Source organism: Mesorhizobium sp. M7A.F.Ca.US.011.01.1.1, assembly GCF_003998295.1.
GTDB lineage: Bacteria > Pseudomonadota > Alphaproteobacteria > Rhizobiales > Rhizobiaceae > Mesorhizobium.
This window is the reverse complement of sequence record NZ_RZRT01000031.1, coordinates 1-56738: the sequence shown is the minus strand read 5'-3', so window position 1 is coordinate 56738 and position 56738 is coordinate 1. Positions and strand designations below refer to the sequence as shown.

The 56738-nt window shown below is 62.3% G+C and carries 49 protein-coding genes and 2 pseudogenes (1 of these 51 running past the window's edge); 21 read left to right on the top strand and 30 right to left on the bottom strand.

All coding sequences use genetic code 11. From position 1 onward, the window contains the following. From EOA13_RS24040 to EOA13_RS24025, 4 genes are all read right to left on the bottom strand, one after another. On the bottom strand, positions 1 to 912 hold the 5' portion of the coding sequence (locus EOA13_RS24040; RefSeq protein ID WP_127296172.1) for an ABC transporter ATP-binding protein. Its footprint begins 894 nt before the window's first position; only the first 912 of its 1806 coding nucleotides appear in the window; the start codon lies at positions 910 to 912; its stop codon lies off the left edge, out of view. Positions 913 to 1291: 379 nt separating this feature from the next. After that, positions 1292 to 1702, bottom strand: coding sequence for a GNAT family N-acetyltransferase (locus tag EOA13_RS24035; protein WP_127296171.1), 411 nt, complete (start codon positions 1700 to 1702; stop codon positions 1292 to 1294). Between the two features lie 37 nt (positions 1703 to 1739). Then, complete coding sequence (locus EOA13_RS24030; RefSeq protein WP_127296170.1) at positions 1740 to 3416, bottom strand: NAD+ synthase; 1677 nt, start codon at positions 3414 to 3416, stop codon at positions 1740 to 1742. A 129-nt stretch (positions 3417 to 3545) separates the two neighbouring features. After that, positions 3546 to 4262: a DNA-3-methyladenine glycosylase I gene (locus EOA13_RS24025; protein WP_127296169.1), complete on the bottom strand. Its 717-nt coding sequence runs from the start codon at positions 4260 to 4262 to the stop codon at positions 3546 to 3548. Positions 4263 to 4354: 92 nt separating this feature from the next. Here EOA13_RS24025 and EOA13_RS24020 point away from each other — a divergent pair, with 92 nt between their 5' ends. After that, complete coding sequence (locus tag EOA13_RS24020) at positions 4355 to 4918, top strand: DUF1003 domain-containing protein (protein ID WP_127296168.1); 564 nt, start codon at positions 4355 to 4357, stop codon at positions 4916 to 4918. After that, positions 4915 to 5502 carry a DedA family protein gene (locus EOA13_RS24015; RefSeq protein WP_127296167.1) on the top strand — a complete coding sequence of 196 codons (588 nt, stop codon included), beginning with the start codon at positions 4915 to 4917 and terminating at the stop codon, positions 5500 to 5502. The genes EOA13_RS24020 and EOA13_RS24015 overlap by 4 nt, the downstream gene beginning before the upstream one ends. Before the next feature lie 3 nt (positions 5503 to 5505). On the opposite strand, the gene EOA13_RS24010 is transcribed toward EOA13_RS24015, so the two are convergent. From EOA13_RS24010 to EOA13_RS24000, 3 genes are all read right to left on the bottom strand, one after another. After that, complete coding sequence (locus tag EOA13_RS24010; RefSeq protein WP_127296166.1) at positions 5506 to 6093, bottom strand: hemerythrin domain-containing protein; 588 nt, start codon at positions 6091 to 6093, stop codon at positions 5506 to 5508. Positions 6094 to 6133: 40 nt separating this feature from the next. Beyond that, positions 6134 to 6493: a diacylglycerol kinase gene (locus tag EOA13_RS24005; protein ID WP_023810560.1), complete on the bottom strand. Its 360-nt coding sequence runs from the start codon at positions 6491 to 6493 to the stop codon at positions 6134 to 6136. An 81-nt stretch (positions 6494 to 6574) separates the two neighbouring features. Next, the gene (locus EOA13_RS24000) at positions 6575 to 6991 is read right to left on the bottom strand and encodes a GFA family protein (RefSeq protein WP_027036778.1); all 417 of its coding nucleotides are present in this window, start codon (positions 6989 to 6991) and stop codon (positions 6575 to 6577) included. 407 nt (positions 6992 to 7398) lie between these two features. Between EOA13_RS24000 and EOA13_RS23995 the strand changes: the two genes are divergently transcribed. Further along, positions 7399 to 8469, top strand: a complete 1071-nt coding sequence (locus EOA13_RS23995) for a GGDEF domain-containing protein (RefSeq protein WP_127296165.1) — start codon at positions 7399 to 7401, stop codon at positions 8467 to 8469. Between the two features lie 120 nt (positions 8470 to 8589). Here EOA13_RS23995 and EOA13_RS23990 read toward each other — a convergent pair whose 3' ends face one another. The 3 genes from EOA13_RS23990 to EOA13_RS23980 all read right to left on the bottom strand — a co-directional run bounded on the left by EOA13_RS23990 (position 8590) and on the right by EOA13_RS23980 (position 13955). Then, a complete protein-coding gene (locus EOA13_RS23990; RefSeq protein ID WP_127272015.1) occupies positions 8590 to 9963 on the bottom strand; it encodes a 3-deoxy-7-phosphoheptulonate synthase class II in 1374 nt (457 codons plus the stop codon). Between the two features lie 134 nt (positions 9964 to 10097). Further along, positions 10098 to 13595, bottom strand: a complete 3498-nt coding sequence (gene mfd / locus EOA13_RS23985; RefSeq protein WP_127296164.1) for a transcription-repair coupling factor — start codon at positions 13593 to 13595, stop codon at positions 10098 to 10100. 72 nt (positions 13596 to 13667) lie between these two features. Next, positions 13668 to 13955, bottom strand: coding sequence for a succinate dehydrogenase assembly factor 2 (locus EOA13_RS23980; RefSeq protein ID WP_127296163.1), 288 nt, complete (start codon positions 13953 to 13955; stop codon positions 13668 to 13670). Positions 13956 to 14266: 311 nt separating this feature from the next. Here EOA13_RS23980 and recG point away from each other — a divergent pair, with 311 nt between their 5' ends. Continuing rightward, on the top strand, positions 14267 to 16375 hold the full coding sequence (recG, locus tag EOA13_RS23970) for an ATP-dependent DNA helicase RecG (RefSeq protein ID WP_127296162.1): 2109 nt from the start codon (positions 14267 to 14269) through the stop codon (positions 16373 to 16375). Here the strand turns inward: recG and EOA13_RS23965 are convergent. Beyond that, positions 16327 to 17082, bottom strand: a complete 756-nt coding sequence (locus EOA13_RS23965; protein WP_027036784.1) for a DUF502 domain-containing protein — start codon at positions 17080 to 17082, stop codon at positions 16327 to 16329. The two genes, recG and EOA13_RS23965, sit on opposite strands and share 49 nt — an antisense overlap. A 286-nt stretch (positions 17083 to 17368) precedes the next feature. On the opposite strand from EOA13_RS23965, the pseudogene EOA13_RS38880 reads away from it, so the two are divergent. Then, positions 17369 to 17552 (top strand): annotated as a pseudogene (locus EOA13_RS38880) (hypothetical protein). 107 nt (positions 17553 to 17659) lie between these two features. On the opposite strand, the gene glmS reads toward EOA13_RS38880, so the two are convergent. Then, positions 17660 to 19483, bottom strand: a complete 1824-nt coding sequence (gene glmS, locus EOA13_RS23955) for a glutamine--fructose-6-phosphate transaminase (isomerizing) (RefSeq protein WP_127296161.1) — start codon at positions 19481 to 19483, stop codon at positions 17660 to 17662. A 223-nt stretch (positions 19484 to 19706) separates the two neighbouring features. Between glmS and EOA13_RS23950 the strand changes: the two genes are divergently transcribed. Then, positions 19707 to 20081: an ADP-ribosylation/crystallin J1 gene (locus tag EOA13_RS23950; RefSeq protein WP_127296180.1), complete on the top strand. Its 375-nt coding sequence runs from the start codon at positions 19707 to 19709 to the stop codon at positions 20079 to 20081. A gap of 6 nt (positions 20082 to 20087) precedes the next feature. Here the strand turns inward: EOA13_RS23950 and glmU are convergent, their stop codons facing one another. Then, a complete protein-coding gene (gene glmU, locus EOA13_RS23945; RefSeq protein ID WP_127296160.1) occupies positions 20088 to 21455 on the bottom strand; it encodes a bifunctional UDP-N-acetylglucosamine diphosphorylase/glucosamine-1-phosphate N-acetyltransferase GlmU in 1368 nt (455 codons plus the stop codon). Positions 21456 to 21672: 217 nt separating this feature from the next. Here glmU and EOA13_RS23940 point away from each other — a divergent pair, with 217 nt between their 5' ends. After that, entirely contained in the window at positions 21673 to 22137 is a 465-nt protein-coding gene (locus tag EOA13_RS23940) for a hypothetical protein (protein ID WP_127296159.1), read from the top strand. A 7-nt stretch (positions 22138 to 22144) separates the two neighbouring features. Here EOA13_RS23940 and EOA13_RS23935 read toward each other — a convergent pair whose 3' ends face one another. After that, positions 22145 to 22891 carry a cytochrome c biogenesis CcdA family protein gene (locus tag EOA13_RS23935; RefSeq protein WP_127261089.1) on the bottom strand — a complete coding sequence of 249 codons (747 nt, stop codon included), beginning with the start codon at positions 22889 to 22891 and terminating at the stop codon, positions 22145 to 22147. A gap of 185 nt (positions 22892 to 23076) precedes the next feature. Between EOA13_RS23935 and EOA13_RS23930 the strand changes: the two genes are divergently transcribed. From EOA13_RS23930 to EOA13_RS23885, 9 genes are all read left to right on the top strand, one after another. Next, a complete protein-coding gene (locus EOA13_RS23930) occupies positions 23077 to 23454 on the top strand; it encodes a hypothetical protein (protein WP_127296158.1) in 378 nt (125 codons plus the stop codon). 359 nt (positions 23455 to 23813) lie between these two features. After that, a complete protein-coding gene (topA, locus tag EOA13_RS23925) occupies positions 23814 to 26450 on the top strand; it encodes a type I DNA topoisomerase (RefSeq protein WP_127296157.1) in 2637 nt (878 codons plus the stop codon). Between the two features lie 6 nt (positions 26451 to 26456). Next, positions 26457 to 28775, top strand: a complete 2319-nt coding sequence (gene rnr, locus EOA13_RS23920; protein WP_127296156.1) for a ribonuclease R — start codon at positions 26457 to 26459, stop codon at positions 28773 to 28775. Between the two features lie 11 nt (positions 28776 to 28786). Then, positions 28787 to 29221: a DUF983 domain-containing protein gene (locus tag EOA13_RS23915; protein ID WP_206535310.1), complete on the top strand. Its 435-nt coding sequence runs from the start codon at positions 28787 to 28789 to the stop codon at positions 29219 to 29221. Positions 29222 to 29307: 86 nt separating this feature from the next. After that, positions 29308 to 30048, top strand: coding sequence for an NUDIX domain-containing protein (locus EOA13_RS23910; RefSeq protein ID WP_127296154.1), 741 nt, complete (start codon positions 29308 to 29310; stop codon positions 30046 to 30048). A 78-nt stretch (positions 30049 to 30126) separates the two neighbouring features. Then, complete coding sequence (locus EOA13_RS23905) at positions 30127 to 31305, top strand: MFS transporter (RefSeq protein WP_023810543.1); 1179 nt, start codon at positions 30127 to 30129, stop codon at positions 31303 to 31305. Positions 31306 to 31416: 111 nt separating this feature from the next. After that, a complete protein-coding gene (locus EOA13_RS23900; protein WP_127296153.1) occupies positions 31417 to 31875 on the top strand; it encodes a hypothetical protein in 459 nt (152 codons plus the stop codon). Between the two features lie 153 nt (positions 31876 to 32028). Next, complete coding sequence (gene rpmG / locus EOA13_RS23895; RefSeq protein ID WP_006201775.1) at positions 32029 to 32196, top strand: 50S ribosomal protein L33; 168 nt, start codon at positions 32029 to 32031, stop codon at positions 32194 to 32196. Positions 32197 to 32787: 591 nt separating this feature from the next. Next, complete coding sequence (locus EOA13_RS23885) at positions 32788 to 32997, top strand: hypothetical protein (protein WP_013531922.1); 210 nt, start codon at positions 32788 to 32790, stop codon at positions 32995 to 32997. A gap of 311 nt (positions 32998 to 33308) precedes the next feature. Here the strand turns inward: EOA13_RS23885 and ugpC are convergent, their stop codons facing one another. The 9 genes from ugpC to EOA13_RS23835 form a co-directional block, all read right to left on the bottom strand. Next, a complete protein-coding gene (gene ugpC / locus EOA13_RS23880) occupies positions 33309 to 34376 on the bottom strand; it encodes a sn-glycerol-3-phosphate ABC transporter ATP-binding protein UgpC (protein WP_127296151.1) in 1068 nt (355 codons plus the stop codon). Positions 34377 to 34380: 4 nt separating this feature from the next. Further along, the gene (locus EOA13_RS23875) at positions 34381 to 35229 is read right to left on the bottom strand and encodes a carbohydrate ABC transporter permease (protein ID WP_127296150.1); all 849 of its coding nucleotides are present in this window, start codon (positions 35227 to 35229) and stop codon (positions 34381 to 34383) included. Further along, positions 35229 to 36152: a sugar ABC transporter permease gene (locus EOA13_RS23870; RefSeq protein ID WP_127296149.1), complete on the bottom strand. Its 924-nt coding sequence runs from the start codon at positions 36150 to 36152 to the stop codon at positions 35229 to 35231. The genes EOA13_RS23875 and EOA13_RS23870 overlap by 1 nt, the downstream gene beginning before the upstream one ends. Before the next feature lie 213 nt (positions 36153 to 36365). Beyond that, a complete protein-coding gene (locus EOA13_RS23865) occupies positions 36366 to 37643 on the bottom strand; it encodes a sugar ABC transporter substrate-binding protein (protein ID WP_127296148.1) in 1278 nt (425 codons plus the stop codon). Between the two features lie 29 nt (positions 37644 to 37672). Next, positions 37673 to 38860 (bottom strand): PLP-dependent transferase, encoded by a 1188-nt coding sequence (locus EOA13_RS23860; RefSeq protein ID WP_127296147.1) that lies wholly within the window; start codon positions 38858 to 38860, stop codon positions 37673 to 37675. Continuing rightward, positions 38857 to 39591 carry a FadR/GntR family transcriptional regulator gene (locus EOA13_RS23855; protein ID WP_127296146.1) on the bottom strand — a complete coding sequence of 245 codons (735 nt, stop codon included), beginning with the start codon at positions 39589 to 39591 and terminating at the stop codon, positions 38857 to 38859. The genes EOA13_RS23860 and EOA13_RS23855 overlap by 4 nt, the downstream gene beginning before the upstream one ends. A gap of 139 nt (positions 39592 to 39730) precedes the next feature. Beyond that, a complete protein-coding gene (locus EOA13_RS23850) occupies positions 39731 to 41203 on the bottom strand; it encodes an FAD-dependent monooxygenase (protein WP_127296145.1) in 1473 nt (490 codons plus the stop codon). A 525-nt stretch (positions 41204 to 41728) separates the two neighbouring features. Continuing rightward, positions 41729 to 43102 carry a PleD family two-component system response regulator gene (locus EOA13_RS23840; protein WP_023810534.1) on the bottom strand — a complete coding sequence of 458 codons (1374 nt, stop codon included), beginning with the start codon at positions 43100 to 43102 and terminating at the stop codon, positions 41729 to 41731. Between the two features lie 33 nt (positions 43103 to 43135). Continuing rightward, on the bottom strand, positions 43136 to 43507 hold the full coding sequence (locus EOA13_RS23835; RefSeq protein ID WP_013531932.1) for a response regulator: 372 nt from the start codon (positions 43505 to 43507) through the stop codon (positions 43136 to 43138). Between the two features lie 225 nt (positions 43508 to 43732). Here EOA13_RS23835 and EOA13_RS23830 point away from each other — a divergent pair, with 225 nt between their 5' ends. Together EOA13_RS23830 and EOA13_RS23825 are read left to right on the top strand one after the other, a co-directional pair. After that, entirely contained in the window at positions 43733 to 44032 is a 300-nt protein-coding gene (locus tag EOA13_RS23830; protein ID WP_127296144.1) for a DUF3572 domain-containing protein, read from the top strand. Beyond that, on the top strand, positions 44029 to 44682 hold the full coding sequence (locus EOA13_RS23825) for a hypothetical protein (protein WP_127296143.1): 654 nt from the start codon (positions 44029 to 44031) through the stop codon (positions 44680 to 44682). The genes EOA13_RS23830 and EOA13_RS23825 overlap by 4 nt, the downstream gene beginning before the upstream one ends. A gap of 17 nt (positions 44683 to 44699) precedes the next feature. Here EOA13_RS23825 and EOA13_RS23820 read toward each other — a convergent pair whose 3' ends face one another. Further along, positions 44700 to 46223: a hypothetical protein gene (locus EOA13_RS23820; protein ID WP_127296142.1), complete on the bottom strand. Its 1524-nt coding sequence runs from the start codon at positions 46221 to 46223 to the stop codon at positions 44700 to 44702. Positions 46224 to 46330: 107 nt separating this feature from the next. Beyond that, the gene (locus EOA13_RS23815) at positions 46331 to 46906 is read right to left on the bottom strand and encodes a GNAT family N-acetyltransferase (RefSeq protein WP_127296141.1); all 576 of its coding nucleotides are present in this window, start codon (positions 46904 to 46906) and stop codon (positions 46331 to 46333) included. Between the two features lie 65 nt (positions 46907 to 46971). On the opposite strand from EOA13_RS23815, the gene EOA13_RS23810 reads away from it, so the two are divergent. Continuing rightward, entirely contained in the window at positions 46972 to 48300 is a 1329-nt protein-coding gene (locus EOA13_RS23810) for a DNA polymerase IV (RefSeq protein WP_127296140.1), read from the top strand. On the opposite strand, the gene EOA13_RS23805 is transcribed toward EOA13_RS23810, so the two are convergent. Further along, positions 48297 to 48803 carry a hypothetical protein gene (locus EOA13_RS23805; RefSeq protein ID WP_127296139.1) on the bottom strand — a complete coding sequence of 169 codons (507 nt, stop codon included), beginning with the start codon at positions 48801 to 48803 and terminating at the stop codon, positions 48297 to 48299. The genes EOA13_RS23810 and EOA13_RS23805 overlap by 4 nt on opposite strands. A 198-nt stretch (positions 48804 to 49001) precedes the next feature. On the opposite strand from EOA13_RS23805, the gene EOA13_RS23800 reads away from it, so the two are divergent. Then, the gene (locus EOA13_RS23800; RefSeq protein ID WP_127296138.1) at positions 49002 to 49883 is read left to right on the top strand and encodes a DMT family transporter; all 882 of its coding nucleotides are present in this window, start codon (positions 49002 to 49004) and stop codon (positions 49881 to 49883) included. 11 nt (positions 49884 to 49894) lie between these two features. Here the strand turns inward: EOA13_RS23800 and EOA13_RS23795 are convergent, their stop codons facing one another. The 4 genes from EOA13_RS23795 to EOA13_RS38005 form a co-directional block, all read right to left on the bottom strand. Beyond that, on the bottom strand, positions 49895 to 50698 hold the full coding sequence (locus tag EOA13_RS23795) for a potassium channel family protein (RefSeq protein WP_027036812.1): 804 nt from the start codon (positions 50696 to 50698) through the stop codon (positions 49895 to 49897). Positions 50699 to 50765: 67 nt separating this feature from the next. Then, positions 50766 to 54293: a DNA polymerase III subunit alpha gene (gene dnaE, locus EOA13_RS23790; protein WP_127296137.1), complete on the bottom strand. Its 3528-nt coding sequence runs from the start codon at positions 54291 to 54293 to the stop codon at positions 50766 to 50768. Positions 54294 to 54400: 107 nt separating this feature from the next. Then, on the bottom strand, positions 54401 to 56413 hold the full coding sequence (locus EOA13_RS23785) for an acetyl/propionyl/methylcrotonyl-CoA carboxylase subunit alpha (RefSeq protein ID WP_127296136.1): 2013 nt from the start codon (positions 56411 to 56413) through the stop codon (positions 54401 to 54403). Next, entirely contained in the window at positions 56395 to 56613 is a 219-nt protein-coding gene (locus EOA13_RS38005; protein ID WP_164780285.1) for a hypothetical protein, read from the bottom strand. Before EOA13_RS38005 ends, EOA13_RS23785 begins: the two co-directional genes overlap by 19 nt. Here EOA13_RS38005 and EOA13_RS23780 point away from each other — a divergent pair. Then, positions 56612 to 56738: pseudogene (locus EOA13_RS23780) on the top strand (S-(hydroxymethyl)glutathione dehydrogenase); the annotation flags it as partial. The gene EOA13_RS38005 and the pseudogene EOA13_RS23780 overlap by 2 nt on opposite strands.

The window sequence follows — 56738 nt, the reverse complement described above, 5'->3', positions numbered from 1 at the left end:
CAGCACGAAAAGCGAGGTCAGCACGAAGGCAACGTCGCCAGCGCTCGCCTGCCCCCACGACCACAGCATCAGCGCCAGGCCGATCACCGCGGCGCGCATGACCAGCAGCAGCACCCCTTGCGTGGTGCCGTTGATGGTGCCGCGCACCCAGGTGCGCCGTGTACGCGCACGCCATTTGGCGACGACCTTGGCGAGGCGGCGTTCTTCGCGCTCCTCGGCGCCAAAGCCCTTGACGACGGCGTTGCAGCTGACCGCGTCGGCCAGCGAGCCGCCGAGGCGCGTATCCCAGGTGTTGGCGAGCCTTGCCGCCGGCGCGACATAACCAAGTGACAGCAGCGCCGTCACCGTGATGAACAGCACCGAACCGGCAGCAACGACCGCACCCATCAACGGCCAGAACCAGCCGAGCAGCAACGTCGAGCCGACCAGCATGACGACCGACGGCAGCAGCGCGATGAGGATGGTGTCGTTGAGCAGGTCGAGCGCCCACATGCCGCGCGTCACCTTGCGCACGGTCGAGCCGGCAAAGCTGTTGGCATGCCAGTCGGTGGAAAAGCGCTGGACGCGATGGAAAGCATCGGCGGCGATGTCGGCCATCATCTTCAACGTCAGCTCGACGATCCCCATGAACGCCAGGTTGCGCAACACGACGCCGGCCAGCGCCAACGCCATCAACGTCGAGAACGCCGTCATCGCGGCATTCCAGGCAATCGCGTCGGCGCCGGCGCTGCTGGCGACGGCGTCGACCAGCCGGCCGGAGTAGAGCGGCGTCAGCACATCGGCCAGCGTCGACAGCAGGAAGCTGCCCATGATGAGCGAGAGCCGCCAGGGCTGGCGCCGCCAATGGGTGAGCGTGAAGCCAAGAACGCTGCGAAAGGCGCTCGCGCGCAAATCGATCTTGAAACGAGCCATGATGTCATTCGGGCACAAACGAGCCCGATCCCAGTAGGTCGAAAATTGAAGAAGCCGCGCAAGGGGCCAATGATTGCCCGGAAGCGGAGCGGCATATTTGGCGTATCGCCCATAATCGGGCGGCGATCGGCATCGGCATAAGCCTGTGCTCGATCCGGCGTCGGCACGAAGGGGAAACCTTCGCGGAGCGCCGGAGGAGACCTAGGCTTCGCGGCCTCGCATTACCATGTGAAATACTGCCATTCGGACCTCCCGCAAGACAATTGCGGAGGGGTCCTTATAGAGATGCTTCGATGCATCGCCAAGACGGGCTGACGCCAAAAGCGTATCTGGTCCAACCACTGCGATTATTTTGCAACAATGGCGGGCAAGCCGCGCCTCATTCAGGAACGCGATCGAAGCGCATGTAGCGGCCATCGGTTGATGGCTTGAACCCGAGCTTTTCATACATGCCATGGGCATCGCTGGTCGACAGGCTCCAATGGAAAACGGTCCTGACCTCCGGATGGTCGATCAGGGCCTGGACGAGCCGGCTGCCTATGCCCTGCCCGCGGTTCTCCGGCCAGACGATGATATCGGCGAGATAGGCGAATACCGTGCGGTCGGTGATCGCGCGGCCGAAGCCGACTTGCTTGCCATCGACATAGGCACCGACGCACAGTGAATTGGCAAAGGCGCGGCGATGGACTTCATCAGTGCGTCCGGCGCCCCAATAGCTTGCCATCAACAGGTCCGATGTCGCCCGGAAATCGATCCGTGACATGTCGAAGCTGATTTCACAATCGGGCATGGCTGTCTCCGGCCGCACCGCCGCGCGCTTTCGGTACTTAGCTGCGATCCCTGAAACGATTGGTGATGGGATAGCGGCGGTCGCGGCCAAAATTCTTTTTGGTGATCTTCACGCCCGGCGCCGCCTGCCTTCGCTTGTATTCTGCGATGTAGAGCAGGTGCTCGATGCGCGTCACCGTCGCCCGGTCATGGCCGCGCGCGACGATGTCGTCGACGCCCATCTCGTTCTCAACCAGGCATTCGAGAATATCGTCCAGCACCGGATAGGGCGGCAGCGAATCCTGGTCGGTCTGGTTCTCGCGCAATTCCGCCGATGGGGCCTTGTCGATGATGTTTTTCGGGATCACCTCGCCCGAGGGGCCAAGCGCGCCCGGCGGCACGTGGCTGTTGCGCCAGCGCGACAGCGCGTAGACCTGCATCTTGTAAAGATCCTTGATCGGATTGAAACCGCCATTCATGTCGCCATAGAGCGTGGCGTAACCAACCGACATCTCGCTCTTGTTGCCCGTGGTGACGACCATCGAGCCGAACTTGTTGGAGATCGCCATCAGGATGGTGCCGCGCGCACGGCTCTGCAGATTCTCTTCGGTGATGCCTTCCTTGGTGCCTTCGAACATCTGCGTCAGCGCGTGCAGGAACCCTTCGACCGGCTCGAAGATCGGCACGATGTCGTAGCGGCAGCCGAGCGCCCGGGCGCAATCCTCGGCATCCTTCAGCGAGTCTTTCGAGGTATAACGATAGGGCATCATGACGGCGCGCAGGCGTTCCTCGCCGAGCGCATCGACGGCGAGCGCCGCGCAGATCGCCGAATCGATGCCGCCGGACAGACCAAGCACCACATTCTTGAAGCCGTTCTTGTTTACGTAGTCGCGCAGGCCCAGCATGCAGGCGCGATAGTCGGCCTCCTCCCGGTCCGGAATTTTCGACATCGGCCCTTCGGAACAGACCCAGTGATCGCCCTGGCGTTTCCATGTAGTGACGTCGACCGCTTCCTCGAACTGGCTCATCTGGAAGGCAAGCGTCTTGTCGGCGCCAATGGCAAACGACGCGCCGTCGAAGATCAGCTCGTCCTGGCCGCCAAGCTGGTTGGCATAGATCATCGGCAGCCCGCATTCGATGACCTGGCGGATGACGATCTGGTGGCGGACATCGATCTTGGCGCGATAATAGGGCGAGCCGTTCGGCACCAACAGGATTTCCGCCCCGCTTTCGGCCAGCGACTCGCAGATATCGACATCGCCCCAGATGTCCTCGCAGATCGGAACTCCGATGCGCACGCCGCGGAAATTGACCGGCCCCTGGATCTCGGGTCCGGCCTGGAACACGCGCTTCTCGTCGAACTCGCCGTAGTTCGGCAGATCGAGCTTGTAACGCTCGGCGATGATCTTGCCGCCATCGGCGAAGATGATCGAATTGTGCGTGCCGCTCTTGCGCTTCAACGGCGTGCCGATGATGACGCCGGGACCTCCATCCGCGGTGTCGGCGGCAAAATCCTGTGCCGCCTTTTCGCAGGCTTTCAAAAAGGCCGGCTTCAGCACCAGATCCTCCGGCGGGTAGCCGGCGAGGAAAAGCTCGGTATAGAGCACGAGATCGGCGCCTTGACGCGCGGCATCCGCCCTCGCCTCGCGGGCTTTGGCGAGATTGCCTGATATATCGCCGACAGTCGGATTGAGCTGGGCGACGGCGATGCGCAGGATGTCGAGCTTCTTGGTCATGCCTGCTGACTTAGCGCGGCAAAATTGCCCGGGCAATGGCGTTCGTTTGGACCAATTCGGACCGATTGACATACGTCAATCGTGTACGGACCGATCAACGTACTTCAATCGTGGGGATACGACCAGGTATCAGTCGTCGCCCATATATTCGCGCAGCGCTTGCGGCGAATGGTTCTCGCCGATCGACATCGCCAGGATGCGTGAAATATGCCGGCGCGGCAGATGCGTCTCCGCTGCCCATTGGTTGATTTGCCTCTGGATCTTGTCCAGGTCCTTCTTCGAAGTCGGGCTTTCGGCGATGTCTAGGCCGGCGTCGCGCAACGCCGCGGCCATATCGCCCGAGATGACGAACGCATCCCAACCCAGCCAGCGCAGGAAATACTGGCCCGTATTGCCGCCCAACCGGCTGCCATGCTTGCCGAGCCAGGCCATCAGCCCGACCTGGTCGTCAGCCGGCCAGTTGGCGAGGAATTGGCCGAAACCGCCATATTCCTTCGAGACGCGCTCGACGAAGGCAGCGTTGTCGCGCACGGATCTGATCTTCTGCGGGTTGCGCACGATGCGCTGGTCGGCCGTCAGATCGTGCCAGAAATCATCGGGCTGGAACAACAGCCGCTTCGGCTCGAAGCGCAGAAACGCCTCCTCGAAGCCCGGCCATTTCTGCTCGATGACGCGCCAGACGAAACCGGCGGCGAAGACGCGTTCGGCCATAACAGAGAGAATGCGGTCATCGGCGATGTCAGCCACGGCGGCATTGTCAGGCGCGGGACCCAACAGTGACGTCAGTTCCTCCTCGCCACCCTTGCGTTCTGCGGCACGTGCACGGATTTTCCTGAAATCGGCCATTGGTCCCTCGGCAACTGGAATCAATCTAACACTTCCCGTGTGAGCCGGCAGCCTCTACCTCTTACGGCAAGCCAAGGACCCTGGAGATGGCCATGAACAAGACGATCGACGACCTGGCGAACCGCTGGCTCAAGCGGCGGCCGGACGGCCTCAGCCAGCTCGAAAGCCGGGTGCTGCAATCGACACTCGAACGGACCACCATCTCGCGCGACACCAACAAGGCCGCCGCCTTCCACCAGACCTTCGGCGACCGGCTCGCCGACACGATCGCCCGCATCGGTGGGTCATGGTCCTTCATCCTGACCTTCATCGCCTTTCTGATCCTGTGGACATCAGGCAATGTCTGGCTGCTGTCGCGTGACGCCTTCGATCCCTACCCGTTCATCTTCCTCAATCTCGTTCTGTCGATGGTCGCCGCCTTGCAGGCGCCGGTGATCATGATGGCGCAGAACCGCCAGACCGAACGCGACCGCATCGACGCCGCCCACGATTACGAGGTCAACCTGAAAGCCGAGATCGAGATCATGGCGCTGCATGAAAAGCTGGATGAACTGCGCCACGGCCAGATTCTCGGTATGCGCGACGAGATCATGCAGCTGACCGAAATGGTCAAGCGGATCGACGAAAGGCTGTCTTCGCAGCAGTCGGCTTCATGACCGGCGCGATCCATCATTTCATCGAACAATACGGGCTGCTCGCGGTCTTTATCGGTTGCGTCGCGGAGGGCGAAAGTGCCGCCATCCTTGGCGGCTTCTTCGCCCACCAGCAGGTCTTCGTCCTGTGGCACGCGGTCCTTGCGGCCGCGCTCGGCGCCTTCGTCGGCGATACTTTCTTCTTCATCCTCGGACGAAGCTTCGCCGACCACCGCTATGTCGTCAGATTGCGCAAACGGCCCGGCTTCCGCCGCGCCTTTCGGCTGCTCAACACCCATCCCGACATTTTCGTGCTGTCCAACCGCTATATCTACGGCATGCGCCTCGTCGGCGGCATTGCAGCCGGGCTTTCCAACATTGCCGCGCCGCGCTTCGTCATCCTCAACGCGCTTTCATCGGCGGTCTGGGCGGTGCTGTTCGGCACGATCGGTTATGTCTTTGGACTTGGCGCCGAGCGCGTCATCGGCCAGGCGTTGATGCATCACGAACGGTTGCTGATCGGGCTTGGCATCGGGCTGACCGTGGCCGTTCTGGCATGGCTCGTCGCCCGTCACATCGCCAGGAAGGAACGCGCCAGGGAGGGCTGATCGTCAATCCACGCCGAGCGCCTGATCCCCCCGATCGAGGATAAGCGGGATGATCAGGTCTTCCTCGTCGGCAAGATGCCTTGTCAGCATGGCGATCAGCCGGCTGTTTTCGTCGGCATAGGCGTCGGCGGCGAAGCGCTGTCTGTCTTCGCTCTCCTGAAGCGTCTTGATGAACGCGTTGGCCGCCTCGGCATTGCGCTCCAGCCCTTCATGGATGGTGTGATGGTCGGCATCGAGAATCTCGAAACCGTGCTTCAAACGGGGCTCTGCCTTGGCGAAGACCGGAAAATATTGATAATCCTCGACATTGTGGTGACCGTCGAGATGCCCAAGAAAATGATTGAGGCGCGGCGCGAACCAGCGCGCGAAATCAGGCGCCGTCAGCCGTCCCTCACGGTAGTCTCCAATACCGTTGGCCAGCATACCGCCAAGTTCGCGGAACATGTCGTGCCGCTGCAGCCACATATTGGCGATGCCATGGATGTTGGCATGGTCTTGCCAGTTTTCACGCGGGTATTTTTCGACGAGCCAGCGCAGATCGTCTGGCAGGCCAGCACGCTCAAGAAGCAGAAAGCTCGTGGCTTCGGACATGACAGTCTCCTTTGGTGACTGGCATGTAGGCATCGAAAGGCTAGATCGGTAGTCCCGTAATCCGCTCGATAATGGCGATGCCCCAGACGCCGGCGACGATGAGCACCGAAATCAGCACCGCCAGCGAACCGCAATCCTTGGCCAACTGGATATCGACATTGAACTCGCGGCTGAAAGCGTCGCATGCCGCCTCGATGCCGGTGTTAAGCACTTCGACCATGATCAAGAGCAGCACGGCGCCGATCAGCAAGGCATAGCCGCGCCACGAGATCGAAACGAACCAGCCGAGCGGCAAGGCAAGCGCCAGCAGCATCAGCTCCTGCTGGAAAGCCTTCTCGCTGGTGGCCAGCTTGCGAAACGCCCGCACCGAATTGAAATAAGCATCGATCAGCCGCTGCATGCCAAACCCCTTTGCGAATCACCGGCACGGGATAATGCAATGGCTGGCCAGATCAATGAAATAAGGTGACTTGTCCAAGATTCATTCAGCAACCGGTATGGACGGTGTCGACTTTTCAAACTGTGGCAGCCCGTCGTCGATCGAATAATAGTCGCCCTTGTCACCGACGAAGATATGGCATTCCCCCTCAAGGCCTGTCGGCTTGTCGAACGATCCGGCCATGACTGAAACGTAGTCCTGGTCTCGCGGCTTCCAGAACAGCACCGATCCGCATGCCTTGCAGAACCCACGCCTGGCGAAGGTAGAGGCTTCGTACCAGGTGATACTTTCCGTGCCCTCGATCACAATGTCGGCGTTGGCAACATTGGTCGCGGCATAGAAATGTCCGCTCTGCTTGCGGCATTGCGAGCAATGGCAATAGACGACGCCACGCAGCGCTCCGTTCGTTCTGAAGCGGACGGCTCCGCACAGACACGATCCCTGGTGACCATCACTCACGTCGACCTCCTTGAAGAAAAGTGCCTGGCATCGCCTTCAGGATTCCAGCTTTGCGGCGCACGCACGCAAGCAAATGCGACATGTGCTGGCGTGGAGAATCCGAAATTCGGTTTCATTTTCAAGAATGCGATGCGCGAATCGCGAATTCAAGCCGCCGCACCGGCGTTGTTTCCAACTGTTGGACGCGCGGATAGGGTTTTTACAGCCCGCAGACAGAGAAAACCCGCTGAACCTCTGTCAGTTAAGGAAACTTTAGCGACAGCGCATTTATGGTCACCTGCAAGCGAAGGCCGTGGGTGGGGACGCATCCCTTCGCAAGTTGTTCCGAAGCGTCGGTCGCATTCCCCAGGGCTCGGCGACAAAGGGATCCCGCGAATTCCGCGGAACATCCGAGGGGAAGAACCAAGATGCAGCCGGCAGCTGTCCCGACCGAACGAAGCACCGACATTGCAGCCACTGTTGTCGCGACAATGCGCCAATTGGGCGTGCTCGGCCTGCCGCGCAATTACGAGATCTTCTATGAGGCCCTGAGCGGCACCAATCGCGAACTCAGCCTGGCCGTCGTTTCGCTGGCCAGCCGGCCGACACAGGATGAACTGGATCAGATCGGGCGCACTTTCTTTGCCCACAACCATGGTCCTGGCATCGTCGAGCATGCCAGAGACGTCATTGCCAGGGAGCTCGAGGAGGTTGCTTCGCTGCTGCGGAGCGAGCGCAGCCACATCGAGAAATACGGCAGGATCCTCGATGAGACATCGAGCGGCCTCAGCGGCCGCAGCCTTCTCTCTCAGGATCTCCTGCAGAAGATCGCCAACGCCATGGCGGTTGCCACCAATTCGACGATCGATCACGGCCGGCAGGTGGCCTCGACGCTCGGCGACAAGACGGCCGAACTCGAGAGCGTCAAGTCGAAGCTTGAGGAGTACAAGCGGCTGGCCGACACCGATCCGTTGACCCATATCTGGAATCGGCGCGCCTTCGACAAGGAGATCACCAGGATCTACAACAGCAACAGGGGTATCCTGTTCAACGCCCTGGTTCTTGTCGACATCGACCGCTTCAAGGATATCAACGACCGCTATGGCCACCCGGTCGGCGACAAGATCATCCAGAGCATCGCCGATATTTTCCAGACCAGCATTCGCGGCGACATGTTCGTCGCCCGCACCGGCGGCGAGGAGTTCGCGCTGATCATCGAGGGCGCCAGCGAGGACGCCACCTATGACGTCGCAGAGCGTATTCGTGCCCTGATCGAGCAGACGCCGTTCACCAGCAGCCAGACTGGTACGAATTACGGCACCGTCACCGTCTCGATGGGTATCTGCATGGCGTCCGAAGCCGAAGGACCCGAAGATCTCTACACCAAGGCCGACCGGGCGCTCTATCGCTCCAAAGTCAGCGGGCGCAACCGGGTCACCAAGCACTCGAAGATGGCAGGCCGGGCCGGCAAGAGCTGGCTGCTCTACAAGAAGGACTGACCGTTTCGGCTGCTGCCTCCCCACCTGCCGGCTCGTGCAGGGAACACCAGACTAGCGCAGACATAAAAGGCGCCCGATTGCTCGGACGCCCTTTCATAGATCTTAGTCGGACTACTAAAATCAGCCGTTGACGGCCTGCTTGTGCTGCACCGGGTGGCTCTTCTTCAACAGGTCCGAGACCAGGAAGGCCAGTTCGATCGCCTGATCGGCATTGAGGCGTGGGTCGCAATGGGTGTGGTAGCGGTCCTGCAATTCCTCGGCGGTGATGGCGCGTGCGCCACCGGTGCATTCGGTGACGTTCTTGCCGGTCATCTCGACATGGATACCGCCCGGATGCGTGCCTTCGGCGCGGTGCACCTCGAAAAAGGTTTGCACCTCCTTCAGGATGCGGTCGAACGGCCGCGTCTTGTAGCCGGCGGCCTCGATCGTATTGCCGTGCATCGGATCCGACGACCACACCACGGAGCGGCCTTCCTTCTGCACCGCGCGCACCAGCTTCGGCAGATGGTCGGCGACCTTGTCGGAACCGAAGCGGGCGATCAGCGTCAGCCGGCCGGGCTCGTTCTCGGGATTGAGCAGGTCGATCAGCTCCAGCAAACCGTCCGGCGTCAGCGACGGACCGCATTTCAGCCCCAGCGGGTTCTTGATGCCACGGCAATATTCGACATGCGCATGGTCGGGCTGGCGGGTGCGGTCTCCGATCCAGATCATGTGACCCGAGGTGGCGTACCAGTCGCCGGAGGTCGAATCGACACGCGTCAGTGCCTCCTCATAGCCGAGCAGCAGCGCCTCGTGGCTGGTGTAGAAATCGGTCTCGCGCAGCGCGTAGTTGGTTTCCGAGGTGATGCCGACGGCCTTCATGAAGTCCATCGTCTCGGTGATGCGGTTGGCAAGAGACTCGTATTTCTCGCCCTGCGGACTGTCGGACACGAAGCCGAGCATCCAGCGGTGCACATTCTCCAGGCTGGCATAGCCGCCTTGCGCGAAGGCGCGCAAAAGGTTGAGCGTCGCCGCCGACTGGCGATACGCCATCTCCTGGCGAGCGGGGTCCGGAATGCGCGACTTGGGGTCGAATTCGATGCCGTTGATGATATCGCCGCGATAGCTGGGCAGCGTCACCTCGCCCTTGGTCTCGTTGTCGGATGAGCGCGGCTTGGCAAACTGCCCGGCAACGCGGCCGACCTTCACCACCGGCTGCGCGCCGGCGAAGGTGAGCACCACGGACATCTGCAGGAAGACGCGGAAGAAGTCGCGGATGTTGTCCGCGCCATGCTCGGCGAAGCTCTCGGCGCAATCGCCGCCCTGCAGGAGGAATGCGTCACCGGCGGCGACAGAAGCGAGCTGCTTCTTCAGCTTGCGCGCCTCGCCGGCAAAAACCAGCGGCGGAAAGGTTGCGAGCTGGGCCTCCGTGTTCTTCAGCGCGGCAAGGTCCGGATAGGCAGGAACCTGCTTGATCGGCTTTGCTCTCCACGAATTCGGCGACCATTTCGTCATCGCTGCACCAACACTCTTTCCGGCGAGCACCCTCGCCCCCACTCCAGCCCCTATATGGGATGGCGGCTCCATACACGAAGCCGTTTTCCTATTCTAGACCGGAATTCAAGCGCTGGCGAATGGTCCGGGGCGGGCTATGCCGCCTTCTCCACCAGCCGCGCCAACTGCGTCATGACGACCGCGGAGCCCGCCAATCGCTTCTCGGGGGTTGGCCAATCGCGCACGAAGACGACGCTGTGGTCCGGCCGGATCTTGGCCAGCGAGCCCTGCTCGCCGATGAACCGGACGAGCCCGACCGGGTTGGAGAATTCGCGCTTGCGGAAATGGATGACGACGCCCTTCGGCCCGGCGTCGAGCTTCTCGACATTGGCTTTGCGACAGAGCGCCTTGATGAAGACGATCTTGAGCAGATGCTTCACCTCTTCCGGCAGCGGGCCGAAGCGATCGATCAGCTCGGCGCCGAAAGCGTCGATTTCCTCGGTGTTCTCGAGATCGCCGAGACGGCGATAAAGCGCCAGCCTGAGTTGCAGGTCCGGAACATAGCTTTCCGGGATCATCACCGCCGTGCCGACAGCAATCTGCGGCGACCAGCCGCCATCCTGGACCTCGCCGGAATCCTTCACCTCGGCGACAGCCTCTTCCAGCATCTGCTGGTAGAGCTCGAAGCCGACCTCCTTGATGTGGCCGGACTGCTCTTCGCCCAGAAGATTGCCGGCGCCACGGATGTCGAGATCGTGGCTGGCGAGCTGGAATCCGGCGCCCAGCGTATCCAGCGATTGCAGCACCTTCAGCCGGCGCTCGGCGGTGTCGGTGAGCTTGCGGTTGGCCGGCAACGTGAACAACGCATAGGCGCGCACCTTCGAGCGACCGACGCGACCGCGTAACTGGTAAAGCTGCGACAGGCCGAACATGTCGGCGCGATGGATGATCAGCGTGTTGGCGGTCGGGATGTCGAGACCGGATTCGACGATGGTCGTCGATAACAGCACGTCGTACTGGCCGTCATAGAAGGCATTCATGATGTCGTCGAGTTCGCCCGGCGGCATCTGGCCATGTGCCACCGCCACCTTCAACTCCGGCACGGATTCCTTCAGGAAATCATGGATTTCCGAGAGATCGCTGATGCGCGGCACCACATAGAAGGAATGGCCGCCGCGATATCGCTCGCGCAGCAGCGTCTCGCGGATGACCAGGGGATCGAACGGCGAGATGAAGGTGCGCACCGCCATACGGTCGACTGGCGGCGTGGCGATCAGCGACAGCTCGCGCACCCCGGTCAACGCCAGTTGCAGCGTGCGCGGGATCGGCGTCGCCGACAGCGTCAGCACGTGCACGTCGGTCTTCAAATCCTTCAGCCGCTCCTTGTGCTTGACGCCAAAGTGCTGCTCCTCGTCGATGATCAGCAGGCCAAGGTTCTTGAACGAGATCGCGGAGCCGAGCAGCGCGTGCGTGCCGATGACGATGTCGACCTGCCCTTCGGCGATGCCCTTCTTGGTTTCGGCCAGTTCCTTGGCGCCGACCAGCCGCGACGCCTGGGCAACGCGGATGGGAAGGCCTGAGAAACGCTGCGAAAACGTCTTGAAATGCTGGCGCGACAGCAGCGTTGTCGGCACCACCACCGCCACCTGAAAGCCTTCCATCGCCGCAATGAAGGCGGCGCGCAGCGCCACTTCGGTCTTGCCGAAGCCGACATCGCCGCAGATCAGCCGGTCCATCGGCTTGCCGGCAGCAAGATCGTCGCGCACCGAATCGATGGCCGTCTGCTGGTCGTCGGTCTCTTCATAGGGGAAGCGGGCCGCGAACTCGCCATAGAGGCCTTCTGCCGGCACCAGTGGCGGTGCGGAGCGCATCTGCCGCTCGGCGGCGATGCGGATCAATTGACCGGCCATGTCGAGCAGGCGTTTCTTCAACCGCGCCTTGCGCGATTGCCAGGCGCCGCCGCCAAGCTTGTCCAGCGTCGCCTCGGCCGTGTCAGAACCGTAGCGCGACAGGAGTTCGATGTTTTCCACCGGCAGGAACAGCCGGTCGTCACCGGCATAGTGGATTTCCAGGCAGTCATGCGGTGCGCCGACCGCTTCGATGGTGCGCAGGCCAATGAAACGGCCAATGCCGTGGTCGGCATGGACAACAATGTCGCCGGCCGACAGCGCCGAGGCCTCGGCGATGAAATCCGAGGGACGCTTCTTGCGTTTCGAACGCCGGATCAGCCGGTCGCCCAAAATGTCCTGTTCGGCGACGACGACCAGTTTTTCGGTCTCGAAGCCGGATTCGAGCGGCAGCACGGCCAGGGCCGCCTGACCCGGTTCGAGCTTTTCGGCTTCCGCCAGCGTCGCCACCTGCTTGAGGTTGCCGAGATGGTGTTCGGCAAGGATCTGGCCAAGCCGGTCGAGCGAGCCTTCGGTCCAGCCGGCAATGACGACGCGGCGGCGCGCCGCGCGCTCATCGGCGATGTGTTTGACGACGACATCGAACACGTTGGCGTTCGGATCGGCGCGCTCCTCGACGAAGCTGCGGCCGTGGCGCGAGCCGGCGTGATAGACCTTCTTGGCGCCAACGTCGGGCGCGTCGAATGGGGTGAAGTCGATCGCTTCACGCGGCCCTAGCGAGGCAATCAGGTTTTCCGGGGAGAGATAGAGCAGGTCCGGTGCGACCGGCTTGTAGGGCACGGCGTCCTTCAAGGCACCGTCCGCCTGCTTCTTGCGCGCCTCGTAATGGTCGAGGATCAGCGTGTGGCGCTCGGCCAGCGCCTCATGCGCCAGATGGTCGAAGATGACAGGCGTGTGAGGCAGATAGTCGAACACCGTCTCCAGCCGCTCATAGAAAAACGGCAGCCAGTGTTCCATGCCGGCAAACCGCCTGCCTTCGCTGACTGCTGCATAGAGCCTGTCATCGCGCTGCGGAGCGCCAAAGGCTTCGATATAGGAGCGGCGGAAGCGGCTGATGGTTTCGGACGTCAGCGCCACCTCGCTCATCGCCTGCAGCGCCATCGACTTGCGTTGACCGGTGGTGCGCTGCGTGGCGGCATCGAAGACACGGATCGCTTCCAGCGTGTCGCCGAAGAAATCGAGCCTGAGCGCTTCGGTCCAGCCGGGGGCGAAAAGGTCGAGAATGCCGCCGCGCACCGCGAATTCACCGATACCGCGCACGGTCGGCACGCGCTCGAAACCGGACGTTTCCAGTCGCGACACCAGTACGTTCATGTCGATCTGGTTGCCGGGCTTGGCGTGGAAGGTCTGTGCCTCGACGAGATCCGCCGGCGGAATGCGCTGCAGCAGCGCGTTGGCGGTGGTGAGGATGACGGCGCGGTGCGGCTTCTTCGCCAGCGCGATCATGGCGGTCAGCGCATCGAGGCGCTTGGCGGCCGCATCCGAGCCGGGCGAGACGCGGTCGTAGGGCAAGCAATCCCAGGCCGGCAGTTCCAGCACCGGCAGGCCGGGGGCCGCGAAAGACAGCGCCTCGATGATCGCCGGCAGGCGCTGACCGTCGCGCGCGACGAACAGAACCGGCTTGTCTGGCGCGATCTCGAGTGCTGCCTGCACCAGCGCAAAGGCTTCGTAGCCATCGGCGACGCCGTCGACGATGAACTGACCGGCGCGGTCTTTCGGCAAACCGATGGTGGGAATGAGGCTCATCAAATCAACGTCTTGTTTTATCGCAATTCCCCAGGGAAAACCGCTTCGTACTTTTCCTGGAATTGCTTGTGTTCAGAATGTCAGAGAACGGCGGAAAGCCAGGATCTTTTGCAGGACGGCACAATCGATGTCGGCCGGCACCGGGCGTTCGCCGGTGACCATGGGCAGGAATTCGGTATCGGGAATGTCGAGGAGCCTCTCATATTGGTCGATTTCCTCAGCCGTCAAGGCGCCGATCTCAGCGTCGGCGAAAGTGCCGAGGATCAGGTCCATCTCGCGCATGCCGCGATGCCAGGAGCGAAACAGAAGCTTGCGGCGGCGGACGTCGAGCCCCTCGCTTGATCTCGTCGTTCCGGTCATCGTGCCGCATCCTTGCTTGCTGCGGGCGCATATAGCGTGGATAGAAGGGGCTGTCAGCCTTGCAACGGCCCGGTTGGCGTCTAACATCTCGGTGTGACGAACATTCCTGACAGTATCGGCGCTAGCACCCCCCTCTTTCCTGCCGGACATCTCCCCCTCAAGGAGGGAGATCGTATGGCACGACTGCTTTCGCCAATTTCCAACTGCGCAAGGCGGGCGGCGAGGTCAGAACTGCTAGTCTCCCCCCTTGAGGGGGAGATGGCCGGCAGGCCAGAGGGGGGTGAGCGCAGACACCGCATGGTTTCTCTCAGATGAGACCTTCCATCCTCGATCCCTTGTTTGTCCCGATCACCTCGCTTGCCGGCGTCGGACCGAAAGTCAGCGCGCTGATCGAGAAGGTTGTCCCGGCCGATCTGGGTGACCGCCCCGCCCGCGCGGGCGACCTTCTGTTCGTGCTGCCGCACACCGTCATCGACCGCCGCAGCCGGCCGGGCATCGCAGGATCCGCGGAGGGCCAGATCGTGACGCTGGAGGTGCGCATCGACCGCCACCAGCCGCCGCCGCGCGGCAACAGGTCGGTGCCTTACCGGGTCTTCGCCCATGACGACACCGGCGAGATCGCGCTGACCTTCTTCCATGCTCACGCTTCCTACCTCGAAAAGGCGATGCCCGAGGGCGAGCATGTCGTGGTCTCGGGCCGCATGGAATGGTTCAATGGCCGCCCGAGCATGGTCCACCCCGACCATATTGCGCTGGCCAGCGAGGCGGAAAACCTGCCGCTGGTAGAACCGGTCTATCCGCTGACGGCCGGGCTCTCGGGCAAGGTGCTGCGCCGGGCGATCGGCCAGGCGCTGGCGCGCGTGCCCGAATTTCCTGAATGGCAGGACGGCGCCTTCATGCGCCGGCACACCTTTGCGGCCTTTGCCGATGCGCTCGCCCGCATCCACAATCCGGCCGACCCGATTGACGTCTCCATCGACGGCGCCGCGTGGCGGCGGCTCGCCTATGACGAGTTGCTGGCGGGCCAGGTGTCGCTGGCGCTGGTGCGGGCAAAAGTCCGCAGGCTGTCCGGGCGTCCCCTGGTCGGCGACGGCCGCATCGTCGAAAAACTGCGGGCCGCACTGCCCTATTCGCTGACATCGAGCCAGGAGTTTGCGCTGGCCGAAATCAATGCCGACCTCGCCGATCCCGAGCGCATGCTGCGGCTTCTGCAGGGCGATGTCGGCTCCGGCAAGACGGTCGTCGCGCTGCTGGCCATGGCACGCGCCGTCGAGGCCGGCGGCCAGGCAGCCTTGATGGCACCGACCGAAATCCTGGCGCGCCAGCATCTGGCGACCATCACGCCGCTTGCCGCCAAGGTCGGGCTGCGCATCGCCATCCTCACGGGCCGCGAGAAGGGCCGCGAACGCGCTGATACGCTGGCCGGCCTGGCAAGCGGCGAGATCGACATCGTCGTCGGCACCCATGCGCTGTTCCAGGAGACGGTCATGTTCCACGACCTGGTCTTCGCCGTGATCGACGAGCAGCACCGTTTCGGCGTCCATCAGCGGCTTGCCATCACCGCCAAGGGCGATGCGCCAGACATGCTGGTGATGACGGCCACTCCCATCCCGCGCACGCTGGTGCTGACCGCTTTCGGCGACATGGACGTGTCGAAACTGACGGAAAAACCGGCCGGCCGCCAGCCGATCCGTACCGTTACGCTGCCACTCGAGCGGCTCGACGAACTGGTCGACCGCATGGTGGACGCCATCGCCGGCGGCCAGAAGATCTACTGGATCTGTCCGCTGGTCGAGGAATCCGAAGAAATCAAGCTGATGTCGGCCGAGGACCGCTTCGTCTCGCTGAAACCATTGTTCGGCGACCGTATCGGGCTCGTTCACGGCCGCATGAAAGGCGCCGACAAGGACGAGGCGATGCGCGCCTTCAAGCAGGGCGAGACACGCATCCTGATCGCCACCACGGTCATCGAGGTCGGCGTCGACGTACCGGACGCCACCGTCATGGTCATCGAGCATGCCGAGCGCTTCGGCCTCGCCCAATTGCATCAGTTGCGCGGCCGGGTCGGGCGTGGCGACAAGCCCTCCTCCTGCGTGCTGCTCTATAAGGACCCGCTCGGCGAGACCGCAAAACGCCGACTGTCGGTGATGCGCGAGACCGAGGACGGGTTCCTGATCGCCGAAGAGGACCTGAAGCTGCGCGGCGAAGGCGAATTGCTGGGCACCCGCCAGTCCGGCACGCCAGGTTTCCAAGTGGCTCGCATCGAGGCGCATGCCGACCTTCTGGAGGCCGCCCGCGACGATGCCAGGCTGATCCTGTCGCGCGACCCGGAGCTGCAATCGCAGCGTGGCGAGGCGTTGCGCCTGCTGCTTTATTTGTTCGGCCGCGACGAGGCCGTGCGGCTCCTGCGCGCCGGCTGAGCCAGGGCGGCAACCGACGGGTTGGCGAGCATCCCCTCGATCGGCTCGCCATTCACGACAACCATTTGCTTGACCTCGGGCGCCACCAGCCCGGCCGAGACGATCAGCTTGGCGCCGTCCTCGATCGTCATGTCGAGCAGCACGATGTCCGACTTCGGCACATACATCAGGAATCCGGTGGTCGGGTTCGGCGTGCACGGCATGAACACGGCAATCAGCGGATCGCCTTCCTGGTCGAGCTTCTGGTTGATCTCGGTTTCCTTCTCGCTGGCGACGAACACCAGCGACCACACACCCTTGCGCGGATATTCGACCAGCCCGACCTGGCGGAACATGTCACCCTTGTTCGACAGCACGGTCTCGAAAATCTGTTTCAGCGAGCCATAGATGCCGCGCACCAGCGGCATGCGGCCAAGCAGCCGCTCGCCGAAGTTGACGATGGCACGGCCGACAATGTTGGCTGTCAGGAAGCCGATCAGCGTGATCAGGATCAGCGCCACGATCAGCCCGAACCCCGGCACCGGAAACGACAAATAGGTGTCAGGGCTGTAGCGGGCCGGAATATAGGGTTTCACCCAGGAATCGACCCAGCCGATGAAAGACCATGCAATGTAGGCGGTGATCGCCAGCGGCGCGCAGACAATGAAGCCCGTGAGGAAATAGTTCCTCAGCCGGGTCACGCCGGAGGTCTTGGGAGCATCGGACATGGTTCACCGGGGGCCGCTATTGCGACGCAACATTAGTGAACCGCCGTCCAGTTTGGAACTGCGAAGTTTTTAAAGAGCCGATTATGCCGCCGCTTCCAGCGAAGCAATCCAAACGGAAGCAGCATACGTTCGCGATTAGCCGAAACATCCCTCCCCTTCGTCATCCACGGGCGGAGCAAGGAGCGAAGCGACGCGGCGCAGACCCGAGGATCCATTCCGTGACGTCGGCCGAAGAATGCAACCCCTCAAGATGGTCGGCGGATCGTTCGGTCGCTATACTTCGTTCATGACGGGCTATGTCTATTTAACTGCGAGCCGGAAACGCGGCACCATCTATATTGGCGTCACAAACGATCCGATGCGATCCAGCGCGAGAAGTCGCTGAAACGTTGGCCCCGTCAATGTAAAATCGAACTGATCGGAAAGGCCATCCGGAGTGGTTCGAACTTTTCCGCGGGACTGGGTGGTAGCGCCAAGTTCTGCACCGCTTGATCCGCCACCACCGTCACGGAATGGATCCTCGGGTCTGCGCAGGAGCTTCGCTCCCGCTCCGCCCGTGGATGACGAAGGATGAGGCCTACTCCACCGTCACCGATTTCGCCAGATTGCGCGGCTGGTCGACGTCGGTGCCCATAAAGACGGCGGTGAAATAGGCGAGCATCTGGATCGGCAGCGCGTAGATGATCGGCGAGATGATTTCCGGCACGTCCGGCAGCACGATCGTCTCCATCGTCTTGACGCTCGTCAGTGCCGCCCCCTTGCTGTCGGTGATCAGGATGATCTTGCCGCCGCGCGCCGCCACTTCCTGCATGTTCGACACGGTTTTTTCGAAAATGCGGTCGTGCGGCGCGATGACGATGACCGGCATGTTCTCGTCGATCAGTGCGATCGGGCCGTGCTTCAGTTCGCCGGCTGCATAGCCTTCGGCGTGGATATAGGAGATTTCCTTGAGCTTTAGCGCGCCTTCCATGGCCAGCGGGAAATTGGTGTCGCGGCCGAGATAGAGCACGTTCTTATAGTGAGCGAGGTCGCGCGCGGTCTTTTCGATCTGATGGTCGAGCTTCAGCACCTGATTGGCATAGCGCGGTGCTTCCGAAAGCTCGCGCACAAAGGTCTTTTCCTGCTCCTTCGAGATCGTACCGCGCGCCACGCCAGCCCGCACGGCAAGCGATGCCAGCACCGACAACTGGCAGGTGAACGCCTTGGTCGAGGCGACGCCGATTTCCGGCCCGGCGAGCGTCGGCAGCACGACGTCGGATTCGCGCGCCATGGTCGATTCCCGCACATTGACGACGGCGCCGATCTTCATCCCCGCCTTGCGGCAGTAGCGCAGCGAGGCCAGCGTGTCGGCGGTCTCGCCCGATTGCGAGATGAAGAAGGCGGCATCGTTCTTCGACAGCGGCATTTCGCGGTAACGGAATTCCGAAGCGACATCGATATCGACCGGTAGTCGCGCGTAGCGCTCGAACCAGTATTTGCCAATCAGGCCGGCGAGATAGGCGGTGCCGCAGGCCGAAATCGCCAGCCGGTCGATTTTGGCGAAATCGAAAGGCAGGTCGAGCGGCTTGGAGACGCCGCCGACAAAATCCAGATAATTCGCCAGCGTGTGCGAGATGACCTCGGGCTGTTCATGGATTTCCTTCTCCATGAAGTGGCGTCTATTGCCCTTGTCGACCATGAAACTGGTCGAGAGCGACTGCTGGCGCTTGCGGTCGACCTTTGTGCCGTCGATGTCGAAGATGGTGACGCCGTCGCGGCGCACCACCGCCCAGTCGCCATCTTCGAGATAGGTGATCGAATTGGTGAACGGGGCGAGCGCGATAGCGTCGGAGCCCAGAAACATCTCGCCATCGCCATGGCCGACGGCCAGAGGCGGCCCGTTGCGGGCGCCGACGATCAGGTCCTCGTCGCCTTTGAACATGATGGCCAGGGCGAAGGCGCCTTCTAGCCGCTTCAGCGCCTGGTGCGCGGCCTCGACCGGCTTCAGCCCCCTGGCGAGTTCGCGCGCCACCAGATGCGCCACGACCTCGGTGTCGGTCTGCGACGAAAAAGAATAGCCGTCGCGGACCAGTTCGTCGCGCAGTTCGGCGAAATTCTCGATGATGCCGTTGTGGACGATGGCGACGCCATCGGAAAAATGCGGATGCGCATTGGTTTCATTAGGCACGCCATGCGTCGCCCAGCGCGTGTGACCGATGCCGATCGTGCCATCGAGCGGCTCGTCCTTGAGCCGGCGCTCCAGGTTGATGAGCTTGCCTTCGGCGCGGCGGCGAGCGAGTTCGCCACGCTCGATGGTGGCGACGCCAGCCGAGTCATAGCCGCGGTACTCCAACCGCTTCAACGCATCGACGATGAGCGGCGCAACCTGCGAGTGGCCGACGATTCCAACGATACCGCACATGCAGAAAGCCCCCGATTCCCCGGAAAACCAGCGCTATTTTGGGATGGCCGGCCTGCCGTGGAAAGTCACATTGCATTTCGTCCCGTATAACGGAACGCTCATTCTGTCGATGCACCATGACAGGCCGCTCTTGCAATCCGGTTACTGCAATCGTTCGGTTTTTCAGGCTTCGGTTTTGAGACGATGGTTTTCACCAGAGAGATATTTCGCTAATAGCCCTGCCATGAGCGAGAGCAAGCCCACCGTAACCCTCTGGCGCCCTGTCGGCCCCAGGGAACTGAAACTGATCGAGGCCTCGGGGATGCAGGCGTTTCCGCCGCGCCTGCCCGAGCAGCCCATTTTCTATCCCGTGAGGACCGAAGCCTATGCGGTGCAGATCGCACGCGACTGGAACGTGCCGGCCAGCGGCTCGGGGTTCGTCACCCGGTTCGACGTTCTCAAGAGCTTTCTCGACCGCTACCGGGTCGAGCACGCTGGCAGCAAGGCGCATCTGGAATACTGGATTCCGGCCGAAGATCTCCCTGAATTCAACAAGGCGATCGTCGGCAAGATCGAAGTCACGGCCGCTTTCGGCAAGGACGCGAAGACTTCCGGCTAACGCCCGTTATCCAGCAGCCTTTTTCTTCGCCGCTGCCGCCGAAGCAAAGCGCTCGCGCAATTCCTTGCCCTTGCCTGGAATCGTCTTCTGGCGGGCGCGGCCGAAGGCCAGCGCGTCGTCGGGCACGCTTTCGGTGATCACGCTGCCCGAGGCGATGTAGCCGCCCTTGCCGATGGTGACAGGCGCCACCAGCGACGAATTGGAGCCAATGAACGCGCCCTCGCCGATGTCGGTGAAGAATTTCGAATAGCCGTCATAATTGCAGGTGATGGTGCCGGCGCCGATATTGGCACCCGCGCCGACGCGGGCATCGCCGATATAGGTCAGATGGTTGACCTTGGCGCCCTCTTCGATAACCGCCTGCTTGACCTCGCAGAAATTGCCGACCTTGGCCTTGTTCCGAAGATCCGCACCCGGCCGCAGCCGTGCGTACGGCCCGACATCGCAATTGGACGCAATGGTGGCGCCTTCGACATGGCTGAAGGCATGGATCTTGGCGCCCGTGGCGATCTTCACGCCCGGACCGAACCAGACATTGGGCTCGACGATCGTGTCAGTGCCGATCTCGGTGTCGTGCGAGAAGTACACGGTCTCCGGCGCGATCAGCGTCACGCCCGACAGCATTGCCTCATGGCGGCGGCGCGCCTGCCAGATGCCCTCGGCCTGCGCCAGTTCGGCGCGATTGTTGATGCCGAGCGCGCTCTCGAAGCTGGCTTCGGTGGCAACGACATCGAGGCCTCGCGCGCCGGCGATCTCGACAATGTCGGTTAGGTAGTACTCGCCCTTGGCATTCTTGTTGCCGACCTGATCGAGCAGCTTCAGCGCATGGGCGCCGGCTACCGCCATCATCCCGGCATTGCAGAAGCCGATTTTTTTCTCCTCCTCGGAGCAATCCTTTTCCTCGCGGATGGCGACCAGCTTGCCGTCCTTTTCGATCAGCCGGCCATAGCCCGTCGGGCTGGGAGGACGGAAGCCAACCACGACGACGGCAGCACCTTCAGCCAGTTTCAGCCGCGCCACCGTCAGCGCATCGGCGCCGATCAGCGGCGTGTCGCCAAACATTACGAGAATATCGTCATAACCCTTTGATATCGCTTCGCGCGCGGCCAGCACGGCATGCGCGGTGCCGAGGCGCTTGTCCTGCACGAAGGTCTCGGCCTTTGGAGCGAATTTCGCCGCCGCCTTGCGCATCTCTTCCGCGCCATGGCCAATCACCAACGCTTGGCTGCCGGCGCCGGCAGCTTCGGCCGCCCTCACCACATGGGCGACCATCGGCAGCCCGGCGATCTGGTGCAGCACCTTCGGCAGCGCACTCTTCATGCGCGTGCCTTCGCCGGCGGCGAGGATGACGGAAAGGCAGGATCTCTGGCTCATGGATGGACAACCATATGAAAAGGGTTGGGAATCAAAGCATGCTAGCAGTGGCGCCATGCTGCACCAATGCGGTTAAATTCCGGTGAGGTGGGAGCGGAGGCGTTCAGGATTCGATCCGCGTTGCCGTAGGCATCCGCGTCGCCCTAAGCAAAAGCAAAGCGATAGCCGGTGCTGTTAGATCATGTTAAATTTTCTAATCGTCTCGGGGATAATTCACATGTGGCCGTTTTCAAAAAAGCAGTCGAATATCTCGCGAGAAATTGTTTCGAGCGCCGACCAGAAAAATTCAAGGCTTGGTAGTGTAGAGAACTTTGCAAGGTATCTTGGCGTTGACATCACCCCCTACGGAGCAGGTGTCGCGCTACTGTCTCTCGAGAGCGGATACAGCGAAGCCGAAACAGCATCACATTTCGCGGTTGTAACTTTGGCTCGCGACATTCGGGAGGCAGGATTCGATATCGAAAAGATAGTGCGATTTGCGCCCATTGCCATGGCAACGCTTGAATGCCTGAAGGAGCTGAAAGATCGAGGATTAATGCGCGAAGAAATTTGGCAAGATGACACCACGGCGATTGGCAAGATCGCTTTTCCAAGTCCGGATACCCATTCTTGGACCGAGCGAGTTCTCAGCGATCCCACGGTAGCTCGTGACCGCGTTGCGGTGAGCCGCATCCAAATTTAGATCAAACCTACCCCAGCCGCCCCAGCACCGGAAAATTCTCCAGCAGCCAATACGACACCGTCTGCACGCCACCAGTGAGGAAAAACACCCCGGCGACGACCAGCAGCGCGCCGATCGCTTTTTCGACGCGGCCGAGATGGACGCGGAATTTGCCGAGGAAGCGCATGAAGGCGCCGGAAAACAGTGCGGCGATCAGGAATGGGATGCCCAGCCCGAGCGAATAGGCGGCGAGCAGCAGCGCGCCCTCGCCCACCGTTTCGCGGCCACCTGCCAGCGTCAGGATCGGCCCCAGCACCGGGCCGATGCAGGGCGTCCAGCCGAAGGCGAAAGCCAGCCCCATGACATAGGCGGCGACAGCACTCGCCGGTTTTCCCTGCGACTGGAAGCGCGCCTCGCGCGACAGCAGCGGAATGCGCAGGATGCCGAGGAAATTCAGGCCCATCAGGATGATCAGCACACCGGCGCCCATTGCCAGCGGTTCCTGCCAGACGCGCAGCAGCCGGCCGATGGTCGAGGCGCCGGCGCCGAGCGCGACAAAGACGGTCGAGAAGCCGAGCACGAAAGCGATCGAGGAATAGAGCAGTGCGCCGCGTGCGCCTTCACGCGCTGTCGCACCGGCATTGCCGCGGAAATCGTCGACCGACACGCCGGCCATATAACAGAGATAAGGCGGCACCAGCGGCAGCACGCAAGGCGACAGGAACGAGATAGCTCCCGCCCCGATCGCGCTGACATAGCCGATGTCCAATGCCATTTCCAAGAACTCCAATGCCGTGACGCCGATATAGCGACGCGCAGCCTTGTCCACCAATCACCATTGTGTTGGCAAGATCATCGCATTCCGGCGCACTTGCCAGGAAGAAACGACAGCCCGCAGGCGTTGATGCTGTGAGGCCGCGATTTCCCGCGCGTCTCCAGACATCAGTCAGGGAGATTTCCATGAAAACCATAACCGCAGGACTGGCAGCGCTTCTGCTCAGCACAGCCGCATCCTTCGCCGCCGACGCGTGGAAGGAAGCCGAGGTCAATGGCACCAAGATCTACACCGACGCCAATGGCATGACGCTTTACACCTATGACAAGGACGAGAAGGGCAAGACCAATTGCTACGACAAATGCGCCACCAACTGGCCGCCGCTGAAAGCCGAGGCCGGCGCCAAGGCGGACGACGAATGGAGCGTTGTCGATCGCACCGACGGCACCAAGATGTGGGCCTATGACGGCAAGCCGGTCTACACCTTCATCAAGGACAAAAAGGCCGGCGATGTGACCGGCGACGGCGTCGGCGACGTCTGGCATATCGTCAAGGCCGACTAAAAGTACTCAATACCCATTCCCGCCTGATGGCGGGACAAGGCTGGTCGCCGGGCATCCCTCAATGCAGCCGGCGGCCGGCGTCAACTAGCGTGTTACGACGTCGTTGGTGCCGGATTTCAGCGACTCGGCCGAAAAATGAAAACGGTCGTTTCCGCAGACTCGGGACGACTATCCCTCTTACCCAAAATTCTGTGATTTTCTCCATACACTCTAAGAGTGTATTGCTGGCGACCGCCGCGCAATTTGGGCGCTTCCCCTTGACCGGATGCAAAAGCGCGGCCATGTGAGCGACAAATAGAACGAGATTTCGTCGCGCGCAGCGGAATTCTTCTGCCGCACCACAGCTGATATGAGACCTCATGGACGTCGTCGTCGTCGAATCGCCGGCCAAGGCGAAGACAATCAACAAATACCTCGGCAAGAACTACAAGGTTCTGGCCTCGTTCGGCCATATCAGGGATTTGCCGGCCAAGGATGGCTCGGTGCGTCCGGATGAGGATTTCGCCATGTCCTGGGCGGTCGACACCGCCTCTGGCAAACGCCTCGCCGACATCGCCAAGGCGGTCAAGGATGCCGACGGCCTGATCCTCGCCACCGATCCGGATCGCGAAGGCGAGGCGATTTCCTGGCATGTGCTGGAAGTGCTGAAGCAGAAGCGTGCGCTGAAGGACAAGCCGGTCAGCCGCGTCGTCTTCAACGCCATCACCAAATCGTCGGTTCTGGAGGCGATGGCCAATCCGCGCCAGATCGATGCGCCGCTGGTCGATGCCTATCTCGCCCGCCGGGCGCTGGATTATCTCGTCGGCTTCACGCTGTCGCCGGTGCTGTGGCGCAAGCTGCCGGGCGCCCGCTCGGCCGGCCGCGTCCAGTCGGTTGCGTTGCGTCTCGTCTGCGACCGCGAATCCGAGATCGAGCGCTTCATCCGCGAGGAATACTGGCAGATCGCCGCCCTGCTGGGCACGCCGCGCAACGAGAATTTTGAAGCGCGGCTGACCGCCTTCGACCGCAAGAAGCTGCAAAAGCTCGACATTTCCAACAAGGCGCAGGCCGACGACATCAAGTCGATGCTTGATGGCGCAACCTTCAAGGCGGTGTCGGTGGAAGCCAAGCCGACCAAGCGCAATCCCGGCCCGCCTTTCACCACTTCGACCCTGCAGCAGGCCGCTTCGTCAGGTCTCGGCTTCTCGGCCAGCCGCACCATGCAGGTGGCGCAACGCCTCTATGAAGGCATGGAGATCGGCGGCGAGACCACAGGTCTCATCACCTATATGCGAACCGACGGCGTGCAGATGGCACCCGAGGCGATCGACGCCGCACGCGACGCCATTGCCAAGGAATTCGGCGCAAAATACCTGCCGGAAAAGCCGCGCCAATATACGGCCAAAGCCAAGAACGCCCAGGAAGCGCACGAAGCGATCCGCCCGACGGATTTCATGCGCACCCCGGCATCGGTCAGGCAATATCTCGATTCCGACCAGATGCGGCTCTATGAGTTGATCTGGAAGCGCGCCATCGCCAGCCAGATGCAGTCGGCCGAGATCGAGCGCACCACCGCCGAGATCGAAGCGGTCAACGGATCGCGCACCGCCGAGCTTCGCGCCGTCGGCTCGGTCGTTCGCTTCGACGGCTTCATTGCCGCCTACACCGACCAGAAGGACGACGATACGGAAGACGAGGAAAATCGTCGCCTGCCCGAAATCCGCGCCGGCGAGCAGCTTGCCCGCCAGGCGATCAACGCCACCCAGCACACCACCGAGCCGCCGCCGCGTTATTCGGAAGCTTCGCTAATCAAGAAGCTGGAAGAACTCGGCATCGGCCGGCCTTCCACATATACGGCGATCCTGAAGACGCTCGAAGACCGCGACTATGTCACCATCGACAAGCGCCGGCTGGTGCCGCAGGCCAAGGGCCGGCTGCTGTCGGCCTTCCTCGAAAGCTTCTTCAAGCGCTATGTCGAGTACGACTTCACGGCATCTCTGGAAGAGAAGCTCGACGAGATTTCCGACGGCAAGCTCGCCTGGAAGGACGTGCTGCGCGATTTCTGGAAGGATTTTTCCGGTGCCGTCGCCGACATCAAGGAACTGCGCGTCACCGACGTGCTGGACGCGCTGAATGAAGAGCTGGCGCCGCTGGTGTTCCCCGCGCGCGAAGACGGTTCGAACCCGCGCATCTGCCCGAAATGCGGCACCGGCAATCTGTCGCTGAAACTCGGCAAGTTCGGCGCCTTCGTCGGTTGCTCCAACTATCCCGAATGCTCCTTCACCCGCCAGCTCGGCGACGCCGCCAATCCGAATGGCGAGAATGGCGGCGGCGAGGACGGCACCAAGGTCATCGGCAAGGATCCCTACACGTCAGAGGAAATCACGCTGCGGAGCGGCCGCTTCGGCCCCTACCTGCAGCGCGGCGACGGCAAGGAAGCCAAGCGCTCCAGCCTGCCAAAGGGCTGGACGGCCGAGTCGATAGACCATGAGAAGGCGCTGGCGCTGCTGTCGCTACCCCGCGATGTCGGCCAGCATCCGGAAACGGCCAAGATGATCTCGGCCGGGCTCGGCCGCTACGGTCCGTTCGTGCTGCATGACGGCACCTATGCCAATCTCGAGAGCATCGAGGACGTGTTCTCGATCGGCCTCAACCGCGCCGTGTCGGTGATCGCCGAGAAGCAGTTGAAGGGCAAGGGTGGCCGCAATGGCGGCACTGCCGCTGCGCTCAAGGAACTTGGCGACCATCCCGATGGCGGCGGCAAGATCGTCGTGCGCGACGGCAAATACGGACCTTACGTGAATTTCGGCAAGGTCAACGCCACCCTGCCCAAGGGCAGGGATCCACAGTCGGTGACCATCGAGGACGCGCTGGCGCTGATTGCCGAGAAGGAAGCCAAGGGCGGCGGCGGCAAGAAGCCGTTCCGCAAGGCAGCAGCGGCCAAGGCCCCGGCAACCAAGAAAGTAGCCGCCAAGAAGCCGGCTGCGAAGAAGCCGGCCGCGAAGAAAAAAGGATAGGGCAGCGTGGCGCGCAAGATCACCGGCAGAACCCACGGCGATCCGCGCACCGCCGACACCAGGGCCAAGGTCAAGGACGACTACCGGCCGTCGCGTGACGAAATTCTGCGCTACATCGCCGAAAATCCCGATCGCGCCGGCAAACGCGACATCGCAAAGGCGTTCGCGCTGCGCGGCGACGACCGCATTTGGCTGAAGGACATTTTGCGCGACTTGCAGGACGAAGGCGTCCCTACCAAGGAGCGCAAGGGGTTGGCCCGCGTCGGCGCCCTGCCCCATGTCACGGTCCTCGATATTTTCGACCGTGATGCCGATGGCGTGCTCTTGGCGCGTCCTACCGAACACACGGCCAATGGGCCGCCGCCCATCGTTTCCATCCGCCTGTCGCGCAGTGGCGGTGGACCGGCGCCCGGCATTGGCGACCGCGTGCTGGCCAAGACCTTTCCGGCCGACGACACGAACGTCGCCCTGGGCGGCCCCGCCTACACCGGGCGGGTGGTGAAGATTTTCGAAAAACGTACCGATGCCGTGCTCGGTGTCTTTCGCATCTTGCAGGACGGCACCTTCCGCATCGAGCCGGTGGAACGGCGCCAGCCCGAACTGATCGTCGACAAGGAATTCCAGAACGGCGCCAAGAACGGCGACCTGGTGGAGGTCGAGCCGGCGCGGGCTTCCCGCTATGGGCTGCCGAGAGCCAAGGTGCTCAACGTGCTGGGTTCGCTGACCAGCGAAAAGGCGGTCTCGATGATCGCCATCCACGCGCATGACATTCCGCATATCTTCCCGGCCGACGTCATCGCAGAATCCGAAGCGGTCAAACCGGCGACGTTGGATCACCGCGAGGATTGGCGCGACCTGCCGCTGGTCACCATCGATCCGGCCGACGCCAAGGACCACGACGACGCCGTCTTCGCCACGCCGGATCTCGACGAGAAGAACCCGGGCGGCGTGGTAGCCACTGTCGCAATCGCCGACGTCGCCGCCTATGTGCGCTACGGCACGGCACTCGACCGCGAAGCGCTGAAGCGCGGCAATTCGGTGTATTTCCCGGATCGCGTCGTGCCGATGCTGCCCGAGCGCATCTCCAACGATCTCTGCTCGCTGCGCGAGGGCCAGGACCGGCCGGCATTGGCAGTGCGCATGGTTTTTTCGGCCGAGGGCCGCAAGCTCAGGCACTCCTTCCATCGCGTCATGATGAAGTCGGCGGCAAAGCTCGCCTACCAGCAGGCTCAGGCGGCGATCGACGGCGCGCTGGACGACAAGACAGGCCCGATCCTCAAAACCGTGCTGAAGCCACTGTGGGACGCCTATGCGATCCTGAAGCGCGGCCGCGATGGCCGCCAGCCGCTCGAACTCGACCTGCCGGAGCGCAAGATCGTGCTAAAGCCGGACGGCACCGTCGATCGCGTCATCGTGCCGGACCGGCTCGATGCCCACAAGCTCATCGAAGAATTCATGATCCAGGCCAATGTCGCGGCGGCCGAGACGCTGGAGGCGAAGAAGCAGGAGTTGGTCTACCGCGTCCATGACGCGCCATCGCTGGCCAAACAGGAATCGCTGCGCGAGTTCCTGCAGACATTGGGCCTGTCACTTGCGCGCGGCGCGCAGATGCAGCCAAGCCAGTTCAACGGAATTTTGGAGCGCGTGCGCGGCGCCGACAATGAAGGCCTGGTCAACGAAGTGGTTCTGCGCTCGCAGAGCCAAGCCGAATACTCGCCAAAGAACATCGGCCATTTCGGTCTCAATCTCCGCCGCTACGCCCATTTCACCTCACCGATCCGCCGCTATGCCGATTTGATCGTGCATCGCGGACTTATTGCCGCACTCGGATTGGGTTCGGGCGGGCTGACGCAGGACGAAGCGGCACGGCTCGAAGATGTCGCCGTGCTGATTTCCGGCACGGAACGCCGCGCAATGGCGGCCGAGCGGGACACGGTCGACCGTCTGATCGCCAGCTATCTCGCCGAACGCGTCGACGACCGGTTCGATGCCCGCATCTCCGGCGTCACCAAGTCAGGACTATTTGTCCAATTGCCGCAGTACGGCGCGGATGGTTTCATCCCGGTGTCAACTCTGGGTGGCGATTACTATATATACGACGAAACGGCCCGCTCCCTGTTCGGAGAACGCTCGGGCAAAGGCTATCAGCTCGCGGACCGCGTCGAGGTCCGGCTCATCGAGGTGGCGCCGATGGCCGGCGCGATGCGCTTCGAGATGTTGACCGACCCGAAGCCTCTGCCGGGCTCCAAGCGGTCGTTTCACAAGGCCAAGGGCCGCGCCCGCGCGTCGCAATCGCGACCGGGTTCGCGCGGCAGGAGACGATGATGACAACAGCCATGGAAGAACAGGTTTTCGGCGGAGAACATCAGTCGGGCCGGACCGCGCGCCCGCTGTGGACGGCGATGAAGCGCGGCCTGCTCGGCCGCTGCCCGCATTGCGGCGAAGGCAAGCTGTTTCGCGCTTTCACCAAGACCGTCGACACATGCAGTGTCTGCGGCGAGGAATTGCATCACCACCGGGCCGACGACCTGCCCGCCTATCTCGTCATCGTCATCGTCGGCCACATCGTGCTGGGCGCCTTCATGGGCGTTGAGGCGACGTCGACGCTGTCCACATGGCAGCACATCGCCATCTGGGTGCCGCTGACCATCCTTTTGTCGGTTGCGCTGCTGCAGCCGATCAAGGGTGCCGTCATCGGACTGCAATGGGCCTTCTATATGCACGGCTTCGGCGGCGAGCACGACGTGATCGAGCCGCATCCCGGAGCCTAGGCCGCAGCCAAGAATGCTGCCTGGTGCAACATACCGACCGTGAAAGGCCACTTTCGCTTGCCAGAAGTTTCCGCTAGGTCCTGCGCATGGACGGTATGACCAAGGCGGAAGTCGACAGGATCGAGCGGAGCATGATCGCTCATAGCGACCGGCCAATCCGCCCGCGCGACGCGGCAACCCTCATCCTGCTCGACCGCAAGGACGATGATGTGCTGGTTCTGATGGGTCGCCGTCATGCCGGCCACGCCTTCATGCCGGGCAAGTTCGTCTTTCCCGGCGGCCGCACCGATCCGGCCGACAGCCGCATACCGGTCGTCGCCGCCTTGCACCCGGAGCAGGAAGCCAGGCTGATCGCCGGGCCAGGCCGCACAAGCGCCGCACGAGCCCGCGCCATCGCCCTGTCCGCCATCCGCGAAACCTATGAGGAAGCCGGGCTGCTGATCGGCCGCAAGGGTGCTTTCGCAACCCTCAGGCCCGATTGGCAAGGCTTTGCCGAACACGGCGTGCAACCCTCTCTCGACATGCTGCGCTTCGTTGCGCGCGCCATCACGCCGCCCAACCGGGTGCGCCGCTTCGACACCCGCTTTTTCAGCGCCTGGCGTGACGACGTCGCCGTCGAACTGCCCGGTGGCGGTCCCACCAACGAGCTCGAAGAGCTGGTCTGGCTGCCGCTCGCCAAGGCCAAGGAAGCCGACATACCCGACATCACCCGAATGATCCTGGACGAGCTGGAAAAGCGCCTCGCCCATGATCCACTGTTGCGTCCAGGCGGTCCCGTGCCCTTCTACCGGCTTGTCCGCAGCCGCTTCATCCGCGAACTTCTCTAGAGCAATTCCAGGAAAAGTGTGACGCGGTTTTCCGTCCGGAATTGCGTAAGATCAAACAGACAGAGTATTCAGCATCCCATGACGGTCGATACCCAACCACAGGGCGACGAACGCGTACACTGGCTGCCGATGGTGGCGGCGATCTCGTCGATCAGCGTCGTCGGCATCGCCATCGGCCTTGGCATGCCATTGCTCAGCGTCATCCTCGAAACGCGCGGCCACTCGGCTTCGATGATCGGCCTCAACACCGCCGTCGCCGGCCTCGCCTCGATCGCCGGTGCGCCGCTGGCGACCCCGCTCGCCATGCGCTTCGGCGTTGCCTGGACAATGATCGCCATGATCGCCGCCGGCGCGCTGGCCTTTGTCGGCTTCCATTTCGCACCCGATTTCTGGATGTGGTTTCCACTGCGCATCGTGCTGCACATTGCGCTGACGGTGCTGTTCATCCTGTCCGAATTCTGGATCAGCACCTCGGCGCCGCCGCACCGGCGCGGCCTTGTCCTCGGCATCTACGCCACTGTCCTGTCGCTCGGCTTTGCCGCGGGACCGTGGCTGTTCGCTCATCTCGGCAGTTCCGGCTTCAGGCCGTTCGGCGTCATCATTGCGTTGGTGACGCTGGCGGCCATACCCGTGCTGGCAGCACGCAACGAGAGCCCGTCGATCGCCTCGGATGGTGAAACCAGCAATTTTCTGCGCTATATCTGGCTGGTGCCGTCGGCGACCGCTGCCGTGCTGGTGTTCGGCGCGGTGGAAACCGGCGGCTTTGCGCTGTTCCCGATCTACGGCAGCCGAATCGGCTACTCCGAAGCCGATGCAGCCCTTCTGCTGACCATGATCGGCCTCGGCAATGTGTTGTTGCAGATCCCGATCGGCATGATCAGCGACCGCGTCAGCGATCGCCGCTACCTGCTGATTGCCTGCGCCACGGTCGGTCTTATCGGCACCGTCTTTATGCCCTTCTTCGCCCAGAACTGGCATTTGATGGCCGCGCTTCTGTTTGTCTGGGGCGGTGTCGTCGCTGCCATGTACACGATCGGCCTTGCCCATCTCGGCTCGCAGCTTTCCGGCCATGAACTGGCGTCGGCCAACGCCGCCTTCGTGCTGTGCTACGGCGTCGGCATGGTGCTCGGCCCGCAGGCGATCGGCATCGGCATGGATGCGTTCGGCCCGTCCGGCTTCGGCTGGTCGCTCGGCCTGTTCTTCGCCGCCTATATCGCTTTGGTCGCCGTCAGGTTGGTTCGCAAGATCCTGCTGTAGCGCGACCGCGGCCAGCCATGCATTTGGCACGGCACGTTGACAGGCTGCTGACAGAACCGTGTCAGGAGCACAGGGCTAAAAAGGCGTCCCAAAACACTTGAGGACACTTCCATGATCGACAGCGGCTTTGAAACCACATCGCTACGAATGACACTGCTTCTGCTCGTAACGTTTCAGGCTCCGGCCGCCGACGTCGACCGCATCATGGATGCCGTGGTGGCGATTGCGCCGCTGGCCATGGGCAAATACGACCGCAATGCCTATCAGTCGGCGCACGGCATCGAACGCTACAGGCCGCTTGACGGTGCGGCCGCCGGCGCCGAAACCGAATTGAGACGGCGGCCCGGCACGGTCGAGGTTTCCTTCGAACTGCCGGACAATCAGGCGCTGGCCGCTCGTGTCGTTGAGGCGATTTTCCAAGCACATTCCTATCAGGAACCAGTGATCCGCATTCAACCGATTCTCGCCAGCCGTTCCAAGGGGCTGGACGACCGCGCCAATCCGAATCGCTGGTGGAACACGACCGGAGACTGGAAGAAGGTTGCTGCACCGGCGACAGAAACCGCATGATTTCCGTTCACCAGCAGGCTCAGGCGGATCGCACGAGGCTTGCCGGGCTTGACTTTCCGGGCGCGTTCTTTATGTGTCGCGCCAAGTTTCCCGCGTCCGGGTGTTTCCCCGTGCTCCAGCGGCCAAAACCCCACGAACAAACGGACTGATATCATGGCCAAAGCCGCAAACATCAAGATCAAGCTTCTGTCGACCGCCGACACCGGTTTCTTCTACGTGACCAGCAAGAACAGCCGCACCAAGACCGACAAGCTGTCGTTCCGCAAGTACGACCCGGTCGCCAAGAAGCACGTCGAATTCAAGGAAACCAAGATCAAGTAATCTGGGTTTCCCGCTGCAATGCCGAAACGCCGCCCAATGGGCGGCGTTTTTCGTTTGTAGCCAATTGATTTCGTTGCATCCGAGCAGGACTCCAGCCAAAGGATTGACCCTTCGCCATGGTTGCGGCACCCTTGGCCCTGGGTTGGGTGTCACGAACAAGGCGCCTATGGATGTCGAAGAAGTTGAAAGCTGCAATCATTGCAGCCCTTGTCGCTCTGGCTGCTGGCTTCGCCGTCAGCAACGGGCTGATAAGCCAGCAGACGGCCGACGAGATCAAGGCCCGGACTGACCAGGTTCTGACTGAAGAAGAGGCCGCACAGCCTGCGCCTCAGCCTGACAGCCCCGCCCCACCTTCCACGGAACCCGCACCGCAGGCTCCGACCCCTCCCGCCGCGGCACCGCAAGGATCACAACCGGGTCAATGAAGAAGCCCCGCCAGAATGGGTTCCTCTCGTGCGATCGCGCCATCACCATACCTGCTGAGTGTATCGTTTTAATACAATCGCCGATTGGTAGACTTGCACCACGGATAGGCAGTTAGTTTCAGCGTCAGGCAAAAAGGGGGGAAATGCCTCGCACTGGGAGAAAACGATGTCCGTACAAAAAGGCGACTTTCGAACCAACAGAGCCGACTACGTGATTGCCGCGATGCATGGCGGAGTGACCGCCGAAGACAGCGTTCGAGACGAGAACCTGGCAAGGAGAAAGAAGTCCCTGTGGCTGAAGGAGCGGCGATCGGCCAAGTCGGCTGAGAACCCGTTGGACAGCTCGCCGCTGTCTAAAAGAAGCCCTCGCGGTTAGCGATTTACAATCACCTTCCGCGATCACACCATATCCGCACACAACCCACTCACCCATATTGCAGGTGCCGCCGTCGGTGTTGACTAGCTCCGACGGCGGCCTAGTTCGTGGCGAAATAACCTCCGTTTTTTGAGAAGACGGCGGGACCAAGGTCTTGTGCTCTACACGCAAAGGTCCGAGTGGTCCTGTTAGGTTCCGGAAATGTCTCTTGGACGTTCCGCTATTTTATCCAATTGAAATGTAGCGTTACCGTGTATTCCCGCCCGATAGCGGCGCGTGATCCTGCCCGCATCCGCCCTGGCTGAGTCCCCTCAGCCGATGCGCTCACCGCTCTTCGGATCGAATAGATGCAGCTGGTGTGGTTCGGCCGCCAACCGTACCTCGTCGCCGGGCTTCACGCCGGCACGGCCCATGGCAAAGACGCAAAGCTGCTGGCTGGCCAGCTTGACGTAGAACTGCGTCGAAAGCCCGAGCGGCTCGACCACCCCCACCTCGCCCTTCAACGCGCCGTCGTCCGCCAATTTGATATGCTCAGGCCGCAAACCGACGGTGATTGCGTCGCCATCCTTGAGCGGCAGGCCTTCCGGCAGCCTCAGCGCCTGGCCATCGGTCAGCACGGCCTGCGGGGTAACGCCCTTGCGAACCGTCGCCGGCAGGAAATTCATGCCGGGTGAGCCGATGAAACCGGCGACGAACATGTTGGCCGGCCGATCATAGAGATCGAGCGGCGCGCCGACCTGCTGGATCAGCCCGTCATGCATGACGACGATCCGGTCGGCCATGGTCATGGCCTCGATCTGGTCGTGTGTAACATAAACCGATGTCGTCTTCAGTTGCTGGTGCAGCGCCTTGATTTCGGCGCGCATATGGACGCGCAGCTTGGCGTCGAGGTTCGACAGCGGCTCGTCGAACAGGAAGACCTTGGGGTCGCGCACGATCGCCCGGCCCATGGCGACGCGCTGGCGCTGGCCGCCAGACAGTTGCCGCGGCAGGCGCTGCAGGAATGTGTCGAGCCCGAGCCGCTTGGCGGCGCCGTCCACCCTGGTGTCGATCGTCGTTTTCTCCGCCTTCTTCAGCAGCAGGCTGAAGCCCATGTTCTTCGACACGTCCATGTGCGGGTAAAGCGCGTAGGACTGGAACACCATTGCGATGTCACGGTCCTTGGGTGCCACGTCATTGACCAACCGCTCGCCGATGCGGATCTCGCCGCCGGAAGCTTCCTCCAGCCCGGCGATCATGCGCAAGAGTGTGGACTTGCCGCAGCCTGACGGACCGACCAGGACGACGAACTCGCCATCGGCGATTTCAAGGTCGACCGCGTGCAGGACGCGGACGGGGCCATAGTCCTTGCGGACCTTTTCGAGCGTAACAGAGGCCATCGATCTATCCTTTGACGGCGCCGGCGGTGAGGCCGGTGACGAGATAGCGTTGCAGGAAGGCGAAGAAGATGCAGACCGGGATCAGCGCCAGGATGGATGCCGCCATCATCTGTCCCCAATCGACGGCGAACTTGCCGATGAAGGTGAGCAGGCCGACAGCGAAGGTCTTCTGGTCGTCACTGGAAATCAGCATCAGCGCGAACAATAGCTCGCTCCAGGCGGCGGTGAAGACGAAGCCGAGCGTCGCGCCCATGCCTGGCAGCGTCAGCGGCACGATCACCTTGCGCATCGCCTGCGCGCGGGTGCAGCCGTCGATCATGGCCGCTTCCTCCAGATCCTTCGGAATGCCGTCGAAGAACGACTGCATCAGGAAAGTGGCAAAGGCCGTGTTGAAGGCGGTGTAGATGATGATCAGCCCGGTCAGGCTGTTGATAAGGCCGATCTGCCCCATCACGCGGTAGATCGGCGGAATGACCATCACCAGCGGAAAGGTCTGGGTCAAAAGCAACATCAGCGCCAGTGCTGCCTTGCCGCGAAAGGTGAAGCGCGACATGGCATAGCCGGCGAGCGTGGCGATGATCGTCACCAGTGCCGCCGTCGATACCGAGACGATGACGCTGTTGAGGAAATAACGCGGAAAATCGGTGGCCTCGAGCACGGTGACGAAATTCTGCAGCGTCATGTGCGACGGCCAGAAGGTGATGCCTTCGGAATAGAGAAGCCGCTCCGGCGTGACCGAGATTTTCAGCGTCCAGTAGATCGGGAACAAGGCAAAGAGCACGTAAGCCGCGATTGCCGCGTAGAGGCCGATGCCGCCGAAGAAGCGCTGCGAGACTGTGCGTCCTGCGATCATCAGACGTGCCTCACCAGCGTGCGACGGATGCCGATCAGAGCGATCGCATAGGCGATGAGCAGGACGAGCAGCAGCACCGCCACCGCCGAGGCATAGCCCTTGTCCAGCGATTTGAAGGCGCTGACATAGATGTAGACCGGCACCGTGTTGGTCGAGCCGGCTGGCCCGCCCTCCGTCATGACGAAGATCAGGTCGGCGAAGGTGGCGATCCAGATGGTGCGCAACATCACGGTGATAGCGATGGTCGGCGCCAGGAACGGCAGCGTCACCTTGGTGAAGCGCTGCCAGGGCGAGGCTCCATCGATAGCCGCTGCCTCATGCAGTTCCGACGGAATGGATTTCAGCGCCGCCAAGAGCGTGATGGCGAAGAACGGAATGCCGAACCAGATATTGGCGACGATCGGCCCCCACATGGCGGTTGACGGATCGGACAGCACATTGGTCGGCTCGGCCTTCAGCCCCAATGCAAACAGCCAGTGCGGCAACGGGCCGATGATCGGATTGAACAGCCAGGCCCAGGTTAGGCCTGACAGGAAGGACGGCACCGCCCAGGGCAGGAAGACCAGCGCCTGCACCGCCTTACGGCCGCGAAACGGCTTGTCGAGCAGCAGCGCCAGGCCAAGGCCGAGGAAGAACTGGAAGAACAGGCTGGCGACCGTCCACCACAACGTGTTGACCAGCGCCTGCCCCAGCACCTGATCCGACAGCATCGCCTGATACTGGCCGAGCCCGACATATTCGGACTTGAATGCGGAGAATTTGCGGAAGGAGTAGCTGATGCCCACGACCAGCGGCACCAAGAGCACCACGATCAGCAGGATGATCGCCGGGCTGAGATAGAGCCATGGCTCGATTGCGGCACGGGATAGCCGCTTGCGACGCGGCTTGCCGGCGGATCGTATTTCGGACACGGCGTAGGTCATTGGGTGTGGATCTAGCTCCCTGGAGCGGCGGCGGGGACAGCGTCCTTCTCCCCGTCGCTATACGGGGAGAAGATGCCGGTCCACCCTCCGCAGCTGCTGCGGAGGACGGGCAGGCAGATGAGGGGCAGCGCGAACCTATCGAGGCGTGGCGCCGCCCCTCATCCGTCACTTCGTGACACCTTCTCCCCGTGAACGGGGAGAAGGGAAGAAAAACTACTTCTTGTTCTTCGCCAGCCAATCCTGCTGTTCCTTGGTCAGGAACGCTGCCCACTGGTCGGCGACGTCCTTGGCCGTCTTCTGGCCAAGCAGCACTTCCTGAAAATTCTTGATCGCCACCTGGTCGACGAAATTGCCGAGGTTCTCCAGATGCGTCGGCGGCGTCACCATTTCATATTTTGAGCTGTCGCTGAGCTCCGTGAACCAGCCCTTGAACTGCTCGGTCTTGAAATGGGGATCCTGGTCGGCGCCGTTGTGGATCGGGACGACGCCGACTTCCTTGGCCCATTCCAGATTGTCCTTCGGCGACAGCAGCGTCGCCATCAGCTTCCAGGCGTCGTCCTTGTGCTGCGAATTGGCAAACATCGCCCAGCCGGCATAACCCAGCGTCGGATAGGACTTGCCGCTCGGCCCGACCGGCAGTGGCGCCACCGCGAAGTCGTCGGCGCTCATCTTGTCGGCGATGCCGAGCAGCGCGTCCGGATCCTGGTTGAGCATGGCGCAGGTGCCGGAATAGAAGCCGGTGACCGTTTCGTTGAAACCCCAACTCACCGCATCCTTCGGCGCCAGTCCGTCCTTGTACATGTCGGCCAGCATCTGCAGGCCCTTGACCGAGCCTTCTTCGTTGATCGTCGAAGTGCCATCCTCGTTGAAGTAGCCACCCTTGCCGGCGGCGATGTTCATGAACATGTGCATGCCGTTGAAAGCGCCCGGCCCGCCGCGCAGGCAGTAGCCATATTTGCCCGGCAACGCAGAGATTTTCTTGGCGTCGGCGATGAAATCATCGAGCGTCGCCGGCGGACCATCGAGGCCGGCTTCCTTGAACAGTTTCTTGTTCCAGAACAGCGCGTTCACATAGTAGCCGTAAGGGATCATGAACTGGGTGTTGTTGACGGTCGAGCCGAACTGCTTGGCGCGGTCGCCCAGCGTTTTGGCGTCGTCCCATTTGGCCATATAGGGGCCAAGATCCTCGAGTTGGGCGTTGTTGGCATAGAGGCCCATCCAGCGTTCCGGCATTTCGACGATGTCGGGCGTATCGCCGGCCTGCACCATGGTCAGGAATTTCTCGAAGGCCTGGCCCCAGGGCAGCGAGATCAGCTCGACCTTGATGCCCGGATTGGCTGTTTCGAACTCGGCGATCTGCTTTTTCAGGAACTCGGTGCGTGGCGGGCTGGTGATGACTTCGACCATTTTCAGGGTCGAATCGGCCACGGCATTTCCGGCGGAAATCGCCAGTCCCGCAACGGTGGCAAGCATGACGGTCAGTTTTTTCATGTTCAAGACTCCCATTTTGAACCCGCTTGTTATTTTCTGGCTTTTTCGAAGGCTTGGGCGACATCCGCCCACAGGTCTTCGACACTCTCCAATCCGACATTGAAGCGGATGGTTCGGGGGCTGACGCCGAAGCGCGCCATCGAATTCAGGCCAGGCGTCTGCTCCAGCGACGCCTTGGCCGGCACGACCAGGCTTTCATGCCCGCCCCAGCTGACGCCGATGCGGAAATATTTCATCGCATCGACGAAGACGGGGATGTCGATCTCGTCCGTCACCTCGAAGGAGAACAGACCGGCATAGCCGGCCAGTGTCGCCTTGCCCGGATGGTTCGAATAGACAGGATGGTTGACGCGCTCGACATTGGCATGCGCCTTCAGCCGTTCGGCGATGGTCAGGCCACTCTTCATGTGGTGCGGCAGGCGCAGCGGCAGCGTGCGCAGACCGCGCAGCAACAGCCAGGCTTCGAATGGCGACAGCTTGCCGCCGAGATAGGAATAGGTCTGCTCGTTGATGTGCTTGATATGAGCGGCCGAACCCGCGACGACGCCAGCGACGGTGTCGCTGTGGCCGCCAAGGTATTTCGAGGCCGAATGCAGCACCAGGTCGACGCCATGCGCGATCGGCTTCTGGAACACCGGCGTCGCCCAGGAATTGTCGATGGTGGTGACGATGCCCTGTTCCTTGGCCAGCCGTGTCAGATGCGCGATGTCCTGCAGCTCGAACATCATCGAGGTCGGGCTTTCCAGGTAGAGCAGCTTGGCGCCGGGAAGTGCCGCCGCGACCGCATCCGGGTCGGAGCCGTCGACATAGTCGACCTTGATGTTGAGCCGAGGCAACAGCCGCTCGAACAGCCGGTAGGCATCGCCATAGCAATTGCGCACCGCCACGATGCGCTCGCCTGCCCCAACGAACGCAAGCACCGTGGCACTGATCGCCGCCATGCCGCTGGAAAAGCCGCGCGCGGCTTCTGCGCCCTCAAGCGCTGCCACGCGCGCCTCGAACTCCATCACCGTCGGATTGTCGCCGCGCGAATAGATCGGCTGCTTTCGTTTGCCAGCAAAGGTATCGGCCATCTCGGCATAGCTGGCGAAGGTGAACAGCGAGGTCTGGTAGATCGGCGGCACCACCGCACCGCCAGGGAACGGTTCGTCATGCGCCAAGAGTGTCGCCGCCTCGGCGAGATAGTCGTGATCGAAACCGGATGGATGCTCGTTCATGTCTGGCTCGAAAGTTTGAGTTTGGCGGCACCGCGCTTGAGGTCGTCCTCGACGGTGGCGATCAGCTTGAGCGCCTCGGCGCGGGCGCCCTGCGGGTCGTGCGCGGCGATGCATTCGTAGATGGTGCGGTGATAGGGAAAGCTGGCGTGGCCGAAGTCGCGCACGCCGAGCGGATGCTCCCAGAAGCGGTGGAACAACTCGTACATGGCGGCGATGATCTGCTCGAACAGCGGATTACCCGAGGCCCGGTAGATCGCCTGGTGGAACTCCCAATCCTCTTCCGACGACATGCCGTCGCGTGTGCGGAACGCCTGCTCCATGATGTCGAGCTTGCGTGCGATTTCGGCGATATCTGCCTGGCTGGCGCGTTCGGCGCAAAGAGCTGCGGCCTCCGCCTCCAGTGCGCGGCGGATCTCCATCGTCTGCATCAGGCTGGTGAAATCATTGCCGCCCGCCAGCGTCAGCGGCATGTGCAGCATATCGTGTGAAACAGCCGCCTTGAGATAGGTGCCGCTGCCCTGGCGCCTCTCGACGAGGCCGAGCCCTTCCCAGCGCGTCAGTGCCTCGCGCACGGTGTTGCGGCTGACCTTCAGCCGCTCGGCCAGAATGCGTTCGGTTGGAAGTCTCTCACCCGGCTGCAGGGCTTCGGCGCGAACAAATCCCACCAACGCCTTCAACACGGCGTCGTCGCGCGCCGTGGTCTGAATGGGTGGCAGGCTGTTCTGGTCCACATTTCCTCCAAGTGGTCCAATGGTCCAACCAATTTCTGCACAGAAGGAAGCTCCTGTCAACCAACTGTCAGGAGCACTGTCGGAGGGAGCGACGCAATACTTTCAAGGCGGTCGCGCGATCGCGCTTCGATCGTATCTGCTAATCTGAGGCAGCAGGCGACCCGAACCAGGTGGTCAGCGCGTCCACCAGCCCCTGTGGGGTTCCCGCCCCGGCCCAAGCCACATAACCATCGGGCCGGATCAAGACGGCGCCGGGCGCGGCGACCCTCCCGAGCACCGGGAGGTCCCAGATACCGGCGTAACCGGCGTCGATCTGCCGGACCCGATCAGCCCAGGGCGCGAGGTCCAGCCTGCCGGGCTCACCGAAGTTGAGCAACACTGGCTGCGCGTCGTGCAGCAAGGTGAAGACCCGCAACGGTCCGCCAGCGGTGGTCAGATCGAGATCGGGCATTCGCCGCCCAAGCAGTGGATGCCCCTCGCCAAGGTCGTAATGGACACCCAAACCAGACATCTCCGCGGCGATTTTCTTGCGGGGTTCATCCATGCCGAGAAACTCGGCAACGGTGTCGGCCAAGGCCTTGCTGCGGTCATCCGTGCGGCGAAGCGCGACCTGTGCCATCGTATTGCGCAACACGCGGACGGCAACCGGATGACGCTCGGCGTGATAGCTGTCGAGCAGGCTTTCCGGCGATATCCCCTTGATGACTTGGGCCAGCTTCCATCCAAGATTCACCGCATCCTGCACGCCGATGTTGAGGCCCTGCCCACCCATCGGCGGATGTATGTGCGCGGCATCACCCGCCAGCAGCACCCCCCTGTCGCGGTATGCGGCAGCCTGGCGCGTCATGTCGGTGAAGCGGGAGAGCCAGGTCGGGCTGTTGACCCCGAAGTCGGTGCCGTAGATGGCAGTCAGCGCCTCGCTGAGTTCGCGCAGGGTCGGTTCGCCGCGCGCCTCCAGGCGGGGCTCCGTCAGCACGACGCCAACCTTCTTGCCGCCCTCGATCTTACCCAGGGCATGAATTCCGGAGGCGTTGCTGCGGAAGCCCCATGCCGGTTCTTCCGACATTTCGACCTCGGCAATCATCCAGCTCATGGTCGGATCCCATCCGGCGAACTCGATACCGGTCGCCTTGCGAATGGTGCTGCGGCCTCCGTCGCAGCCGACCAGATATGCGGCCCTCAGGCGGTGACCGGTGGACAGTTCGACATCGACGCCGCTGTCGTCCTGGGTAAACCCCGCAACCTCGTGTCCGCGATAGATCGGTACCTTGAACTCGCCGACCCAGTCGGCCAGGATGCGCTCGATGTGGTTTTGCCGCAGCGCCAGCAGATAATTGTGGCGCGTGGGAAAGTCGCTGATGTCTAACCGGATCATGTGGAAGCCCACGGACGGCGATATCTGTCCCTGTGAAAGAAACCGATCCGCAATTCCGCGCTGGTCGAGCACCTCAAGAGTGCGCGCATGCAGGCCGCCAGCGCGCAATCCTGCCAGTTTCTGATCCGGTCGCCTTTCGACAATGGCAACGTCCACGCCTGCCAGCGCCAGTTCGCCTGCCAGCATCAATCCCGTCGGACCACCCCCGGCGATCACAACCGCATGATCTGAAATCATTATCATAACTCCCGTTTTCCGCACCTTGGCTTGGGTCGCGGTTTTACGGGAGGAGCCGGGTCTTGCCGCAAGCCTCTTGTGCGCCATATGTATGAAATGGAAGGGGTGCTCTTCCCCTCATCGTTGGCTGCCCTCACAGCGAAACTGTGTAGGAACGGCTAGAACGGGTGTTCCGATTTCACATGCAGAAACGCAGATTCCTCCGTGCTTTAGCACGGAGTTCTGATGTTCTTTTGGAGAGAAGGGGGCCGGTCGGCGTTTGGCAGCGGTACGAGGAGGCCACTATGTGCCAGCGCCGGCCGGCCGACCCCACGGACCCAGGAGATGCGGCGGACCTGAGCATCATGGGGTATTCCCAGGGATCGGAGCCGGCTTTCTATCCTCGTGCCGGCTTCGTCTTGGCCTGCACAGTTGCGCAAGAGCTTATGAAAATCAACAGTTTCTTAACCAAGGCTCGCGAATCGCTTGGATTAAGGTAAACGGGTAACCCTGTCGGGTTGACTGGATATTCGGAGCCTTGGCCGGTTATGCGGCTTTGGCAACAACCCGGTTGCGGCCGCCGCTCTTGGCTTCGTAGAGGGCGAGATCGGCACGCTTCATCAGCGCCGCCACCGTGTCCACGCCTTTCAGCACCGACGACACGCCGACGCTGACCGTGACTTCGATCGCCTTGCCGTCCTGGCCGATGGCAAAAGCTGCCTGGGCGATTTCGGCGCGAATGCGCTCGGCTACCTTCTCGGCCACCGCGCCCTCGGTGTCCGGCATCACCACGACGAACTCCTCCCCGCCAAAACGGCAGGCAAGGTCGATACCCCTGACATTCTTGCGCAGCCGCCGTGCGAATTCCCGCAGAACCTCGTCGCCGCCGTCATGACCGTGCGCGTCGTTGATCGCCTTGAAGCGGTCGAGGTCGGTGATCATCACCGACAGCGGCCGGCGCCGCGCCACGGCGCGATCGAACAGCGTCTGCAGATGGCTGTCCAGATAGCGGCGGTTGTGCAGCCCGGTCAGTCCATCGGTCACCGCCATTTCGATGGTCTGGGTGACGCTGGCGCGCAGCTGGTCGTTGTAGCGCTTGCGGCGCACCTGGGTGCGCAGCCGCGCCGTCAACTCCTGCTGGTCGATCGGCCTCATCAGATAATCATTGATGCCGAGTTCGAGGCCGCGGATGATGCGTTCCTCCTCGCCCTCCTCCGCCAGCAGGATGATCGGCACGAAACGGGTGCGATCGAGCGAGCGCAACTGCGAACAGAGCCTCAGCGGATCGAAATCGGCGAACGCGGTCGAGATCATCACGCATTCATAGGACGTCTCGGCGGCCTGGAAGAAACCGGCATGCGGATCATGTGTGACGTCGAGATCGGCCCGGTCGCGCAGCATCTTCTGGATGCGCTCGACGGATGATTTGCGTTCGTCGATCAAAAGCACTTTGGGTGTCGTGTCCTCGGATGCGAAATTGCGGCTGAGCAACTCCTCGATGCCGATGTTGCGCGTCGTCGAGGCGCGCAGCCGCAACTCGTCGGTCAGCGACTTCAGGCGAACCAGGCTCTTGACGCGCGTCATCAGTTGCAGATCGTTGACCGGCTTGGTCAGGAAGTCGTCGGCGCCGGCCTCGAGCCCGCGGACGCGGTCGGAAACCTGGTCGAGCGCGGTGATCATCACCACCGGAATGTGCGATGTCGCCGGATCGCTCTTCAGCCGCCGACAGACCTCGAAGCCGTCCATGTCCGGCATCATCACGTCGAGCAGCACGACATCGACCTTGCCGTTCTCGCAGGTCTCGATCGCATCCGGCCCATTGGTGGCGGTCAGCACTTCGAAATATTCGGCCAGCAGCCGCACTTCCAGCAGCCGCACATTGGCAGGGATATCGTCGACGACGAGGATCCGCGCAGTCATTTCACAACGCTCCGGCTCGGCTGAAGGGGCACATCACGCATCGCCCAGATAGGATTTGATGGTTTCGATGAAACGCGGCACCGAGATCGGCTTCGAAATATAAGCCTCGCAGCCACCCTGGCGGATGCGTTCCTCGTCGCCCTTCATGGCGAAGGCGGTCACCGCAATGACCGGGATGACGTGCAGCTCGTCGTCCTCCTTCAGCCATTTGGTCACTTCAAGCCCCGACACTTCAGGCAACTGGATATCCATCAGGATGAGATCCGGCCGATGCTGGCGCGCCAGATCGAGCGCTTCCAGACCGTTGCGGGTGCGCACGGTCTCGTAACCGCTCGCCTCGATGAGGTCCCGAAAGAGCTTCATGTTGAGCTCATTGTCCTCGACGATCATAACCTTCTTCGGCATCGATATCCCGTCCCGGCAGTCCTTCCGCTTCGAAGGCGACCGTCATGCGCCCATGTCTGAACGCACCAAACCCTGCTTCACTTTACGGCAATATGATTGACGAAACGGAAATCCACCGTGCGAAAAGCTGTTTGGATTCCACCTCGGGCGCCGCTCTAACCGCTTGCCGCCAGCAACTCTTGCCATTATTGCGGGAGAGACTCATTCCACACACCGAAGGTAGTGATGGCAAACGCAGCGTCAATGCGTGAAGAAGCGGAATCGATTGCCGTGAAGGCCCTGGGCTTCGTCGCCTCTGATCCCGAGCTGCTGCCGCGCTTTCTGGCGATCACCGGCATAGAGGCGCATTCGATCCGCAAAGCCGCCAGCGAACCGGGATTCATGGCCGGTGTGCTGCAGTTCATTCTTGCCCACGAGCCGACTCTGATGCGCTTTGCCGAGGAAACCGGCACCCCGCCGGCGGCTGTCGGCAAGGCCTTGCGGTCGCTGCCGCTGGGCGACGACAACCACGAGCATTCCATATGAGCGATGATCCGGAAACCGCGCGCCAGATTGAAGAACTGGCAGCCGACGACCGACCCTTGCTTGTCCTCGATGTCGACGATGTCGTGCTCGAATTCATCCGACCGTTTCCGAATTTCCTCAAGGCGCGCGGCTATGGCCTGACGCTGGCCTCGTTTCGGCTGACCGGCAACATCGCCGAAACAGCCAGCGGCCGGCTGATCGAACAGCCCGAAGTCACGGCACTGCTGGCCGATTTCTTTGACGCGCAAGCCGATTGGCAAAACATTACGGACGGCGCTGCAGAAGCCCTGGCAGGGTTTGGCGACCGCGCGGAAATCATTTTGCTGACGGCCATGCCGCACAAGCACCGTGCCGTGCGTCGCGTCCATCTCGACGCGCTTGGACTGAGCTATCCGCTTCTGACCACTGAAATGGCCAAAGGACCGGCAGTGGCCAAGCTTCGCGGCAAGGCCGGCCGCCCGGTGGTCTTCGTCGACGATCAGCCGCACAATCTGGCGTCGGTGCGAGAATCGGTCGCCGACGCCGAATTGTTCCACCTGATGGCCGACAATTCGCTGCGCGCATTCCTGCCGCCGGTGACGGACGATGTGGTCGTCGTCCAGGACTGGCACGAAGCCGCGCCCAAGATTCAAAGCGCGCTGGGGCTCTGAACTCCAGCTTCAGGGGTTCAGTTCGCACCTGCGCCGCCGCTGTCGTCTCCGCTGTCATCGGCGCCGTCACCATCATCCACGCTGTCGTCCACGGCCGGATCGGCGGGCTTCAGCATGACGCCATTGACGGTGACCGAGCCATCGGCCTTGGCATTGACGATCCATTCCAGCCGGCCATCGGGTAGCGTCTTGCCAAAGCCCTTCGCCATGAGAGCGACTGGCACGTATTGGCCAACCTCCGGTTCCGACTTTGCCGCTTGCTGCAGGCCTTCGACAAGCTTGTCGAAGCCGGCGACATCGACGGTTACGCTTCCTTCGGGCTTTTCGCCTGGGAATGTCATCTCGCCTTCCAGCGCGATCTCCGTGTCCTTGTTCTTCACGGTGCTGTGGCCAAGCACGACCTTCGGCATCCTGGCCATGAAGTCGACCTTAAGTTGCTCGCCGAATTCGGCCGACAGCGACGGATTCTTATTGAGATCAAAGGCTTCGATCGCCTTCTTCGCCATGCTGTCGAGATCGATATTGGCGCCGCCAAAGTTCAAATCGACATCGGTGGGCAACAACCCCACGCTCCAGCTCGGCAGAAGCTGGGTCGGCACGGTCAGCCCCGATGCCTTGATGCCGTACGTGATCGTGCCGTTCTCGGCCACGCCATCGGTGCCGAACACGGTGCTGAGCTGGGTGGCGCCGAAATTGCCGACCGGGCTTTCCACCGCGAAATCCTTGAAACCGTAGGTCCCGTCGATACGCTGCCAAAGCGGCAAGGCGGCGAGCAGAAGCGATTTGAGCTGCGCCTGGTTGGCCTTCAGCGTCGCCTCGTCCTCGTTGGCCACCGCAAATGCCAGGAGATCGAGCAATGGCTTGGTCCGCACGCCCTTGCCGCTGGCTTCGACCGACAGTTCAGGCGACCTGACGGTGACCGGGAATTTCAGCCCGCTCTCGGGGTCATCGAAATTGATCGCTTCGACAAAACTCGACACCTTCTGCGAGGTTGTGAAATCGACGCCCCCGGTCGCCGACTTGGTCGCGGCAACGGTCGCGATGCCGGCGCCCGTGCTGGCTTCCATGTGCTGCTTGGCATCCTTCGATGCCATCGTCATGCCGGCCATCGAGCTGGTGCCGCTGGTAAAGGCCGCCAGATTTGGATCGTAGACGCCCGAGCCCTTGCCGTCCTTGATCGAAAACTGAGTGCTTTGCAGCCCCTCGGGTCCGTTGAACTCGAAGGAGGCGGTTTGGGAGAAATCCATGGAGACATCCCAGGACCCGTCGCTGCGCGGCTTGACCATCAAGGCATAGGGCGCGAAGTCGAACTTCAGCAGTTTCTGGTCCGGAAATGATGCGGCAAGTGCCTTGAAATCGAACACGATCTTGTAGGCGCCACCTTCGAGCGAAACCTTCAAAATGCCTTTGTCGATGGCCTGCTTGCCGACATAGCGGGACAGGTCATCCGACAATTTCTTCGCACCCTGACTGTCGGCGGTCTGGCCGAAAGCAGGGGCACTCAACGCAAGAAGGAACACGAATGGCAGGGCACGGTTCACGCGAATTCTCCGTTTGACCTAGAAGAAAGACTTTGTCCGTCTGGTATGAAATTACCGCTGCAACCGCAAGGTGAGATCGACAACGGCACCCGCGCAGACCATCTCGATCAAAGCACCAGCCGCATCAGCGGGCGACCGGCCTTGCGTTCCACCAGCCGCTCGAAACCCGCCTTCTCGAAGACCCGTGACGAACCGACGAACAGGCCGATCGAGCGCGAATCGCGAGACAGGTCCATCGGGCACGCCTCGAGCAGCCGGGCTCCATTCTGGCGGGCGAAATCTATGCCGCCTTCGACGAGGCGATGCGTGATGCCCCTGCCGCGCGCCTTGGCGCGGATGAAGAAGCAGGAGATCGCCCAAACGGCCGGATTCATTGCGTCGGCAGGATCGACCGGTGCCGACCCCCTGCCCTGATTGTTCCATTCGGGCACGTCGGCGCGCGGTCCGATCTGCATCCAGCCAACCGCCTGGCCATCCTCGAATGCCAATAGGCCCGGCGGCGGGCCGGCCTCGATACGCGCCTTGATGTGGTCCTTGTTGCGTTCCCGGCTGCTCTCGCGGCGCATCGCCGGCGCCAGCCGGAAATGCGTGCACCAGCAGCCGTAGCAGGCGCCTTGCTTGCCGAAGAGGTCCTCGAATTCAGCCCAAAGCTCGGGCGCAAGCGGCGCTATGGTCGTGCTCATGCGTTCTCCCCAGGCCAGCCTTGTCGCTGGCCTTGCACTGTCGTACCATTGCTTCTGTTCTCTTTATGTTCGCAGCGATGGCGGCCCCTGTCAACAATCCCGATCACGGTTTTTGCCGCGACTGCCTGATGTTTCAGCGCAGCCCGACGCGCCGCTGCGAGCGCTGCGGCAGCCCCCGGCTTGCGCGTCATGCCGAGCTTTACCGGCTGCATCTGGCCCATATCGATTGCGACGCCTTCTATGCGGCGATCGAAAAGCGCGACAATCCGGCGCTCAAGGACAAGCCGCTGATCATCGGCGGCGGCAAGCGCGGCGTCGTCTCCACCGCCTGTTACATCGCCCGCATCCAGGGCGTCCGCTCGGCCATGCCGATGTTCAAGGCGCTCGAAGCCTGCCCGGAGGCGGTCGTCATCAGCCCCAACATGGAAAAATACGTGCGCGTCGGCCGCGAAGTGCGCGCCATGATGCAAGCGCTGACACCGCTGGTCGAGCCGCTGTCGATCGACGAGGCGTTTCTCGACCTTGCCGGCACCGAACGGCTGCACGGCCTGCCGCCCGCTGTGGTGCTGGCGCGCTTCGCGCAGGCCGTCGAGAAGGAGATCGGCATCACCGTTTCGGCCGGCCTGTCCTATTGCAAGTTCCTCGCCAAGATTGCGTCTGATTTTCGCAAGCCGCGCGGTTTCTCGGTCATCGGCGAGGCCGAGGCAGTCGGCTTCCTCTCGGCGCAGCCGGTGACCATGATCTGGGGTGTCGGAAAGGCATTCAACGCCACGCTGGAGCGTGACGGCATCCGCACTATCGGCCAGTTGCAGCAGATGGATCGCGGCGACCTGATGCGCCGCTACGGCACTATGGGCGACCGGCTCTACCACCTTTCGCGCGGCGAGGACGTCCGCCGCGTTGATCCCGACCAGGATGCCAAGAGCGTATCGGCCGAAACCACCTTCGATACCGACATCGCTTCGCTGGAGGAACTGGTCGCGGTTCTCAGGGGTCTTTCGGAAAAGGTCTCGGCACGGCTGAAAAAGTCAGGCATTGCCGGGCGCACCGTGGTGCTGAAACTGAAGACCCAGGATTTCAAGCTGCGCACGCGCAATCGCCAACTCGGCGACCCGACCCGGCTCGCCGACCGTATCTTTCAGACCGGGGTAGAGCTTCTGCGCAAGGAAACCGACGGCACGAAGTATCGGCTGCTCGGCATCGGCGTCAGCGACCTCTCCGGCGACGACAAGGCCGACCCGCCCGATCTGGTCGACATCCAATCGCGCAAGCGCGCCATGGCCGAAGGCGCCATCGATGCCCTGCGCGACAAGTTCGGCCGCAAGGCGGTGGAAACCGGCTACACATTCGGCAAGGGCCGCGACGCCCATCCACCGGAGCCTCTTGAGGATTAGGTGCGCTGCAGATCTATCCTGCTCGTCACCACGCTCTTGCCGGTTTTCGGGTCGGTGTCGATGACGGTCAGCCGCATGCCGTTCTCGCCGCGTTTCTCGACCTTCATCTGCGCCCTTCGGTCGCCATTGACCTCCTTGGCCCAGCGAATGCCCAGGTTGATCGCGTTGCCCGAACGGCTGCCGTTGAGCTGTGCCGGTCCCGTGCGAGAGCCGACATAGATGCCGCTGTATTTGGCGCCGCTGGCCTTTAGATCCGCGCTGATGGCACGCGTGACCACGACAAGCCCCCGGCAATTGCCGTCGAGCGACAGGGAGGTCGATGTCGCGTTCGAGCTGAACGTGCAGGACACGTTCACGGTCGGCGCATCGGTGGTGACCTTGACGATACCCTTGCCGGCGAAATTGCCCTTGAACGACTGGAGAAATTGCGTCTCGTCGGCATGTGCCGCGCCTGCCGCAACCAATAAGCCGCCGGTAAGCGCGAATTGCGCAAAGGATATCATCGAAGCTCTCCTTGTCGTTTTTGAAAAAAGGCGGAGCGGTCCGCGAGCACGGCTGACCATCGGGACTCAACGCCATTTACCGGATCAGGTTCCGCTCACAACATGACTGTCTTGCAACATCCAGCCAGTCGCGGCTGGCCCAGAAGAATGCAGTAGCTAGCGATTGCGGCAGAGACTCTGGCCTGCGACATAGCGCGAATGGCACCCACACCCTCGATCCCCAAGGCCGCGTTCTGGATGGCGCTGTCGATCGCTTCCTTCCTTGGGATGACGGTCGCCGGCCGAGCCACGACAGCGGAGCTCAACGTCTTCCAGGTGCTGGAGTTGCGCTCTGTGATCGGCTTCTTCATCCTTCTGCCGCTGGTGATGACGAGTGGCGGCTTTCAAGCCATGCGCACGCAGCGCCCCATTGCCCATATCGCCCGCAACGTCATCCATTATACGGGCCAGGCGGCCTGGCTCTACGCCCTCACTTTGATCCCGCTGGCCGTGCTGATCTCGATCGAATTCACCACACCGATCTGGACAGCTATCCTGGCGGTGATTTTTCTTGGCGAAAGGCTCAACCGGCCCAAGCTGGCAGCGATCGGGCTGGGGCTGATCGGCGTGGTGATCATTGTGCGCCCCGGTGTCGGCTCGGTCGATCCTGGACATCTCGTCGTGCTGGGTGCCGCGGCCTGCTTCGGCATCTCGGTGGTCACGATCAAATCGCTGACCCGGACGGACAGCGTCGTTCGCATCATCTTCTGGATGCTGATTATCCAGTCGGTGGTCGGTCTCATCCCGGCGCTCTATACGTGGCGCAACCCGCCACTGGAGCTGTGGCCATGGATCGTGCTGATCGCCTTCACCGGCATGTCGTCGCATTTCTGTATGGCTCGCGCGCTTGGCTATGCCGACGCGACCATCGTCTCGCCGATGGATTTTCTGCGCGTGCCGCTCTCGGCGCTGATCGGCTGGCTGCTCTATAGCGAGCAGATCGACGCCTTCACCGCCGGCGGCGCGCTGCTGATCCTGATGGGCAATCTGCTCAATCTTCAGCGCAGGGCGATAAAGCCGGCCGAAGTGGCGGCGTCGTAGTCCGCCGGCTGTCAGTTCCCTTCGTCGGGTATGTTGAGGAGATGGCCGCAGGCCTTGCAATGCACGGCGTCCGGCTCGTGCCGCCGCAAGCCGCACTGCGGACAGGGAAACAACACCTTGGCTGGCCGGAAGATCGCCTGAGCCAGTCTGACAAACAAAGATATGCCGATGATCATGGTGACGATTGCCGTCAGCTTGCCGGCCATGCCCGGCAGCACGATGTCGCCGAAGCCGGTCGTCGTCACCGTGGCGACGGTGAAATAAAGCGCGTCGATATAGTTTTCCAGACCGGCGCCAGTGCGGAAGAAGAACGTGTAGACGAAGCCGGTGATGACGAACAGGAAGGTCAAGAGGTTGATGACCGCGTGGCTGGCCTCTCGCCACGGCCGCAGGCCGCGCATCTCGAAATGCCGCCAGAGCGAACCGCTACGCGACAGCGACCACAGCCGCAGAATGCGCAGGAAGGCGAGATTGGCGAACGCGGTCGGCATCAGCAGCGTCAAAAGGATGAAGACATCGACCCACGACGTCGGCTGCTTCATCAGCCGCAGCATGTTTTTGGAGGCTAGCAGCCGGGCGACCAGGTCCGCGGCGACAAGCGCGGCCGCCGAATAGTCGAGCCAGAGGAAGGACGGCTTGTCCTGAAGAACCGGCGTCGCGATGAAGAAGGCGATGATGGCGAGGTCGATGACGACGGCCACCAGTTGGAACCGGAAAGCGGCCGGCGTGCGCCCATGATAGAGCCTGCGCAGCCTGTCACGCAGCCGCGCCAAGGCTGAAACCGCTTGCGACCCGTTCCTCTGCGCCGGCTTCATGCTGACTGCGCTGGCGTTAGCGGCAGCGACCGCCCGGCTGATTGTCGCGGGCGAGAAAGAGCCGGGGTCACACCAACTCCACTTCGACCACGCCCGGCACCGCGCGCATCGCCGAGGCGATCTGCGGCGAAATCCGGTAGCGGTTCGGCAGCTCGATCTCGATTTCCCCCTCGCCCTCTTCCTTGATCAGCACGAAGCTGACCTGGCCTTCGCCCCTGACGGTCAGTTGGCCGGCCAGCGTGTTGATCGGCGAGGCGTTGCGCACGAAAATGCGAAGTGCCTTCTGGATACGGCTTGCCTCGTCCTCCAGCGACTGCACCGAGTTGATGCGCAGATTAACGCCTTCCGGCCTGTCCTCGGCGGCAACGGTGATGACCACGGAGCGGCCGGCCTCAAGCAGGTCGCGATATTGCGCCAGTCCTTCGGAAAACAGCACGGCTTCGTACTGGCCGGATGTGTCAGAAAAGGCGATAACGCCCATCTTGTTGCCGGTGCGCGTCTTGCGCTCCTGCTTGGACGTCACCGTGCCGGCAAGACGGCCGGCGGCGGCGCCGCGCTTGACGGCCGCCGAAAACTCGGCCCACGTCTGAACCCGCATCTTCTGCAGGGCCGCCTTATACTCGTCGAGCGGGTGCGCCGAGAGGTAGAAGCCGACCACCTGGAATTCACGGTGCAGCCGGTCGGCGGCGAGCCACGGCTCAGTCGCCGGCAGATTGAGTGCCTGCGACTGGGCGCCGAGCGAGGCGCCGAAGATGTCGTGCTGGCCGGAAACCGCATTCTGCTGAGCCAGCGACGCCAGCCCCATCATGCGCTCCACGCCCGCCATCATCGACGCGCGGTCGTGGCCGAAGCAGTCGAGCGCGCCGGCCATGATCAGGCTTTCGAAGACGCGCTTGCCGACAATCTTGGGATCGACCCGCTCGCAGAAATCGGCGAGGTTCTTGAACGGCTTTTCCCCACGCTGGGCAACGATGTGTTCGACCGCCGCGTCGCCGACGCCCTTGAGCGCCGCCAGCGAATAGTAGATGCGGTTCTCGCCGACCTCGAAGGGGCGAAAGCTCGATGTCACCGACGGCGCCAGAACCTCTATGCCAAGGCGCAGCGCATCCTGGCGGAAATCGGCCAGCTTGTCGGTGTTGCCCATGTCGAGCGTCATCGACGCTGCCAGGAACTCGACCGGATAATGCGCCTTGAGATAGGCGGTCTGGTATGAAACCACCGCGTAGGCGGCGGCATGCGATTTGTTGAAACCATAGTCGGCGAACTTGGCCAGCAGGTCGAAAATGAAATCGGCTTGCGGCTTGCCGACACCACGCTCGACCGCGCCGGAGACGAAGCGCTCGCGCTGCTTGTCCATCTCGGCGCGGATCTTCTTGCCCATGGCGCGGCGCAGCAGATCGGCTTCGCCGAGCGAGTAGCCGGACAGCTCCTGCGCGATCTGCATCACCTGTTCCTGGTAGACGATGACGCCTTGCGTCTCCTTCACCAGATGGTCGATCTTGGGATGGATCGACGCCATCTCCTCCTCGCCATGCTTTCTGGCGTTGTAGGTCGGAATGTTCTCCATCGGACCGGGGCGGTAGAGCGCGACCAGCGCGATGATGTCCTCGATGCAGTCGGGCCGCATGCCGATCAACGCCTTGCGCATGCCGGCGCTTTCCACCTGGAACACGCCGACCACTTCACCGCGCGACAGCATGGCGTAGGTCTCGGGATCGTCGAGCGGGATCGTCGCCAGGTCGATCTCGATGCCGCGCCGGCGGATCAGCTTCACCGCCGTCTCCAGCACGGTCAGCGTCTTCAGGCCGAGGAAGTCGAACTTCACCAGTCCGGCCTGCTCGACATATTTCATGTTGAACTGGGTGACGGGCATGTCCGAGCGCGGATCGCGGTACATCGGCACCAGTTCCGACAGCGGCCGGTCGCCGATGACGATGCCGGCGGCGTGCGTCGAGGCATGGCGGTAAAGGCCTTCCAGCTTCTGCGCCATATCGAGCAGCGTCTGGACGATCGGCTCCCTCTCGGCCTCTTCGGCAAAGCGCGGCTCGTTGGCGATGGCGTCAGCGAGCTTGACCGGATTGGCCGGGTTCTGCGGCACCATCTTGGAGAGCTTGTCGACCTGGCCATAGGGCATCTGCAGCACACGGCCGACGTCGCGCAGCACGGCGCGAGCCTGCAGCGTACCGAAGGTGATGATTTGGCCGACCTGGTCGCGGCCGTATTTCTGCTGGACGTAGCGGATGACCTCCTCTCGGCGATCCTGGCAGAAATCGATGTCGAAGTCGGGCATCGACACGCGGTCGGGATTGAGGAAGCGCTCGAACAGCAGCGAGAAGCGCAGCGGATCGATGTCGGTGATGGTCGTCGAATAGGCGACCAGCGAGCCTGCGCCCGAACCGCGGCCCGGCCCGACCGGAATGCCTTGCGCCTTGGCCCATTTGATGAAGTCGGCAACGATCAGGAAGTAGCCGGGAAACTTCATCTTGGTGATGATGCCAAGCTCGAAGTTCAACCGCTCGCGGTATTGCTCGACCGTATAGCCGGCGGTTGGGCCATGCATGGCGAGGCGCGCGTCGAGCCCCTCATGCGCCTGGCGGGCCAGTTCGTCGGCTTCCGCCTGCACGGCGGCGTCATTGTCGGCGACATCGCCGCCGGTGAAGCGCGGCAGGATCGGATTGCGGTTCTTCGGATAGTAGGAACAGCGCAGCGCGATCTCGACAGTGTTGTCGATCGCCTCCGGCAGATCGGCAAAGAGCCTCGCCATATCGGCCTGGCTACGCAGGAAATTGTCCGGCGACAGCCGGCGACGATTGTCGGCGGCGACGACCGATCCCTCGGCGATGGCGATCAGCGCGTCATGTGCGTCATAGTCGTCACGAGAGGAAAAGAACGCCTCGTTGGTGGCGACCAGGGGCAGTTCATGGGCATACGCCAGATCGATCGAGGATTTTTCGATCACGCGGTCATAACCGGAAACCCGGTCCAACTCGACATAGAGCCGGTCGCCGAACATCTCCTTGAGGGTCAAAAGCCGGGCTTCGGCCAGGTCGCGGCGATCTTCCTTGAGCGCGGTGCCGATCGGTCCGCGCGGCCCACCGCTGAGGCAGATCAATCCGTCACAATAGCCGTCCATCATTTCGGTGGTCAGGTGCACGGCTTCGCCCGGCGGTGTTTCGAGGTAGACGCGGCTGACCAGCCTGACCAGATTGGAATAGCCGGCTTCGGTCGCGGCGAGCAGGACGACCGGCCGCATATCCGGGCCCTGCCGCCTGCGGTCGCGCTGGCCATCGCTGTTTTCGCCGGAAAAGGCGAGCGCGGTCTGACAGCCGATGATCGGCTGGATGCCGTCCTTCACCGCCTTCTGCGCGAATTCCAGTGCGCCGAACAGATTGTTGGTGTCGGTGACGGCGATGGCCGGGGCTTCGTCCTTGACCGCGTGAGCCACCACCTTGCCGATCTGCAAGGCGCCTTCCAGCAGCGAATAGGCCGAATGCACGCGCAGATGGACGAAGGGCCGCGCCGGGGCCTCCGGCCGCGCCGCAGCAATCGCTGCTTCGCGCTTCAGGGGATCGCGGGGAAGTTTTTCGTCGGCCATGGTGCTGTGTGAAGGTCCTTGAGTCGATGGAGATGTATTGTCCGGGACCGCGCGATGCCAGTCCAGCACAAACCGCTGCTGATCACAGGCTGCCTGCACGGCCAGCCTTACGCAAACTCCATGATCACCGCATCCACGGCCAAGCTGTCGCCTGGCTTGGCGTTGAGTTTGGAGACGACAAGGTCGCGTTCAGCACGCAGCACGTTTTCCATCTTCATCGCTTCGACCACCGCCAAGGTCTCGCCGGCCTTGACCTCCTGGCCTTCGGCAACGGCAATCGACACGACAAGGCCAGGCATCGGGCAAAGCAGCAGGTTCGACGTGTCCGGCGCCACCTTTTCGGGCATCAGCCTTTCCAGCTCGGCGGTGCGCGGCAGCATGGCGCGCGCGGTCACCGACATGCCTTTCCAGGCTATGCGAAAGCCGTTGGCAACCGGCCTGACCTGAGCCGTAACCTTGCGCTTGCCGACCGTGCCGCGCCAGACCAGGTCGCCCGGCCGCCAGTCTGATGCAACGGTCAACGCCCTGCCGCCCTCGATCGACAGATCGATTTCCATCGGAATGGAAATCATGCCCTCGATGATCGACGCCGACAGATAGTCATCGCCGATCTTTACCACCCAGTCGCGCTTCAGAGCTCCCGAATGCGGCGCCAACCGCCCGCCCAGCCGGTCGAGCCGGTCACGGCGCAGCAGTTCCACCGCGGTCGCGATCGACGCCAGCACGGCCTTCTCATCGTCGTTCGGTACGACCGGCGCGAAGCCGTCGGGATATTCCTCCGATATGAAAGCGGTCGATATCCGCCCTTCCCGCCAACGCGGATGCTGCATCAAGGCGGCCAGGAACGGAATGTTGTGCTCGATACCGTCGACGACGAAGCTGTCGAGCGCTTCCGACATGGCATCGATGGCCTCCAGACGCGTCGGCGCCCAGGTGCACAGCTTGGCGAGCATCGGATCGTAGAACATCGAGATTTCGGAGCCTTCGGTGACGCCGGTGTCGTTGCGGATGACGACATCGGCGAATTGTCCTTCCTCAGGCGGCCGATAGCGCGTCAGTCGGCCGATCGAAGGCAGGAAGTTGCGGTAAGGGTCTTCGGCATAGAGCCGGCTTTCCACCGCCCAGCCGTTCAGCTTGATGTCGCTTTGCTTCAGGCCAAGCTTTTCGCCGGCGGCGACGCGGATCATCTGCTCGACCAGATCGATGCCGGTGACGAGCTCCGTCACCGGATGCTCCACCTGCAATCGTGTATTCATTTCAAGGAAATAGAAGTTCTTGTCCTTGTCGACGATGAATTCGACCGTGCCGGCGCTCTGGTAGTCGACAGCCCTGGCCAGCGCCACCGACTGCTCGCCCATGGCCTTGCGTGTCGCGGCGTCTAGGAAGGGCGACGGCGCCTCTTCGGCGACCTTCTGGTTGCGTCGCTGGATCGAGCATTCGCGCTCGCCGAGATAGAGCGCGTTGCCATGCGCGTCGGCCAGCACCTGGATTTCGATATGGCGCGGATCGACGATGAATTTCTCGATGAAGACACGATCGTCTCCAAACGAACTCTTGGCTTCCGAGCGCGCGCGGTCGAAGCCGTCGCGCACTTCGGCCTCGCTCCAGGCGATGCGCATGCCCTTGCCGCCGCCGCCGGCCGAAGCCTTGATCATCACGGGATAGCCGATTTCGCCGGCGATCTTTTCGGCATGGTCGGCATTCTCGATAACGCCGAGCCAGCCGGGCACGGTGGAAACCTTGGCGGCGTTGGCGAACTTCTTCGATTCGATCTTGTCGCCCATCGCCTTGATGGCCTTGGGCTTCGGGCCGATGAAAATGATGCCTTCCGCTTCCAGCGCCTCACAAAACGCGGCCCGCTCGGACAGGAATCCGTAGCCGGGATGCACGGCCTGGGCCCCCGTTTCCTTGCAGGCGGCGATGATCTTTTCCGGGACGAGATAGCTCAGCGCGGCTGGCGAAGGCCCGATATGCACCGCCTCGTCGGCCATCTCGACATGCACGGCATCGCGATCGGCATCGGAATAGACGGCGACCGTGGCGATGCCCATCTTGCGCGCCGTCTTGATGACGCGGCAGGCGATCTCCCCGCGATTGGCGATCAGGATCTTGGTGAACATGCGGAAGTCATCCCTCGGTCGACCGTTCCTTTTATGGCCTGTGCTTGCAGGGTCAAGCCGACCATGCAAATCACTGCCTTCCAATCGATCTGCGATTCCAATTCACCGCTGTGGACCAGTCCTGGCACCAGGTTCCGGTTGATCGTGTCGATAAAACCTGAAACCTTGGAAAAAAATTCGCATTGGAGGAACTGCCCCATGAAAACCCGCGCCGCTGTCGCTGTCGCCGCCGGAAAGCCGCTGGAGATCATGGAGGTCGACCTCGACGGTCCGCGCGAGGGCGAGGTGCTGGTCGAGATCAAGGCGACCGGCATCTGCCACACCG

What these genes read in the sequence shown, in the direction of transcription:
- EOA13_RS24035 (WP_127296171.1), bottom strand. Translation starts at nt 1,702, where the DNA reads ATGCCCGATTGTGAAATCAGCTTCGACATGTCACGGATCGATTTCCGG.
- EOA13_RS24030 (WP_127296170.1), bottom strand. Translation starts at nt 3,416, where the DNA reads ATGACCAAGAAGCTCGACATCCTGCGCATCGCCGTCGCCCAGCTCAAT.
- EOA13_RS24025 (WP_127296169.1), bottom strand. Translation starts at nt 4,262, where the DNA reads ATGGCCGATTTCAGGAAAATCCGTGCACGTGCCGCAGAACGCAAGGGT.
- EOA13_RS24020 (WP_127296168.1), top strand. Translation starts at nt 4,355, where the DNA reads ATGAACAAGACGATCGACGACCTGGCGAACCGCTGGCTCAAGCGGCGG.
- EOA13_RS24015 (WP_127296167.1), top strand. Translation starts at nt 4,915, where the DNA reads ATGACCGGCGCGATCCATCATTTCATCGAACAATACGGGCTGCTCGCG.
- EOA13_RS24010 (WP_127296166.1), bottom strand. Translation starts at nt 6,093, where the DNA reads ATGTCCGAAGCCACGAGCTTTCTGCTTCTTGAGCGTGCTGGCCTGCCA.
- EOA13_RS24005 (WP_023810560.1), bottom strand. Translation starts at nt 6,493, where the DNA reads ATGCAGCGGCTGATCGATGCTTATTTCAATTCGGTGCGGGCGTTTCGC.
- EOA13_RS23995 (WP_127296165.1), top strand. Translation starts at nt 7,399, where the DNA reads ATGCAGCCGGCAGCTGTCCCGACCGAACGAAGCACCGACATTGCAGCC.
- EOA13_RS23990 (WP_127272015.1), bottom strand. Translation starts at nt 9,963, where the DNA reads ATGACGAAATGGTCGCCGAATTCGTGGAGAGCAAAGCCGATCAAGCAG.
- mfd (WP_127296164.1), bottom strand. Translation starts at nt 13,595, where the DNA reads ATGAGCCTCATTCCCACCATCGGTTTGCCGAAAGACCGCGCCGGTCAG.
- EOA13_RS23980 (WP_127296163.1), bottom strand. Translation starts at nt 13,955, where the DNA reads ATGACCGGAACGACGAGATCAAGCGAGGGGCTCGACGTCCGCCGCCGC.
- recG (WP_127296162.1), top strand. Translation starts at nt 14,267, where the DNA reads ATGAGACCTTCCATCCTCGATCCCTTGTTTGTCCCGATCACCTCGCTT.
- EOA13_RS23965 (WP_027036784.1), bottom strand. Translation starts at nt 17,082, where the DNA reads ATGTCCGATGCTCCCAAGACCTCCGGCGTGACCCGGCTGAGGAACTAT.
- glmS (WP_127296161.1), bottom strand. Translation starts at nt 19,483, where the DNA reads ATGTGCGGTATCGTTGGAATCGTCGGCCACTCGCAGGTTGCGCCGCTC.
- EOA13_RS23950 (WP_127296180.1), top strand. Translation starts at nt 19,707, where the DNA reads ATGAGCGAGAGCAAGCCCACCGTAACCCTCTGGCGCCCTGTCGGCCCC.
- glmU (WP_127296160.1), bottom strand. Translation starts at nt 21,455, where the DNA reads ATGAGCCAGAGATCCTGCCTTTCCGTCATCCTCGCCGCCGGCGAAGGC.
- EOA13_RS23940 (WP_127296159.1), top strand. Translation starts at nt 21,673, where the DNA reads ATGTGGCCGTTTTCAAAAAAGCAGTCGAATATCTCGCGAGAAATTGTT.
- EOA13_RS23935 (WP_127261089.1), bottom strand. Translation starts at nt 22,891, where the DNA reads ATGGCATTGGACATCGGCTATGTCAGCGCGATCGGGGCGGGAGCTATC.
- EOA13_RS23930 (WP_127296158.1), top strand. Translation starts at nt 23,077, where the DNA reads ATGAAAACCATAACCGCAGGACTGGCAGCGCTTCTGCTCAGCACAGCC.
- topA (WP_127296157.1), top strand. Translation starts at nt 23,814, where the DNA reads ATGGACGTCGTCGTCGTCGAATCGCCGGCCAAGGCGAAGACAATCAAC.
- EOA13_RS23915 (WP_206535310.1), top strand. Translation starts at nt 28,787, where the DNA reads ATGGAAGAACAGGTTTTCGGCGGAGAACATCAGTCGGGCCGGACCGCG.
- EOA13_RS23910 (WP_127296154.1), top strand. Translation starts at nt 29,308, where the DNA reads ATGGACGGTATGACCAAGGCGGAAGTCGACAGGATCGAGCGGAGCATG.
- EOA13_RS23905 (WP_023810543.1), top strand. Translation starts at nt 30,127, where the DNA reads ATGACGGTCGATACCCAACCACAGGGCGACGAACGCGTACACTGGCTG.
- EOA13_RS23900 (WP_127296153.1), top strand. Translation starts at nt 31,417, where the DNA reads ATGATCGACAGCGGCTTTGAAACCACATCGCTACGAATGACACTGCTT.
- rpmG (WP_006201775.1), top strand. Translation starts at nt 32,029, where the DNA reads ATGGCCAAAGCCGCAAACATCAAGATCAAGCTTCTGTCGACCGCCGAC.
- EOA13_RS23885 (WP_013531922.1), top strand. Translation starts at nt 32,788, where the DNA reads ATGTCCGTACAAAAAGGCGACTTTCGAACCAACAGAGCCGACTACGTG.
- ugpC (WP_127296151.1), bottom strand. Translation starts at nt 34,376, where the DNA reads ATGGCCTCTGTTACGCTCGAAAAGGTCCGCAAGGACTATGGCCCCGTC.
- EOA13_RS23875 (WP_127296150.1), bottom strand. Translation starts at nt 35,229, where the DNA reads ATGATCGCAGGACGCACAGTCTCGCAGCGCTTCTTCGGCGGCATCGGC.
- EOA13_RS23870 (WP_127296149.1), bottom strand. Translation starts at nt 36,152, where the DNA reads ATGACCTACGCCGTGTCCGAAATACGATCCGCCGGCAAGCCGCGTCGC.
- EOA13_RS23865 (WP_127296148.1), bottom strand. Translation starts at nt 37,643, where the DNA reads ATGAAAAAACTGACCGTCATGCTTGCCACCGTTGCGGGACTGGCGATT.
- EOA13_RS23860 (WP_127296147.1), bottom strand. Translation starts at nt 38,860, where the DNA reads ATGAACGAGCATCCATCCGGTTTCGATCACGACTATCTCGCCGAGGCG.
- EOA13_RS23850 (WP_127296145.1), bottom strand. Translation starts at nt 41,203, where the DNA reads ATGATTTCAGATCATGCGGTTGTGATCGCCGGGGGTGGTCCGACGGGA.
- EOA13_RS23840 (WP_023810534.1), bottom strand. Translation starts at nt 43,102, where the DNA reads ATGACTGCGCGGATCCTCGTCGTCGACGATATCCCTGCCAATGTGCGG.
- EOA13_RS23835 (WP_013531932.1), bottom strand. Translation starts at nt 43,507, where the DNA reads ATGCCGAAGAAGGTTATGATCGTCGAGGACAATGAGCTCAACATGAAG.
- EOA13_RS23830 (WP_127296144.1), top strand. Translation starts at nt 43,733, where the DNA reads ATGGCAAACGCAGCGTCAATGCGTGAAGAAGCGGAATCGATTGCCGTG.
- EOA13_RS23825 (WP_127296143.1), top strand. Translation starts at nt 44,029, where the DNA reads ATGAGCGATGATCCGGAAACCGCGCGCCAGATTGAAGAACTGGCAGCC.
- EOA13_RS23815 (WP_127296141.1), bottom strand. Translation starts at nt 46,906, where the DNA reads ATGAGCACGACCATAGCGCCGCTTGCGCCCGAGCTTTGGGCTGAATTC.
- EOA13_RS23810 (WP_127296140.1), top strand. Translation starts at nt 46,972, where the DNA reads ATGTTCGCAGCGATGGCGGCCCCTGTCAACAATCCCGATCACGGTTTT.
- EOA13_RS23805 (WP_127296139.1), bottom strand. Translation starts at nt 48,803, where the DNA reads ATGATATCCTTTGCGCAATTCGCGCTTACCGGCGGCTTATTGGTTGCG.
- EOA13_RS23800 (WP_127296138.1), top strand. Translation starts at nt 49,002, where the DNA reads ATGGCACCCACACCCTCGATCCCCAAGGCCGCGTTCTGGATGGCGCTG.
- EOA13_RS23795 (WP_027036812.1), bottom strand. Translation starts at nt 50,698, where the DNA reads ATGAAGCCGGCGCAGAGGAACGGGTCGCAAGCGGTTTCAGCCTTGGCG.
- dnaE (WP_127296137.1), bottom strand. Translation starts at nt 54,293, where the DNA reads ATGGCCGACGAAAAACTTCCCCGCGATCCCCTGAAGCGCGAAGCAGCG.
- EOA13_RS23785 (WP_127296136.1), bottom strand. Translation starts at nt 56,413, where the DNA reads ATGTTCACCAAGATCCTGATCGCCAATCGCGGGGAGATCGCCTGCCGC.
- EOA13_RS38005 (WP_164780285.1), bottom strand. Translation starts at nt 56,613, where the DNA reads ATGGGGCAGTTCCTCCAATGCGAATTTTTTTCCAAGGTTTCAGGTTTT.